This is a genomic window from Pseudomonas sp. GM49, from assembly GCF_000282355.1.
Classification (GTDB): Bacteria; Pseudomonadota; Gammaproteobacteria; order Pseudomonadales; family Pseudomonadaceae; genus Aquipseudomonas.
Window position 1 is genome coordinate 1 of record NZ_AKJL01000102.1, and the last position, 57,588, is coordinate 57,588.

46 protein-coding genes and 1 riboswitch are annotated in these 57,588 nt (G+C 60.9%); of the genes, 14 read left to right on the top strand and 32 right to left on the bottom strand.

Annotated elements, in window-relative coordinates; genetic code table 11:
* Positions 1 to 81 precede the first annotated feature (81 nt).
* Complete coding sequence (locus PMI29_RS19160; protein WP_007996535.1) at positions 82 to 573, top strand: toll/interleukin-1 receptor domain-containing protein; 492 nt, start codon at positions 82 to 84, stop codon at positions 571 to 573.
* Between the two features lie 51 nt (positions 574 to 624).
* Here the strand turns inward: PMI29_RS19160 and motB are convergent, their stop codons facing one another.
* Together motB and motA are read right to left on the bottom strand one after the other, a co-directional pair.
* Entirely contained in the window at positions 625 to 1,662 is a 1,038-nt protein-coding gene (motB, locus tag PMI29_RS19155) for a flagellar motor protein MotB (protein ID WP_007996536.1), read from the bottom strand.
* A gap of 3 nt (positions 1,663 to 1,665) precedes the next feature.
* Complete coding sequence (gene motA, locus PMI29_RS19150) at positions 1,666 to 2,517, bottom strand: flagellar motor stator protein MotA (RefSeq protein WP_007983959.1); 852 nt, start codon at positions 2,515 to 2,517, stop codon at positions 1,666 to 1,668.
* A gap of 166 nt (positions 2,518 to 2,683) precedes the next feature.
* On the opposite strand from motA, the gene PMI29_RS19145 reads away from it, so the two are divergent.
* Genes PMI29_RS19145 through asd form a run of 3 tightly spaced genes read left to right on the top strand, consistent with a single transcriptional unit; the run spans position 2,684 to position 5,958 of the window.
* Positions 2,684 to 4,222: an HDOD domain-containing protein gene (locus PMI29_RS19145; RefSeq protein ID WP_007996537.1), complete on the top strand. Its 1,539-nt coding sequence runs from the start codon at positions 2,684 to 2,686 to the stop codon at positions 4,220 to 4,222.
* A gap of 41 nt (positions 4,223 to 4,263) precedes the next feature.
* Positions 4,264 to 5,079: a thiosulfate sulfurtransferase gene (gene rhdA / locus PMI29_RS19140; protein WP_007996538.1), complete on the top strand. Its 816-nt coding sequence runs from the start codon at positions 4,264 to 4,266 to the stop codon at positions 5,077 to 5,079.
* An 18-nt stretch (positions 5,080 to 5,097) separates the two neighbouring features.
* On the top strand, positions 5,098 to 5,958 hold the full coding sequence (gene asd, locus PMI29_RS19135; protein ID WP_007996539.1) for an archaetidylserine decarboxylase: 861 nt from the start codon (positions 5,098 to 5,100) through the stop codon (positions 5,956 to 5,958).
* A gap of 131 nt (positions 5,959 to 6,089) precedes the next feature.
* Here asd and serB read toward each other — a convergent pair whose 3' ends face one another.
* Positions 6,090 to 7,304 (bottom strand): phosphoserine phosphatase SerB, encoded by a 1,215-nt coding sequence (gene serB / locus PMI29_RS19130; protein WP_007996540.1) that lies wholly within the window; start codon positions 7,302 to 7,304, stop codon positions 6,090 to 6,092.
* 135 nt (positions 7,305 to 7,439) lie between these two features.
* On the opposite strand from serB, the gene PMI29_RS19125 reads away from it, so the two are divergent.
* Entirely contained in the window at positions 7,440 to 8,957 is a 1,518-nt protein-coding gene (locus PMI29_RS19125) for an AhpA/YtjB family protein (RefSeq protein ID WP_007996541.1), read from the top strand.
* Positions 8,958 to 9,208: 251 nt separating this feature from the next.
* On the opposite strand, the gene PMI29_RS19120 is transcribed toward PMI29_RS19125, so the two are convergent.
* The 9 genes from PMI29_RS19120 to PMI29_RS19080 form a co-directional block, all read right to left on the bottom strand.
* Complete coding sequence (locus PMI29_RS19120; protein WP_007996542.1) at positions 9,209 to 9,922, bottom strand: PqiC family protein; 714 nt, start codon at positions 9,920 to 9,922, stop codon at positions 9,209 to 9,211.
* 175 nt (positions 9,923 to 10,097) lie between these two features.
* Complete coding sequence (gene parC, locus PMI29_RS19115; protein ID WP_007996545.1) at positions 10,098 to 12,365, bottom strand: DNA topoisomerase IV subunit A; 2,268 nt, start codon at positions 12,363 to 12,365, stop codon at positions 10,098 to 10,100.
* 7 nt (positions 12,366 to 12,372) lie between these two features.
* Positions 12,373 to 12,897 (bottom strand): retropepsin-like aspartic protease family protein, encoded by a 525-nt coding sequence (locus PMI29_RS19110; protein WP_007996547.1) that lies wholly within the window; start codon positions 12,895 to 12,897, stop codon positions 12,373 to 12,375.
* Positions 12,894 to 13,883, bottom strand: coding sequence for an esterase-like activity of phytase family protein (locus tag PMI29_RS19105; RefSeq protein ID WP_007996548.1), 990 nt, complete (start codon positions 13,881 to 13,883; stop codon positions 12,894 to 12,896). Before PMI29_RS19105 ends, PMI29_RS19110 begins: the two co-directional genes overlap by 4 nt.
* On the bottom strand, positions 13,883 to 15,787 hold the full coding sequence (gene parE, locus PMI29_RS19100; RefSeq protein WP_007996550.1) for a DNA topoisomerase IV subunit B: 1,905 nt from the start codon (positions 15,785 to 15,787) through the stop codon (positions 13,883 to 13,885). The genes PMI29_RS19105 and parE overlap by 1 nt, the downstream gene beginning before the upstream one ends.
* A gap of 50 nt (positions 15,788 to 15,837) precedes the next feature.
* The gene (locus PMI29_RS19095; RefSeq protein WP_007996552.1) at positions 15,838 to 16,446 is read right to left on the bottom strand and encodes a YqiA/YcfP family alpha/beta fold hydrolase; all 609 of its coding nucleotides are present in this window, start codon (positions 16,444 to 16,446) and stop codon (positions 15,838 to 15,840) included.
* Between the two features lie 202 nt (positions 16,447 to 16,648).
* Positions 16,649 to 17,464 (bottom strand): 3',5'-cyclic-AMP phosphodiesterase, encoded by an 816-nt coding sequence (gene cpdA / locus PMI29_RS19090; protein WP_007996553.1) that lies wholly within the window; start codon positions 17,462 to 17,464, stop codon positions 16,649 to 16,651.
* A 112-nt stretch (positions 17,465 to 17,576) separates the two neighbouring features.
* The gene (locus PMI29_RS19085) at positions 17,577 to 18,029 is read right to left on the bottom strand and encodes a DUF1249 domain-containing protein (RefSeq protein ID WP_007977461.1); all 453 of its coding nucleotides are present in this window, start codon (positions 18,027 to 18,029) and stop codon (positions 17,577 to 17,579) included.
* Positions 18,020 to 18,637 (bottom strand): NUDIX domain-containing protein, encoded by a 618-nt coding sequence (locus PMI29_RS19080; protein WP_007991550.1) that lies wholly within the window; start codon positions 18,635 to 18,637, stop codon positions 18,020 to 18,022. The genes PMI29_RS19085 and PMI29_RS19080 overlap by 10 nt, the downstream gene beginning before the upstream one ends.
* Before the next feature lie 225 nt (positions 18,638 to 18,862).
* On the opposite strand from PMI29_RS19080, the gene PMI29_RS19075 reads away from it, so the two are divergent.
* Complete coding sequence (locus PMI29_RS19075) at positions 18,863 to 19,609, top strand: RsiV family protein (RefSeq protein WP_007996556.1); 747 nt, start codon at positions 18,863 to 18,865, stop codon at positions 19,607 to 19,609.
* Here the strand turns inward: PMI29_RS19075 and cytX are convergent.
* The gene (gene cytX, locus PMI29_RS19070; RefSeq protein ID WP_033052228.1) at positions 19,578 to 20,870 is read right to left on the bottom strand and encodes a putative hydroxymethylpyrimidine transporter CytX; all 1,293 of its coding nucleotides are present in this window, start codon (positions 20,868 to 20,870) and stop codon (positions 19,578 to 19,580) included. The two genes, PMI29_RS19075 and cytX, sit on opposite strands and share 32 nt — an antisense overlap.
* A gap of 97 nt (positions 20,871 to 20,967) precedes the next feature.
* Positions 20,968 to 22,857: a phosphomethylpyrimidine synthase ThiC gene (gene thiC / locus PMI29_RS19065; RefSeq protein ID WP_007996558.1), complete on the bottom strand. Its 1,890-nt coding sequence runs from the start codon at positions 22,855 to 22,857 to the stop codon at positions 20,968 to 20,970.
* A gap of 164 nt (positions 22,858 to 23,021) precedes the next feature.
* Positions 23,022 to 23,127: riboswitch (TPP riboswitch) on the bottom strand.
* 205 nt (positions 23,128 to 23,332) lie between these two features.
* Between thiC and PMI29_RS19060 the strand changes: the two genes are divergently transcribed.
* Complete coding sequence (locus tag PMI29_RS19060) at positions 23,333 to 24,772, top strand: TolC family outer membrane protein (protein WP_007996559.1); 1,440 nt, start codon at positions 23,333 to 23,335, stop codon at positions 24,770 to 24,772.
* 148 nt (positions 24,773 to 24,920) lie between these two features.
* Here the strand turns inward: PMI29_RS19060 and waaA are convergent, their stop codons facing one another.
* Entirely contained in the window at positions 24,921 to 26,198 is a 1,278-nt protein-coding gene (gene waaA / locus PMI29_RS19055; RefSeq protein ID WP_007996560.1) for a lipid IV(A) 3-deoxy-D-manno-octulosonic acid transferase, read from the bottom strand.
* Positions 26,199 to 26,209: 11 nt separating this feature from the next.
* Entirely contained in the window at positions 26,210 to 27,112 is a 903-nt protein-coding gene (locus PMI29_RS19050) for a LysR family transcriptional regulator (RefSeq protein WP_177323270.1), read from the bottom strand.
* 103 nt (positions 27,113 to 27,215) lie between these two features.
* Here PMI29_RS19050 and PMI29_RS19045 point away from each other — a divergent pair, with 103 nt between their 5' ends.
* From PMI29_RS19045 to PMI29_RS19030, 4 genes are all read left to right on the top strand, one after another.
* Complete coding sequence (locus tag PMI29_RS19045; protein ID WP_007996562.1) at positions 27,216 to 27,548, top strand: DMT family transporter; 333 nt, start codon at positions 27,216 to 27,218, stop codon at positions 27,546 to 27,548.
* Between the two features lie 199 nt (positions 27,549 to 27,747).
* A complete protein-coding gene (locus PMI29_RS19040; RefSeq protein ID WP_007996563.1) occupies positions 27,748 to 28,923 on the top strand; it encodes an NAD(P)/FAD-dependent oxidoreductase in 1,176 nt (391 codons plus the stop codon).
* On the top strand, positions 28,920 to 29,732 hold the full coding sequence (locus PMI29_RS19035) for an aldo/keto reductase (protein WP_007996564.1): 813 nt from the start codon (positions 28,920 to 28,922) through the stop codon (positions 29,730 to 29,732). Before PMI29_RS19040 ends, PMI29_RS19035 begins: the two co-directional genes overlap by 4 nt.
* A gap of 32 nt (positions 29,733 to 29,764) precedes the next feature.
* Positions 29,765 to 30,733, top strand: coding sequence for a hypothetical protein (locus PMI29_RS19030; protein ID WP_007996565.1), 969 nt, complete (start codon positions 29,765 to 29,767; stop codon positions 30,731 to 30,733).
* A gap of 141 nt (positions 30,734 to 30,874) precedes the next feature.
* On the opposite strand, the gene hldE is transcribed toward PMI29_RS19030, so the two are convergent.
* A complete protein-coding gene (gene hldE / locus PMI29_RS19025; protein ID WP_007991528.1) occupies positions 30,875 to 32,299 on the bottom strand; it encodes a bifunctional D-glycero-beta-D-manno-heptose-7-phosphate kinase/D-glycero-beta-D-manno-heptose 1-phosphate adenylyltransferase HldE in 1,425 nt (474 codons plus the stop codon).
* Between the two features lie 175 nt (positions 32,300 to 32,474).
* Positions 32,475 to 34,277, bottom strand: coding sequence for a lipid A export permease/ATP-binding protein MsbA (gene msbA, locus PMI29_RS19020; protein WP_007996569.1), 1,803 nt, complete (start codon positions 34,275 to 34,277; stop codon positions 32,475 to 32,477).
* Between the two features lie 154 nt (positions 34,278 to 34,431).
* On the opposite strand from msbA, the gene PMI29_RS19015 reads away from it, so the two are divergent.
* Both PMI29_RS19015 and PMI29_RS19010 read left to right on the top strand, forming a co-directional pair.
* Positions 34,432 to 36,297 (top strand): bifunctional O-antigen ligase/aminoglycoside phosphotransferase family protein, encoded by a 1,866-nt coding sequence (locus PMI29_RS19015; RefSeq protein WP_007996571.1) that lies wholly within the window; start codon positions 34,432 to 34,434, stop codon positions 36,295 to 36,297.
* Positions 36,294 to 37,517: an acyltransferase family protein gene (locus tag PMI29_RS19010; RefSeq protein ID WP_007996572.1), complete on the top strand. Its 1,224-nt coding sequence runs from the start codon at positions 36,294 to 36,296 to the stop codon at positions 37,515 to 37,517. Before PMI29_RS19015 ends, PMI29_RS19010 begins: the two co-directional genes overlap by 4 nt.
* 69 nt (positions 37,518 to 37,586) lie before the next feature.
* On the opposite strand, the gene PMI29_RS19005 is transcribed toward PMI29_RS19010, so the two are convergent.
* The 14 genes from PMI29_RS19005 to glnE all read right to left on the bottom strand — a co-directional run bounded on the left by PMI29_RS19005 (position 37,587) and on the right by glnE (position 55,349).
* Positions 37,587 to 38,471 (bottom strand): glycosyltransferase, encoded by an 885-nt coding sequence (locus tag PMI29_RS19005; RefSeq protein WP_007996573.1) that lies wholly within the window; start codon positions 38,469 to 38,471, stop codon positions 37,587 to 37,589.
* Complete coding sequence (locus PMI29_RS19000) at positions 38,468 to 39,622, bottom strand: glycosyltransferase family 4 protein (protein WP_007996574.1); 1,155 nt, start codon at positions 39,620 to 39,622, stop codon at positions 38,468 to 38,470. Before PMI29_RS19000 ends, PMI29_RS19005 begins: the two co-directional genes overlap by 4 nt.
* Complete coding sequence (locus PMI29_RS18995; RefSeq protein WP_007996575.1) at positions 39,619 to 41,061, bottom strand: PIG-L deacetylase family protein; 1,443 nt, start codon at positions 41,059 to 41,061, stop codon at positions 39,619 to 39,621. Before PMI29_RS18995 ends, PMI29_RS19000 begins: the two co-directional genes overlap by 4 nt.
* An 8-nt stretch (positions 41,062 to 41,069) precedes the next feature.
* On the bottom strand, positions 41,070 to 41,966 hold the full coding sequence (locus PMI29_RS18990; protein ID WP_007996577.1) for an antimicrobial resistance protein Mig-14: 897 nt from the start codon (positions 41,964 to 41,966) through the stop codon (positions 41,070 to 41,072).
* Positions 41,966 to 43,096, bottom strand: a complete 1,131-nt coding sequence (locus PMI29_RS18985) for a glycosyltransferase (RefSeq protein WP_007996579.1) — start codon at positions 43,094 to 43,096, stop codon at positions 41,966 to 41,968. The genes PMI29_RS18990 and PMI29_RS18985 overlap by 1 nt, the downstream gene beginning before the upstream one ends.
* On the bottom strand, positions 43,080 to 44,837 hold the full coding sequence (locus PMI29_RS18980; RefSeq protein ID WP_007996581.1) for a carbamoyltransferase family protein: 1,758 nt from the start codon (positions 44,835 to 44,837) through the stop codon (positions 43,080 to 43,082). The genes PMI29_RS18985 and PMI29_RS18980 overlap by 17 nt, the downstream gene beginning before the upstream one ends.
* A 305-nt stretch (positions 44,838 to 45,142) precedes the next feature.
* Positions 45,143 to 46,594, bottom strand: a complete 1,452-nt coding sequence (locus tag PMI29_RS18975) for a lipopolysaccharide kinase InaA family protein (protein WP_007996583.1) — start codon at positions 46,592 to 46,594, stop codon at positions 45,143 to 45,145.
* Positions 46,594 to 47,346 (bottom strand): lipopolysaccharide kinase InaA family protein, encoded by a 753-nt coding sequence (locus PMI29_RS18970; RefSeq protein WP_007996584.1) that lies wholly within the window; start codon positions 47,344 to 47,346, stop codon positions 46,594 to 46,596. The genes PMI29_RS18975 and PMI29_RS18970 overlap by 1 nt, the downstream gene beginning before the upstream one ends.
* A complete protein-coding gene (locus PMI29_RS18965; RefSeq protein ID WP_007996586.1) occupies positions 47,343 to 48,077 on the bottom strand; it encodes a lipopolysaccharide kinase InaA family protein in 735 nt (244 codons plus the stop codon). The genes PMI29_RS18970 and PMI29_RS18965 overlap by 4 nt, the downstream gene beginning before the upstream one ends.
* Positions 48,077 to 48,883 carry a lipopolysaccharide core heptose(I) kinase RfaP gene (rfaP, locus tag PMI29_RS18960; RefSeq protein ID WP_007996587.1) on the bottom strand — a complete coding sequence of 269 codons (807 nt, stop codon included), beginning with the start codon at positions 48,881 to 48,883 and terminating at the stop codon, positions 48,077 to 48,079. Before rfaP ends, PMI29_RS18965 begins: the two co-directional genes overlap by 1 nt.
* On the bottom strand, positions 48,884 to 50,005 hold the full coding sequence (locus PMI29_RS18955; RefSeq protein ID WP_007996588.1) for a glycosyltransferase family 4 protein: 1,122 nt from the start codon (positions 50,003 to 50,005) through the stop codon (positions 48,884 to 48,886).
* On the bottom strand, positions 50,005 to 51,066 hold the full coding sequence (waaC, locus tag PMI29_RS18950; RefSeq protein ID WP_007996590.1) for a lipopolysaccharide heptosyltransferase I: 1,062 nt from the start codon (positions 51,064 to 51,066) through the stop codon (positions 50,005 to 50,007). Before waaC ends, PMI29_RS18955 begins: the two co-directional genes overlap by 1 nt.
* A gap of 1 nt (position 51,067) precedes the next feature.
* Positions 51,068 to 52,102 (bottom strand): lipopolysaccharide heptosyltransferase II, encoded by a 1,035-nt coding sequence (gene waaF, locus PMI29_RS18945; RefSeq protein ID WP_007996591.1) that lies wholly within the window; start codon positions 52,100 to 52,102, stop codon positions 51,068 to 51,070.
* Positions 52,103 to 52,409: 307 nt separating this feature from the next.
* Entirely contained in the window at positions 52,410 to 55,349 is a 2,940-nt protein-coding gene (gene glnE, locus PMI29_RS18940) for a bifunctional [glutamate--ammonia ligase]-adenylyl-L-tyrosine phosphorylase/[glutamate--ammonia-ligase] adenylyltransferase (protein WP_007996592.1), read from the bottom strand.
* A gap of 383 nt (positions 55,350 to 55,732) precedes the next feature.
* On the opposite strand from glnE, the gene aceE reads away from it, so the two are divergent.
* Positions 55,733 to 57,588 (top strand): pyruvate dehydrogenase (acetyl-transferring), homodimeric type (gene aceE / locus PMI29_RS18935; RefSeq protein ID WP_007996593.1); only part of this gene is annotated, 1,856 nt, incomplete at its 3' end.

Sequence of the window (57,588 nt, forward strand, 5' to 3'; positions counted from 1 at the left end):
CCCCCCCATCCACTCCACCGGCTGCCGCCTCACCGCCCTCGGCGCCTATTACCGCGAACTCGCAATCAAGGGACATTTCTGATGCCGGTGTTTATCAGCTACCGCCACATGGATCGCGCCCATGCGGTCAAAATCAACACGCGCCTGATCCAGGCCAGCATCAAGACCTACCTCGATGTACTGGATGCCGAATCCCAGACCACCGACGACATCACCGGGGTGATTACCCGCAACATCAGCGAATGCACGCACCTGCTGGCGGTGGTGTCGGAGAAAACCGCGCTGTCCTGGTGGGTGCCATTCGAAATCGGCGAGGCGACCATCACCAACCGGCGCATCTGCTCGTATAGGACCGGCCCGACAGAGCTGCCGCTGTACCTCGACAAGTGGCCGAAGCTGACCAGCGACCGGGACATCGAGTTCTTTATCGATGCCTATCGAAACGAAGCGATACTCAAGCGTTCGATGGCACTGGATTCGGTGACCGGTAGCGAGTCAGTGCGCAGCGTTAACAAATCCAATGCGGATCGCTTTCACGCCGACCTCAAGTCCCGAATCATCCGCGGTTTTTAATACAGAAAGCGCCGACAAAAAAGCCGACATCGCTGTCGGCTTTTTTGTCAGTCACTGCTTGGGCGGTTCAGCCGGTTTGGCTGGCTCACCCGGTTTCGGTGCCGGGTCGTCGAACAGGTTCAGACGCTCGCGCAGTTCGTGAGCCGGCAGCGGTTCCTTGTCCGCCGGCAACGCATTCGGGTCGACCGGCGCGGCTCCCGGAGCTGCCGAACCTTGCGGTGTCTCAGGTGCCGGTTCCGCGCCTTGCGATCCTTCGATCGAACGTTGGGCTTTCCTGGTCAGCACCACGATGTCGATGCGACGGTTGACCGGGTTGAACGGATGCTCGCGATCGAACAGGGCCGACGAGGCATAACCGACCACGCGCGCCACCTGCGCCTCCGGGTAGCTGCCCGCCACCAGCGCACGACGTGCGGCGTTGGCACGGTTGGCTGAAAGCTCCCAGTTACCGAAATCACCGGTGCCGGTGTACGGTTTGGCATCGGTGTGGCCGCTGATGCTGATCTTGTTTGGCACCGCTTTGATGGTGTCGGCCATGGCCAGCAGGATGTCTTCGAAATACGGTTTCAGACGGGCCGAACCCGAGTCGAACATCGGCCGGTTCTCGGCATCCACGATCTGAATGCGCAGGCCGTCCGGGGTGATTTCGAACAGGATCTGGTCCTTGAACTTCTGCAGCTGCGGGTTCTCCTCGACCTTGTTCTGCAGTTCTTGCAGCAACAGTTCGAGGCGTTCTTTTTCGACCTGCTCGGCCATGCCTTCGACCTGGTCGGTATCGATGGTGACCTTGTCCGGCTGCGGCTGGGACTTCACCTCGGGGTTGAGGGTGTTTTCCGGCGCCAGGGTCGGTGTGCCGCCAAGATCGATGATGTACGGCGTACCGCTTTCGGTGAAGCCGATCGGGTCCTTGAAGTAACCGGCGATGGCGATCTTCTGTTCCGGCGTTGCCGTGGACAACAGCCATAACACCAGGAAGAACGCCATCATCGCTGTCGCGAAGTCCGCGAAGGCGATTTTCCAGGACCCCCCGTGATGCCCGCCCGCGTATTTCTTGACGCGCTTGATGATTATTGGCTGGTTATTTTCCATAACTTAGCGACCGCGAACCGCTTGTTCCAGCTCAGCGAAGCTGGGACGGTGCGCCGGATACAGAACCTTGCGGCCGAACTCCACCGCCAGCGATGGCGGCATGCCGGAAGCCGAAGCAACCAAAGAGGCCTTGATGGCTTCGTAGACGTTCAGTTCTTCCTTGGCATCGTGACCCAGGGCGTGGGCCAACGGACCGAAGAAACCGTAGGCGGCGAGAATACCGAAGAAGGTACCTACCAACGCTGCACCGACGTGCAGACCGATCATTTTCTGGTCGCTTTCACCCAGGGAAGCCATGGTCACCACGATACCCAATACCGCCGCGACGATACCGAAACCGGGCATGGCGTCGGCGATGCCGTTGACTGCGTGGGAGGGGTGGTCCAGGTCTTCCTTGAGGCTGGTCAGCTCCATGTCGAACAAGCCTTCAAGCTCATGGGGAGCCATGTTGCCGGAAGACATGATGCGCAGGTAATCGCAGATGTACGCGGTCATGCGCTCATCTTTCAACACCGTCGGGTATTTGGCGAAAATCGGGCTTGCGGCAGCATCTTCGATGTCACCTTCGATCGCCATCATGCCTTCGCGCCGGCTCTTGTTGAGGATTTCGTAGATCAGCCCCAGCACTTCCAGATAGAAGCCGTGGTTGAAGCGCGAACCGAACATGCCCAAGGCCTTCTTGAGCACGCGCATCGTCATGTGGCCGGGGTTGGCCTGCAGGAATGCGCCAAGGGCCGCCCCCCCGATAATCATCACCTCGAAAGGCTGGATGAGTGCGCCGATTTTGCCGTGGGAGAGCACGTATCCGCCGAGCACGCTCGCGAATACGACGATGATGCCGATAATTTTAGCCATAGGTAGGAGAGCACTTACTGAGTCGGGTTCAAGGTCATATTCGGAAGTTAAAAAATCTCTTCTTCTACTTATCGGCAAAACTGCGCCAGACTATAGGCCGTTCAGGCGAAAAGCCAATTTGACCCCATCCGGGCATAGGTAATGTTGACGATGATCGCCTCCAACCATGGTTAACGAAACGAACGTTCCAACGCCAAAACCGACGACGCTCGAAGGCTGGGTCAAGCTGCTCGACAGCATGCGCCTGCCTGTTCCGCAAGCCAGCCACGACCGGGTCTGCAAGGCCATCCGCGACAATCGCAGCTCGCTGCGCGACATCGCCGACCTCATGCAAGGCAGCCCGGCCCTGGCCCTGAGCGTGATTCGCGAAGCCAACCGGCACCCCCATGGCGGCATGACCGCGCCGGCGGAAAACCTTGAGATCGCGATCAATCGCCTCGGGTTGAAGCGCACGGAAGAGCTGCTCGCGCGCCTGCCCGTCAAACCCCAATCCGGGATTCCCAAAGCCCTGCGTCAGTTACAGATGATCAGCCAGCACGCCACGCAACAGGCCAACGGCTTTTTTGCCAGTCGCCTGGCACGCCTGTGGCAGGACATCCACTGGGGCAGCCTGCTGTTTCTTTCGCCCCTGTGGCCGTTGGCGCTGACCCATCCAGAACTGCTCGAAGACTGGGAGCTGCGGGTCATCCATAAAGGTGAGTCGGCACGCAAAGTCGAACAGCAACTGTTTGGCGTACGCCTGCTGGACATCGGCCAGGCACTGGTGGAGATCTGGCGCTTGCCGATCTGGGTGCAGCAGGGTTATCGGCTGTTGCTCACCGAACAGCGGGAACTGGTGAAAGTCCTGCGCATCGCCCGTGACAGCGAGCATCCACTGCGCCAGCAGAACCGCCTCGATGACGATCCGACCCTGCGCCGCTGGCTCAATCAACCGGCCAATACAGTGTTGCTGGCCAATGGGCTGGCACTTTCGGCGCAACAGGCCTGGGACAGCCCGCACAGTGAGCGCTGGCAGTACCTGACCAGCCTTTACCTGCAAATGCCGATGGACGAGGTGCAACAGCAACTGCACCAGCAAGCCGCCAACAGCGCACGCCAACACGCCATGCCCGACCTCTGGCACCCCGCCGAATCGCTGATCTGGCCGTGGGGTATGAACCGTATCCACGCCGGTTTGCTGCCGGCGGCGGCACCGAGTGCCGAAGAGCTGGCGACGTGGCGCAAGCAATGTGCCGAATTGCTGGTCGAGCCGAGTCGTTTCACCAACGCCATGCACTTGACCATCGCCGCCCGGAACGCCCTCGCGGCCTGCGGTATGCGTCGGGTGATGATTCTGATGGCCGACCGCACCCACGCCAACCTGCGCGTACACCAGACGGCCGGCCTGCCGAAGGAAGCGGCCGGGCTGAACTTCGTGGTCAGCCAGAGCAACGTGTTGCAACGCCTGCTCGCACAACAGGCCCAGGTGCGCCTGACGCCAGCCAACAACGCGCAATTCTCGGCCCTTTTGCCCAACAGCCTGCGTTCGCAGTTCAGCGGCGAACATCTGCTGCTGCGCTCACTGGTCAACAATGGCCGGGTGATCATGATCGTCGTGGCGGATCAGGGCGGTGGGCCGTTTTCGGAAATTTCCGTACAGGCCTTCGGCAAAACCGCGCAATGCATCGAAAAAGCCCTGCACAGCTTTAGCCACCGAGGCCAATAAGCTGCGTTACAATCCTCCCTTTTGTGCTCTGGAGACCTCACATGTCTGACTTCTCTGGCTTGCCGCTGGTGATCGAGCCGAGCGACTTGCTCCCTCGTCTCGACGCCCGCGAACTGATTCTGGTGGACTTGACCAGTGCCGCCCGCTACTCCGAAGGGCACATTCCCGGCGCGCGCTTTGTCGATCCGAAACGCACGCAACTCGGCCAGCCCCCCGCTCCGGGACTGATGCCTCCGAAGGCAGCACTCGAAGTGCTGTTTGGTGAGCTGGGACACAATCCCGATGCGGTCTATGTGGTGTATGACGACGAAGGCGGCGGTTGGGCCGGGCGCTTCATCTGGCTGCTGGATGTCATCGGCCACAGCAAGTACCACTATGTCGACGGCGGCCTGCCGGCCTGGCTGGCAGAAGGTTTGCCCATGTCGATCCAGATCCCGCCAAACGTGGGTGGCCCGGTTTCGTTGACCTTGCACGACGAACCCACCGCCACCCGCGAATACCTGCAAAGCCGTCTCGGCGCCGCCGACCTGGCAATCTGGGACGCACGCGGGCCGCTGGAGTATTCAGGTGAGAAAGTCCTGGCAGCCAAGGGCGGGCACATTCCCGGCGCAGTCAATTTCGAATGGACCGCCGGCATGGATCCGTCACGCCAGTTGCGCATCCGCACCGATATGCAGCAGATCCTCGAACAACTCGGGATCAGCAAAGACAAAGAAGTGATTACCCACTGCCAGACCCACCACCGTTCTGGCTTCACCTATCTGGTGGCCAAGGCTCTCGGTTATCCGCGGGTCAAAGGCTACGCCGGCTCCTGGGGCGAATGGGGTAACCACCCCGACACGCCCGTAGAGATTTAAGATTTTTAAGGACAGTTAATGAACAAGCGTCTGTTTCTCCTCGGCCAGTACCTGCTGCCCCACAACTTGCTCTCGCGACTGGCCGGCTGCATCGCCGAATGCCGCGTGCGCTGGTTCAAGAATGCCTTTACCGCCTGGTTCGCCAAGCGTTATCAGGTGGACATGTCCCAGGCGCTGGTCGAAGACCTGACCGCCTACGAGCACTTCAACGCGTTCTTCACCCGTGCACTGAAAGACGGTGCCCGCCCGCTGGACGAGACCCCGGGCGCAATCCTCAGCCCGGCCGACGGCGCGATCAGCCAGCTCGGCCCGATCGAACACGGTCGCGTGTTCCAGGCCAAGGGCCACAGCTTCAGCGTGCTGGAGCTGCTGGGCGGTGATGCGGCGAATGCTGCGCCGTTCATGGGCGGTGACTTCGCGACCATCTACCTGTCGCCGAAGGACTACCACCGCGTGCACATGCCGCTGGCCGGCACCCTGCGCGAGATGGTCTACATCCCTGGCCGCCTGTTCTCGGTCAACCAGACAACCGCTGAAAACGTTCCGGAACTGTTCGCCCGTAATGAGCGCGTAGCGTGCATTTTCGACACCGAGCGCGGCCCGATGGCCGTGGTGTTGGTGGGTGCGATGATCGTTGCATCGATTGAAACCGTCTGGGCGGGCCTGGTCACGCCGCCGAAACGCGAGCTGAAAACCTTCCGTTACGACGAAGCCTCCCGCGCACCGATCCACCTGGAAAAAGGTGCGGAACTGGGTCGTTTCAAGCTGGGTTCGACCGCTGTAGTACTGTTCGGGCCGGATCAAGTGAAGTGGGCTGAGGAAATGACTGCTGGTACAGCGGTGCAGATGGGTCAGGGTATGGGCTCACCAAAAGCCTGATAGACACCGCCATTCACTGTAGGAGCGAGCCTGCTCGCGATGGTCGCCAACGATGACGCGGGCTTTCTGAAAACCCGCGTCGTTCTCAGGTTCATCGCGAGCAGGCTCGCTCCTACAGTTGTTTTGCGGAGTTACAGCTGTCCGTCGCGATCGCGCAACCCCAGCAGATACAGCACGCCATCCAGGCCCAAGGTGGAAATCGCCTGCTTGGCCGACTGCTTGACCAGCGGCTTGGCGCGGAATGCCACGCCCAACCCGGCAATCGCCAGCATCGGCAAATCGTTGGCACCGTCGCCAACCGCAATGGTCTGCTCCAGGCGCAAGCCTTCCTTGTGTGCCAGTTCCTTCAGCAAATCGGCCTTGCGCTGTGCATCGACAATCGGCTCGACCGCCACGCCGGTGACTTTGCCGTCGACCACTTCCAGCTCGTTGGCAAACACGTAGTCGATACCCAGCTTGGCCTGCAATTGCTTGGCGAAGTAGGTGAAGCCGCCCGACAGAATCGCGGTCTTGTAGCCCAGGCGCTTGAGTTCGGCGAACAGGGTTTCTGCGCCTTCGGTCAGGCGCAATGAGGCGCCGATAGAGTCCAGCACGCCAACGTCCAGCCCCTTGAGCAAGGCCAAGCGCTCTTTGAAGCTGGCGCGGAAGTCCAGTTCGCCAGCCATCGCCCGCTCGGTGATCTCCGATACTTTGTCGCCGACGCCAGCAGCCTTGGCCAGCTCATCGATCACTTCGGCTTCGATCAGGGTCGAGTCCATGTCGAACACCGCCAGGCGACGGTTGCGACGGAACAGCGAATCTTCCTGGAACGCGATATCGACGTTCAGTTCCTGGGCGACGCTGAGGAATTCGGCACGCAGTGCTTGCGGATCAGCCGCCTCGCCGCGCACGGAGAACTCGATGCAGCCCTTGCCCTTGTCGGCCGGCGTGTCGAGCGGCATACGCCCGGACAGACGATCGATGTGGTCGATGTTCAGTCCATATTTAGCGGTGATCGAACTCACGGCCTGCAACTGCCCGGCTGTCACCTTGCGGGTCAACAGGGTGACAATGTGGCGTTTTTTGCCCTGGTTGCCGACCCACTGCTGGTAGTCCTGTTCGGACACCGGCGTGAAACGCACCTGTTGACCGAGCTCATAGCCCTTGAACAGGATGTCCTTGAGCACGGACTTGCCTTGCTCGGTGTCGGGAATTTCAACCAGGATGCCGAACGACAAGGTGTCGTGGATCACCGCCTGACCGATGTCGAGAATGTTCACACCACCCTGGGCCAGAACGCCGGTAATGGCCGCAGTCAGACCCGGACGGTCGACTCCCGTGATGTTTATCAGGACGATTTCGCGCAAGGCGCACCCCCGCAGGTGGAAAAAAACCGCATTCTACCCACTTTCAGTGACCATCGGGCACCGTGAGCGCTTTGACGGTCTAGGGCCTGTCGCTATACTGCGCGTCAACTTCACGGACAAAAGAGCCGAGCTCAAGTGAACCGGCCCACGCCAGTAAAAACCGATAACTTCTTCCTGCTGATCTTCCGTGCACTGCGCCACCGCCGTGTACCGATTGCATTGCGCATCGCCAGCCATAACGTGATCCTGGTCGCCCTGGCCCTGGTCATCTATGCCGGCGTGATGGGCTTGCAGTTCAAGCAGGCCATGCACGAGCAGGCGGATGCGCTGGGCGAAAGCCTGACCACGCAGACGGCCACGTCGGCCACCGAGCTGTTGGTGTCCAATGACATCCTCAGCCTCAACGTGCTGCTCAATAACCTGACCAAGAACAAGCTGGTGGCCCACGCCGCCATCTACAGCCCGGACAACCGCATCCTCGCCGAGTCTGGTCAGCGTCCCAAGCATGGCCTGCTGGGCGAAGCCGAGGGCATGTACCAGAGCAAGATCACCTTCCAGGACGTGACGGCCGGGCAATTGCGCATCAGCCTGGACATGGACCAGTTCCAGCAGCCGATGACCATCAGCCTGCAAAGCATGGGCATTCTGAGCGCCATCCTGCTGGCCCTGTCTCTGGCCCTGAGTCTGCGCATGGGGCGTTATCTCTCCACGCCACTGCTGCAATTGCGGGTGTGGCTGCGCAATATCGATGAATACACTCCGGCCACCGACCGCCAGGACGAAATCGGCGACCTTGCGCGTCAGCTGCACGCCAACTTCGCCCCGGAGCCCGCCCCTGTGCCGGAACCGGAACCGGAATTCGACGACGTCGATGATGAGGCCGACCCGGCCTTCGAAGTCCGTAACCTGCGCGACCCGAGTTTCGACGAGAGCCGCCCGGTAGCGGCGCTCAAGCCAGCTCCAAGGCAGATCGTCAGCACCGCCGAAGACGATGATGACGAAGACCCGTTCGCCGACCTGCGCGACGAGTCGCTGGGCAGCACCCCACAACCGGTGATTCGCAAGGCCACGCCGAGCGTGCCGCAACACAGCGCGGTACTGGCGGTGCAACTGGGCTCCCAGGAGCAACTGCGCCGCCTGCCGCGGGCGCGTCTGGAGGAACTGCTCGAACGTTATCGCGACTGCCTCGATCAGGCCGCTTCGCTGTATCAAGGCGAAGTGGAGACCTTGAACGACGGCAGCACGCTGATGCTGTTCCACACCGAAGACAGCGGCGACGACTACCTGACCAATGCCATTTGCTGTGGCGAGTTGCTGCGGGCCCTGGGCCACCAGTTGCAGATCGAAGTCGCGGACAGCGGCATCACCCTGCAATTGCAGCTGGGCCTGACCCTCGGCGACGAACTGTTCGGTCTGAGCCAGATCGACCTGCTGCTGACCGACTCCGCCCAGGACGCCCTGGCCCTGTCGCAACACAGCCGCAACCTGCTGCTGGTGGAGCGCAAGATCAGTGATGACGCCTTGATCCGCCAGCGGGCACGGATCCGCCCGATTGCCAGTCCTGAAGGTGCGTGCTGCGTGGAACGCTTGATGGAGCCGTATCCATCGATGCTGGAGCGGCAACTGGCGCGGATGCATGAGCGTCGCGCTTAAGCCTTAGGCCCCGATGTGAAGAAGCCCGCAGATGAGTGATCGTCTGCGGGCTTTTTTGTTGCCTGTTCTGGCCTCATCGCGAGCAAGCTCGCTCCCACAGGTTCAGGGGCGTTCACTTGATTTGTGTACGACACGGACACTGTGGGAGCGAGCTTGCTCGCGATGAAGCCGGCACAGGCGCTAGATATCTCCAACCTGTAAAAACAACAAAGCCCGCATCAATGCAGGCTTTGTATGGATTCAGTCCAGGCTTAGAAGCGGAACACTTCCATATCCGTACGAACAGGCGCGGCCATCGGGATCTTCGGCTGCTTTTCCTGCTCTACCGCAGGCGCTGCCGGCTTGGCCGCCGGTTTGCGCGGGACTTCGGCGATCGGCGGCTGATTGGCCAGCGGCTTGAGCGCCACCGACAGTTGCTCGGCCAGGCGTTGCAGTAACACGCCCTGCGCCTGGACCTGAGCCGCCGTACTACCTGCATGCTGTTCCTGCAAATGGATGATGCGGTTCTCACGGACCTGCCCGCGACGATCGATCAGGCGCCATTGCGCGTCGAGGATCGCCGGTTGTTTTTCACCCGAATCCAGGCGTGTGATGGTCAGCAGCACCTGAACATCCGGGGTGAAACCCACTGTAGCCGGGGCCAGCACTACGCGCTGGCTGTCCAGATGACCTGCGACCTGACGCAGCAGCAGTTGGTCGATATCCGACGAAAGGCTGCCGGCCCAACGACCGTCCGTCGAGGCTTGCAGGCTGCCATCCGGCTGACGCTGCAACAGGGTTTCGCGTTGCAGGTAGTCGGCCACGGTGACCGGCCCCAACAATACCGCCATGCCCGCGTTCTGTGCAGGCTGAGCCGGACTTCCAGCGTCCAGCTGATACAACGACACCGGTTGGTGAACGCTGCAGCCCGCCAGGCCAAGAATGCCGGCGAGCATAAGAATAAAAGGAAGGCGCAGAGCAGTCATCGTCCCATCCAGGTGATCGCTAAAAGGCTGATCACAGTGAAAATACTCAACAAATATGAAGAACGCGCGGCAGTGCCGGCGCTTGAAAGGCCATATCATCCGTGAATATTCGTTCCGACTCCAGCGCAAAGCGCCGAACTACGGGTTAAATCGTAGTTCGGCGCTTCTATGTCGCCTAATTGAGGTTTTCGACGAGCAGAGCATCTACCCGCTGGAAGCCACGCGGCAACTTGTTGCCACGACGGCCACGTTCACCCTTGTAGTGCTCGAGGTCGTCCGCTTTCAGGGACAAGGTACGTTTCCCGGCCTGCAACACCAGTGTTGCACCGTCCGGCAATACGGCGATGTCCGTCACATACTCTTCGCGACTGGCCACTCGCTCACCGGGAATCCCGATGATCTTGTTGCCTTTGCCTTTTCCTAATTGTGGCAGGTCGCTGATCTTGAAGATCAGCAGGCGACCTTCGGTCGTCACCGACGCCAGCCAGTTCTGTTCACGATCGGCCACAGGGCGCGGCAGCATGACCTTGGCGTTGTTCGGCAGGCTCAACAGGGCCTTGCCCGCCTTGTTCTTGGCCTGCAGGTCTTCACCCTTGACCACGAAACCGTAACCGGCATCGGAGGCGATCACGTACAGCGCATCGTCTTCGGGCATTAGCACGCATTCGAAACTTGCCCCTGGCGGCGGCGTCAGGCGGCCGGTCAGCGGTTCGCCCTGGCCACGGGCCGACGGCAAGGTGTGGGCAGCCACCGAATAACTGCGGCCGGTGGAGTCGATAAACACAGCAAACTGGTTGGAACGCCCGGCGGCCAGCGCCTTGAAACCGTCCCCGGCCTTGTAGGAAAGCCCGGTGGCATCGATCTCGTGGCCTTTGGCGGAACGAATCCAGCCTTTTTCCGACAGCACGACCGTCACTTTCTCGTTCGGCAGCAGATCGTGCTCGGTCAGGGCCTTGGCTTCGGCACGCTCGACAATAGGCGACCGGCGGTCATCACCGTAGGTTTCAGCGTCCTTGATCAGTTCGCTGCGCACCAGTTTTTTCAACTTGGCTTCGCTGCTCAGCAGGGCTTGCAGCTTGGCTTGTTCCTTGAGCAGTTCATCCTGCTCGGCACGCAGCTTCATCTCTTCCAGTCGCGCCAACTGACGCAGACGGGTGTCGAGGATGTAGTCAGCCTGGATCTCGCTCAGGGCGAAGCGTTCGATCAGTTTGGCCCGTGGCTGTTCCTCGGTACGGATGATGTGGATCACTTCATCCAGGTTGAGGTAGGCAATCAGCAAACCGTCCAACAGGTGCAGGCGACGCTCGACCTTGTCGAGGCGGAATTGCAGGCGACGACGCACGGTCTGCACCCGGAACTCCAGCCATTCGACCAGCAACGCGCGCAGGTTTTTCAGCTGCGGCTTGCCATCCAGGCCAATGATGTTGACGTTGACCCGGTAGCTCGACTCCAGCTCGGTGCTGGCGAACAGGTGCTGCATCAGCGCATCGTGGTCAAAATTCTTCCGGGCACCCGGAATGATCACGATCCGGCATGGGTTCTCGTGGTCGGACTCATCGCGCAGGTCAGCGATTTGCGGGGCCTTGGACGGTTTGGCCTGCATCATCGCGGCGATCTGTTCCAGCACCTTGGCACCGGAGACCTGATGCGGCAGCGCGGTGACGATGATGTCGCCGTCTTCGATGTGGTACACGGCGCGCATGCGCACCGAGCCGCGACCGGTTTCGTAGATTTTCAGCAGGTCGGCGCGCGGGGTGATGATTTCCGCTTCGGTCGGGTAGTCCGGGCCCTGGATGTGTTCGCAGAGCTGTTCGACCGTGGCCTTGGGCTCATCGAGCAAACGCACGCACGCCGTGGCGACTTCACGCAGGTTGTGCGGCGGAACGTCAGTGGCCATGCCCACGGCGATACCGGTGGTGCCGTTGAGCAGGATGTTCGGCAAACGTGCCGGCAATACCAGCGGCTCGTCCAGCGTGCCGTCGAAGTTCGGGCCCCAGTCTGCCGTGCCCTGGCCCAGCTCGCTGAGCAGCACCTCGGAATAACGCGACAGCCGCGCTTCGGTGTAACGCATGGCGGCGAAGGACTTGGGATCGTCCGGCGCACCCCAGTTGCCCTGGCCGTCGACCAGCGTGTAGCGATAGCTGAACGGCTGGGCCATCAGGACCATGGCTTCGTAGCAGGCCGAGTCGCCGTGGGGGTGGAACTTACCGAGCACGTCACCGACGGTACGCGCCGATTTCTTGTGCTTGGAATCGGCGTCCAGCCCCAACTCGCTCATGGCGTAGATAATGCGCCGCTGTACCGGTTTCAGGCCGTCGCCGATATGCGGCAAGGCACGGTCCATGATCACGTACATGGAGTAGTTGAGGTAGGCATTTTCGGTGAAGTCAGCCAGTGACCGGCGTTCTACACCGTCCAGGCTGAGATCAAGGGAGTCGCTCATGCGGGCCTCATCGGTTCGTTGTCTGGCGCAGCAGCATGGTGCCACCGCGCTGGGTAAATTCAAGTTTGTTCAGTGCGCTCATGCCGAGCAACACCTGATCGCCATGCAGCCCCGGGGCCACCAATGCGCGCACGTCGTGCAACACGATGTCGCCCAGTTGCAGGCGCTCGATACGGGTGCGATAGCCCTGGCTCAAGCCATTGGCCGTGCTCAGGGTCACACCGAATCCTTCTTTGAGCTTCAAGCGCCTGGCCAGGTCCGCCGGGATCGACACATCGGTCGCCCCGGTGTCGAGCATGAAGTCCACCGTCTGGCCGTTGATCTGGCCACTGGCGACAAAATGCCCCTGGGCATTGCTGATCAGTTTCACCTCGATGAAACCTTCGCCCTGCTGCGAGCTGACCACCACATTCGGATTTTGCTGACGCGCTTCCCACTGGCCAAAAAACCGCGTGGCCAGAAACAGCGCCGCACACCAGGCCAGCACCATGAACACCCGGCCGATGCGCTGCCCCGGGGTTTGCTGCCTCACGGCTTGGCACTCCAGCCACCTTCCGGTGCAGCGAAGCGCCAGACCACCGGACGCACTTCGCCATCGGCACGGGCGCCAAAGTTGTTGTCGACACCGACCCAGGCGCCATCGGCATCCACTATCAATGCTTCTTCCAACCCGTAGTTCTGTGGATAACGACGGTTTTCCTGCAACAACTCGGCAGCGTACGACCAGCAACGCTCGACCTTGGCAGTCTGCGGATCCCGGCGGCAGATCTGGTAGGCGTTGCGTTCAAGGGTGAACAGCTTGCCGTTGAACAGCGACAGGTCAGAGAAATCCCGCGGGGCAGCTTTGGCGTGGGGAAACTGCTGGGGCTGCATTTCCATGCCCGCCTCGCTCAGCAGCACGCAGCCACCGTCGCAGTCCCACAACGTCTGTTTGCGCTTGATCATCAGCAGCCCGCGGCCTTGACGCTCGGCGGCGAGCCACATCTGATCGCCCGCCGGATTGATCGCCAGCCCTTCGAACAGCGCGTTGAATTGCAACAGCAGGCCACTGGCCCGCGCCTCGCGAACCAGCATCGGCGAGATTTTCAACCAGGTGGCAGGCCCCGTCGGCGGCACCTGCAAGACAGCGGCATGGCCTTCACTGACCACATAACGATTACCGGCGCTGTCGCAGGTGATGCCCTCGAAGTCCAGATTACCGCCACGCACGAAAGAAGCGCCCCAAACGCGGGACTTCAACCCCCAGGGCAATCCGCTGTCAGGCACCGTCGGTACGTCGATGTGCACCGTTTCGGCCTGCCAGGCAGATTCGCTGGTATCGAGGCGGTAGATCTGATCATCGTCGCGGTCGGAAACCGCCCACAGATCATTGCCGCACTGCGCCAGCCCGGACAGGTTGCCGCCGCGCATGCCGTCGACGACATGCTCGGACAACAGGCGCAGCTGTATCGCCGGCTCGGCGGATACTGCGATCGACGTCAACATCAACCCGCAGGCCAGGGCAAAGCCCAGACGCATCAGCCCAATACCTCGGCCAGGTTGCCCTTGGACTCCAGCCAGGTCTTGCGGTCGCCGGCGCGTTTCTTCGCCAGCAGCATGTCCATCATTTCAGAGGTAGCCTCGAAATCTTCCAGGGTCAGCTGCACCAGGCGCCGGGTGTTCGGGTCCATGGTGGTCTCGCGCAGCTGCGGCGGGTTCATTTCACCCAGCCCCTTGAATCGGGTGACCTGCGGCTTGCCGCGTTTCTTCTCGGCCACCAGACGATCGAGGATGCCATCGCGTTCGGCTTCATCGAGGGCGTAGTAAATCTCTTTGCCCAGGTCGATGCGGTACAGCGGGGGCATGGCGACATAGACATGACCGGCATCCACCAACGGGCGGAAATGCTGGACAAACAACGCGCAGAGCAAGGTCGCGATGTGCAGACCGTCGGAGTCGGCGTCGGCGAGGATGCAGATCTTGCCGTAGCGCAGCTGGCTCATGTCCGCCGCGCCCGGGTCGACGCCGATGGCCACGGCGATGTTGTGCACCTCCTGGCTGGCCAGCACTTCGCTGCCGTCGACTTCCCAGGTGTTCAGGATCTTGCCGCGCAACGGCAGGATCGCCTGGAACTCTTTATCCCGTGCCTGCTTGGCCGAGCCGCCGGCGGAATCACCTTCCACCAGGAACAGCTCGGAACGCATCGGGTCCTGTCCGGCACAGTCGGCCAGCTTGCCCGGCAGCGCCGGGCCTTGGGTAATGCGTTTGCGCTCGACCTTCTTGCTGGCCTTGAGGCGACGGCCGGCGTTGTTGATCGCCAGTTCCGCCAGCAGCATGCCGGTTTCCGGGTTGGCATTGAGCCACAGGCTGAAGGCGTCCTTGACCACACCGGAGACGAACGCCGCCGCCTCACGGGACGACAGGCGCTCCTTGGTCTGGCCGGAAAACTGTGGCTCCTGCATTTTCATCGACAACACAAAGGCAATGCGTTCCCAGACGTCTTCCGGCGCCAGCTTCACACCGCGCGGCAACAGGCTGCGGAATTCGCAGAACTCGCGCATGGCGTCGAGCAGGCCCTGACGCAAACCGTTGACGTGGGTGCCGCCCTGGGCGGTCGGGATCAGGTTGACGTAGCTTTCCTGCACCGCGTCGCCACCTTCCGGCAGCCACAGCAGCGCCCAATCCACCGCTTCTTTATTACCGGCCAGGCTGCCGCAGAACGGCTCGTCCGGCAGGCGCTCGAATTCGCTGACCGCATCCACCAGGTAGGAACGCAGGCCGTCTTCGTAATGCCATTCGACTTTCTCGCCGGTGGCCTTGTCTTCAAAACTGACCAGCAGCCCCGGGCACAACACGGCCTTGGCCTTGAGCACGTGCTTGAGGCGGCTGATGGAGAATTTCGGGGAGTCGAAGTATTTCGGATCCGGCGCAAAGAACACGCTGGTGCCGGTATTGCGCTTGCCGACAGTGCCGACGACTTCCAGCTCGGTGGCCTTGTAGCCATCCTTGAAGGTCATCTGGTATTCGTTGCCGTCACGCTTGACCCGCACCCGTACTTCGGTGGACAAGGCGTTGACCACGGAAATGCCTACCCCGTGCAAGCCGCCGGAGAACTGGTAGTTCTTGTTGGAAAACTTGCCACCGGCGTGAAGCTTGGTGAGGATCAGTTCGACGCCCGAAACACCTTCCTCGGGGTGAATGTCCACCGGCATGCCACGGCCGTCATCGCTGACTTCCAGGGAATGGTCGGCATGCAGGATCACCTGCACCGATGTGGCATGCCCGGCCAAGGCTTCGTCGACACTGTTGTCGATGACTTCCTGGGCAAGGTGGTTCGGCCGACTGGTGTCGGTGTACATGCCGGGGCGTTTGCGCACCGGGTCGAGGCCCGAGAGGACTTCGATGGCGTCTGCGTTATAAGAGCTAGCGCTGGGAGTGGCCATGGGGTCTCGTCGTCAGTGTTCGGTGAAAAAAGAATTCATGGGGCTATCGCTCACAATGCGGTGAAATCGATTGCCTGATACAAATCGGCGCCAATGCCGGCAAAACTCAACATGGCCGGCAGTTGCGCGGCAAAACCCTGGAAACTGTGGTCGCCGCCGGCCTGGATACGCAAGGCGCATGCCCGGTAATACTGCTGGGCGAGGCGATAGTCCAGTGTTTCGTCAGCTGTCTGCAACCATACCTGATAACGCTGCGGCTCCTGGGGCGCCGGCACTTCCAGTTCGACCAGGGCCGTCACGTGGTCGTGGGTCATTTCCCAGGTCTCTTCGGTATACAGGTTTTTCTGCGTCCCCAGAAAGCCGTCAAACATCCGGTGCGGGCTGACGGCAGGGTTGATCAACAGGGCTTTCAAGCCATGGCGCTCGGCCAGGTGAGTGGCATAGTAGCCGCCGAGCGAGCTGCCGACCAGCAGTGGTCGCCCCAGCTCGGCAATCGCCTGTTCCAGCTGGTCGATAGCCTGGCGCGGGTGGTGGTGCAACGCCGGAACGCGCAAGTGTTCGCTCAGGCCCAGTCGTTCCATCACCTCGACCAACTGACAGGCCTTCTTCGACAACGGCGAGCTGTTGAAGCCGTGGATATAAAGGATCGAACCGGACATTTGAGCTCCCTGACGTCGGCTAAAGAGGCGGAGTTTACAGGGACTCTGGGGAATCGGGGATATCCGCAGAATTCGAGGTGTCTTTGAAGACGTCATCGCGAGCAAGCTCGCTCCCACAGGGGATTTGTGAATGACGCAGATCCAATGTGGGAGCGGGCTTGCTCGCGATGGCCGCGCCTCGGTCTACCTGAAAAATGAACAGTCAGTAGCCGTTGGAGCCGTAATCCACAGTGAAATCGAACCCGGTAACCCGCTCCACCCCGGTTTCCAGCCGCCCGTCGGGCAACAGCCGCAACCAGCGATAGCCCGGCGCCTGCTCTCCGACCTTGAAATCCTCGCTGCCGGGCTCGAACTGAATGCAGGTGGACGGCGAGGCGATCAGACGCACGCTGTTACGCAATTGATCGATTTCCTGGTGCACATGTCCCCACAGCACGGCACGCACCTGTGGAAAACGATCCAGCACTTCAAAAAACGCCTCGGGATTGCGCAGACCGATAGGCTCCATCCACGCGCAACCAATCGAAACCGGATGATGGTGGAAGCACACCAGATGGTGGCGCTCCGGCGCTTCGCTCAACGAGCGGGCGAGCAACTGCAACTGTTCGTCCTGCAAATACCCCGGCACCGAACCCGGCACCGCCGAGTCGAGCAGCGTGACCCGCCAGTTGCCGATATCCACCACCGGTTCGAGCAAAGCACTCTGCACCGCCGCCGCGGCCATGATCTGCGGCTCGTCGTGGTTGCCGGGAATCCAGCGCGCCGGCGCGTCCAACTGGCTCGTCATCTCGCGAAATTGCTGATAGGACGCAAGCGTCCCGTCCTGGGACAGATCACCCGTGGCCAGGATCAGATTGATCTGTGGCTGTTGCGCGCGCACAAGCTCGATGACCTTTTGCAGACTGTCGCGGGTGTTCATGCCCAGCAACGCACCGTCCGCTTCGGCAAACAGGTGGCTGTCGGAGAGTTGCACCAGCAACGCCGGATCGGCGGTGGTCAATATGGATACGCTCGGCAAGGCGTTCTCCCAGGGCGTGATCACGGGGATGGGTAAGTGCCGCAATTATGCTGGGGGACGGTCGAAAGGGGAAATCTGTGAACCTGACGCAGTTCACAACTGCGGCGCTCAGTTAACGGACGACTTCGTACTCATGCCCCAGCGCCAGGCAATGGCTCAGCCATTCGCCCAGAAACATGTTCAACTGGGCCTTTTCGTCCGGCTGGTGCATCGAGGCGTTCGGGTAAGGATAGATGCCGCGAAAGCGTCGCGCATGTTCGGCGCTGACCACTTCGGCCATGCGCGCGTCGTGATAGACCTGCACTTCCAGTTGCGGTACCGGCAACCACGGCAGGCTGTGTTCCTGACGCACTTGCAGGGTCGTGGTGTAAGGACAGGTCAGCAACACTTCCAGAGCCAGCACACCCAGCATCTGGTCGCCATGGGTCACGGCGATGCGCCGCGCGGCGGGCTCGCTGCGCATGTCCGGCAGCAGTCGCATCAGGCGCGCGTAGTTCGCCTCGCAGGACGCTTGCAGCCCCACCAGGTCCACCCGATAGCGATCGCGCAGCTTGTTTACGACCATAACCCCCTCACTTCAACGCGGTTCAAAGCCAGCCATTGCAAGGCAATGATGCTCGCCGCGTTGGCAATACGTCCGTCGCGCACGGCTTGCAGGGCATCGTCGAAAGCCCAGACCGTGACGCGAATATCTTCTGCCTCTTCCTCCAGCCCATGCAGGCCGCCAACCCCGGTTGTGTCGCAACGCCCCAGGTAAAGATGCACGAATTCGTTGCTGCCGCCCGGCGATGGAAAGTATTTGAGCATCGGCCAGAGCGCCCCGATTTCCAGCCCAGCTTCCTCCTGCGCCTCGCGGTGAGCAACTGCTTCCGGCACTTCATCCTTATCGATCAGACCAGCGACCAGTTCGATCAGCCACGGGTTGTCGGTCTTGCCCATGGCGCCGACGCGAAACTGCTCGATCAGCACCACTTCATCGCGCTGCGGATCGTAGGGCAGCATGCAGACCGCGTCATGGCGAACGAACACTTCACGATTGATCTCGCGGCTCATGCCCCCGGCGAACAATTCGTGGCGCAAGTGCACGCGTTCGAGTTTGTAAAAGCCCTCGTAGCACTTTTCGCGCCGCACGATATCAACGGCGGTCGGAATGGCGTTGGCAAAATCCGTCATGACAATCCTCTTTTACTGCAAATCCTGTTCGAGGCTCCTTTTTTTCCTGGGCCTCGACTTCGCGCCATCCTAACGCGCCCGTGATGTTTGATGCAGCCCCTTTCCCGTCAGCGGGATAGACGGTGAAGGCGAAACCCACTCTAATTAGCTTAGTGGCGAACTGACTGCTTTGTTGAGAGTCGAAGCCGGTAACTTTTTGCCCCCCCTGTTTCAGAAAGGACGCTCATGTCGCTTTTCAAAATCGCCTCCGTGGCCGCTATCGCCCTGACCCTGGGTGCTTGCGCGAGCCTGTTCCAGCCCAACTACCGGACACCGCTGGAAACCACCCGCGACGCTTCCGAGCAACTCAAGCCCGGTTGCAGCAACCCGGATTGCCCGCTGGTCAACATCGATACCGTGCACTTTCCGACCGAGCCTGCACTTGACGGCATCATCGAAAAACGCCTGCTGCAAATGACCCGTACCTCACCCGAAGCCCCGGTGGCCCCGACCCTGGCGGCCTATCGCGAAGAGTTTTTGCGCACCGCCGGCCCGCGCAACAGCAGCTATCTGCAGGCTAAGGTACGTGAGCAGCATGACGGCTTGGTGATCGTCGAATTGTCCAGTTACCTGGACACCGGCGGTGCCCATGGCACCCCAGGTCGAGGTTTCATCAACTATTCGCGCCAGCAGCATAAAGTGCTGACGCTGTCGGACATGCTGGTGCCAGGGCAGGAAGAAGCGTTCTGGAAAGCGGCGCAGGTGGCGCACAACAGCTGGCTGATCAGCACCAAGCTCGATCAGGAACCGGAGTTCGTGAAGAGCTGGCCGTTCCAGAAAACCCGGAACGTGGCGCTGACCTACGGTGGGGTGATCCTCAAGTACGAAACCAGCAGCATCGCGCCTTACGCGCTGGGCCATGTCGAACTGAAGATCCCCTACCCTCGCCTGAACGGCATCATCAAGCCCGAGCTGTTTCCCGGCCGTAACTGAAGGCCCGGCCCAGCACAAGCTGCAGCAGCCCTGCCAGGACCAGTGCCGGCAGGGTGGCGCCGACATCCGGGTACAGGTTGGCCAGCAAATGATAGGTGCTGACCCCGCCCAGCCAGGCGAGCAGCGCCGGCCAGCGCAGTGCAGCCGAGGCCACCTGGCCGCTACGCTTGCGCAGGATGAAGTGGTCCACCAGCACCACGCCGAACAACGGCGCAAACACCGAACCGATCAGCAGCAGGAAATTCTGGTACTGGGCCAATGGCGCCAGCAGGGCAATCAGCGTGCAGATAACGCCGATGGCCAGGGCCAGGTGTTCGACTTTGGCACGCAACAGAATCCCGCTGGACACCGCTGCCGAGTGAATATCGGCAAAGGCGTTTTCCGATTCATCCAGAAGAATCAGCAACAGCGGAATCCCCAGGCCGGCACCGGCCAGCGCCAGCAGCAACGCATTGACTTCACCGCTCGGCGCGAACGCCAGGGTGTAGGCCACGCCCAGGCTCATCAGCCAGAAATTACCGATGAAGAAACCGATGGCGGTGCCACCGAAGACGTTTTTCGCCCGCTTGCCGAAGCGCGAGTAGTCGGCGATCAGCGGCAACCACGACAACGGCATGGCAATGGCGATGTCGAAACCCACGGCGAACGGCATCGAACCGTCACCGGCCTGGGCCCACAACGCGGCCAGGTCAGCCTTGGCGAACAGGTTCCAGGTCAGCCAGGTGCAAGCGGCCAGCAATAGCCAGATGCCCCATTTGCGCAGGATCTGCCGGACGAACGTCAACGGACCGCTAACAGCCAGCAGGGTCGCCAGTGCGCCGAAGAACAGGGTCCACAACACCGGATTGGACAGCAGGCTGCCGTCACTGAACGCCTTCGCACCCAACAGGCTGGCGGCGTCGCGCATGACGATGATTTCGAACGAACCCCAACCGATCAATTGCAGCAGGTTCAACACCGCCGGCAGGCTCGCGCCTTTGGTGCCGAGGCTGAGCTTGAGCGCGGCCATCGACGACAGACCGGTATCACTGCCAATCACCCCGACCGCCGCCAGCAGCAGAACGCCGACCAGGGTGCCGAGGAAAATCGCCAGCAACGAACCCGACAGGCCCAGGCCTGGCGCGAGCAATGCACCGGTCTGCAAGACCATCAGGCCGATGCCGAGGGAAAACCACAGGGAAAACAGGTCACGACCGCCGAACACACGCTTGTCGGTCGGCACCGCGATATCGGGGGAGTAAGTGCTGGGTTGAATGCTCAAAGGTGTTATCTCAGAGGGACATTTGTTGTTGTTAAGATCGCCTTCGCGAGCAAGTTCGCGATGGCGGCAGTGCAAGCACCGCCGACCTCAGGTCAGATCAAACTTTCTGGTACAGCTGACTGCCTTCCTGCTTGAAGCGCTCGGCCTGTTCGGCCATGCCCTGGGCGACGTCCACGTCAACCGCTTCGATCCGTTGGTTGGCCGCGTATTCGCGGACTTCCTGGGTGATCTTCATCGAGCAGAATTTCGGCCCGCACATCGAGCAGAAGTGCGCGACCTTGGCCGAATCCTTCGGCAGGGTTTCATCGTGATACGAACGGGCGGTGTCCGGATCGAGGCCCAGGTTGAACTGGTCTTCCCAACGGAACTCGAAACGCGCCTTGCTCAAGGCATTGTCGCGAATCTGCGCGCCCGGGTGACCCTTCGCCAGATCGGCGGCATGCGCGGCGATCTTGTAGGTGATGATCCCGGTCTTCACATCATCCTTGTTCGGCAGGCCCAGGTGCTCCTTCGGCGTGACGTAGCAGAGCATGGCGCAACCGAACCAGCCGATCATCGCCGCACCGATACCGGAGGTGATGTGGTCGTAACCCGGCGCGATGTCGGTGGTCAGCGGGCCGAGAGTGTAGAACGGCGCCTCGTCGCAGCACTCCAGCTGCTTGTCCATGTTCTCTTTGATCAACTGCATCGGCACGTGGCCCGGGCCTTCGATCATGCATTGCACGTCGTGTTTCCAGGCAATTTTGGTCAGCTCGCCGAGGGTTTCCAGCTCGCCGAACTGCGCTTCGTCGTTGGCATCGGCAATCGAGCCCGGACGCAGGCCATCGCCCAGCGAGAAGCTGACGTCGTAGGCCTTCATGATTTCGCAGATGTCTTCGAAATGGGTGTAGAGGAAGTTCTCTTTGTGGTGCGCCAGGCACCACTTGGCCATGATCGAACCGCCACGGGAGACGATGCCGGTCACGCGCTTGGCGGTCATCGGCACGTAGCGCAACAGCACACCGGCATGGATGGTGAAGTAATCGACGCCCTGCTCGGCCTGTTCGATCAGCGTGTCGCGGAACAGCTCCCAGGTCAGGTCTTCGGCCACGCCGCCAACTTTTTCCAGGGCCTGGTAGATCGGCACCGTACCGATCGGCACCGGCGAGTTGCGGATGATCCACTCGCGGGTTTCGTGGATGTGCTTGCCGGTGGAAAGGTCCATGACCGTGTCCGAACCCCAGCGAATGCCCCAGGTCAGTTTCGCCACTTCTTCTTCGATGGACGAACCCAGGGCACTGTTGCCGATGTTGCCGTTGATCTTCACCAGGAAGTTACGGCCGATGATCATCGGTTCCAGTTCGGTGTGGTTGATGTTGGCCGGAATGATCGCGCGGCCACGGGCGATTTCCTCACGGACAAATTCTGGAGTGATGACTTTCGGCACGCTGGCACCGAAGCTGTGGCCGGCGTGTTGCTGGTCCAGCAGGCCGGCGGCACGAGCCACTTCCAGCTTCATGTTTTCGCGGATGGCAACGTATTCCATTTCGGCGGTGATGATGCCTTTGCGCGCGTAGTGCATCTGGCTGACGTTGGCACCCGGCTTGGCGCGACGCGGATTGTTGACGTGAGCGAAGCGCAGCTTGGTCAGCTCCGGATCGGCAAGACGTTCCTGGCCGAAATTCGAGCTCAGGCCGCTCAGGCGCTCGGTATCGCCACGGGATTCGATCCACGGCGAACGCACGTCGCCCAGGCCTTTGCGCACATCGATGATGACATTGGGGTCGGTGTACGGGCCCGAGGTGTCGTACACCACTACCGGTGCATTGACCTCGCCGCCGAAGTCGGTCGGCGTCACGTCCAGACTGATTTCGCGCATCGGCACGAGGATGTCCGGGCGGGTGCCCTGGACATAGATTTTTTGCGAGCGGGTAAACGGCTGAACCGATTGCTGATCGACCTTGGCCGAGTCACTCAGGTTGGTGGCGATTTTTGCTTTTGTAGTCATCACGGGCTCTCCAGACAGCATCCAGGCAGTGGATTTTTGTCGGAGCGAACCTGTAAACGAATGGACGCACGGGCGCTGGGAAAACCAGCTGTGCTGTGCTCGGTGCTCGAGGGGTGTTCGATTGTCGAACAACATCCCGGACGAAGCACAAGAGGACTCGCCGGGTGACGAGAAATCTTGTTCCCTACGCAGGCGCTAACCTGATCAGGTTCAACGGGATCCGAAATTATTCGATCTCAGCCTCATAGCAAGGCACCCCGACAAGAACCCGGCCAGTCTAGACACAACTGGCAAAGAACGCCAACCCCACGGTAAACACCATGATGAATGGCGTTATTGCACGCAGTATCAGGATTGTTGCCACCCGAATGCACAACTACACTCGCTACGCTGAGCCGCGCATTGACGCTGTCAAAGCAGCGCCTTAGCCTTGGCGTTCAAATTATCTGTGTAATATCAAATCTAGGGAACATCTATGCTGCGCAAACTCTCACTGGCCCTTGCCGTGTCTTGTGCGTCCAATGGAATGGCCTGGGCAGCAGATGTGCCCTTATCGACCAAGACGGACCTGGTCAGCGTTTATCAGGAAGCCGTCAACAACAACTCCGATCTGGCGGCTGCCATTGCCCAATACGGCGCGCAGAAGGAAGTCGTACCCCAGGCCCGCGCCGGGCTGCTGCCGAACCTCTCGGGCGGCGCCAATATTTCCGAGGTGCGTACGGATCTCGATCAACCGTCCGCCACGTCCAACCGCGATGCTCATTCCTACCAGGCCACTTTGGCGCAGCCGCTGTTCCGGGCTGACCGCTGGTTCCAGTTCCAGGCCGCCAAGGAAGTCAACGAACAGGCCGCCCTGCAACTCTCGGCGACCGAGCAGAACCTGATCCTGCAAACCGCTAACAGCTATTTCAACGTGCTGCGCACCCAGGACAACCTGGCCTCGACCAAGGCCGAAGAAGCGGCGTTCAAACGCCAGCTCGATCAATCCAACGAGCGTTTCGATGTCGGCCTCTCGGACAAGACCGACGTATTGAACTCACAAGCCAGCTACGACACCGCACGCGCCAACCGCATCGTTGCGCAGCGCCAGGTGGACGACGCCTTTGAAGCATTGATCACCCTGACCAACCGTCAGTACAACTCGATCTGGGGCATCAGCCATAACTTGCCGATCCTGCCGCCAGCACCGAACGACGCCAAGGCCTGGGTCGAAACGGCGGGCCGGCAGAACCTCAATCTGTTGGCCAGCAACTATGCCGTCAGCGCCGCCGAGCAAACCCTCAAGCAGCGCAAGTCCGGGCACTTGCCAACGGTTGATGCGATAGCCAAGTACGAGAAAGGCGACAACGACGCACTGGGCTTCAGCAACCCGAACAACCAACCCCTGCCGTACGGTGGCAACGTCGAGCAAACGACCGTTGGCCTGCAACTGAACATACCGATCTACAGCGGCGGCCTGATCAGCTCCCAGGTGCGTCAATCGTATTCACAACTGGACCAGACCGAGCAGCAGCGCGAGTCCCTGCGCCGACAGATCGTGGAAAACACCCGCGACCTGCACCGCGCGGTAAACACCGATGTCGAGCAGGTACAGGCGCGCAAGCAATCGATCATCTCCAACCAGAGTGCGGTGGAAGCGACTGAAATCGGCTATCAGGTGGGCACGCGAAACATCGTCGACGTACTGGATGCGCAGCGCCAGCTGTACAGCTCGGTACGCGACTACAACAACACCCGCTACGACTACATCCTCGACAACCTGCGTTTGAAGCAACAGGCCGGCACGTTGAATCCGGGGGATCTGCAAGACCTGAAACGCTGGCTCAATCCCAACTACAACCCGGACAAGGATTTCCTGCCGCCGGATCTGGCCAAGGCTGCAGCTGAGCAGTTGAAAGCGAGACCGGAGCAGTAAAAGCAAAAGCTTCGCGAGCAAGTCGGAATGCCGCACCACCGCTCCCACATTGACCTACTGTCGTACACAAAACCTGTGCTCACAGAAGATCCAATGTGGGAGCGGCGGTGCGACGATTCGACTTGCTCGCGAATGAAGGCAGCACGGTCTATCGGTCGATCAACCGCCCCAACCCGTCCAGCAACCGCTGCAACGCACCCTGATTGGCGCGCATCACATTCAACCCGGCCTCTGCCATGCGCTGCGCATCAAGCGGCAGTTCAAACAACCGCTGCACCGCCACCGCCAGGCCTTCGGCATCCTCCACTTCCTGCAACGCCCCGGCACTGCGCAACTGCGCGGCGATTTCGAGGAAGTTGAAAAGATGCGGCCCACTCAGCACCGGTTTGGCCAGGGCCGCCGGCTCCAGCAGGTTATGCCCGCCGTTCGGCACCAGGCTGCCGCCGACGAAAGCACTGTCAGCCAGGGCGTAGAGAAACAACAACTCGCCCATGGTGTCGCCAAGCAGCACTGAAGTATTCGCACTGACCGCATCGCCGCTGGAACGCCGGACCGTGGCGAACCCTTGTTGCAGGCACAACCCGTACACCGAATTGAAGCGTTCCGGATGCCGCGGCACCAGAATCAGCAAGGCATCGGGGTGACTGGCCAGTAACTGACGATGAGCCGCCAGCACCACCTCGTCTTCGCCGTCATGGGTACTGGCCGCGATCCACACCGGTCGTTCCAGCGCCTGCCATTGCCCGCGCAATTGGCTGGCGCGCTCAAGCAGTTGCGGGTCGATGGTCAGGTCGAACTTGATCGAACCGGTCACTTCGACGGTTTCCGCCCGCGCGCCCAAGTCGCGCAAGCGTCGGGCTTCGGCTTCGGTCTGCACCGCGAACAGGCTCATCTCGGTCAGCATCGGCTGGGTCAGCTTGGGGAACCGGCCGTAGCCCCTGGCCGAACGCTCGGACAGCCGCGCATTGGCCAACGCCACGGGGATCCCGCGTTTGGCACACTGATGGATATGGTTGGGCCACAGCTCGGTTTCCATGATCACCGCCAGTTTCGGCCGGACCCGATCGAGGAAGCGCCGGGCAGCGCAAGGCAGGTCGTAAGGCAAATAACAGTGTTGGATGCGCGGCTCATTGGCGAACAGTGCCAGGATGCGCTCCGAACCGGTCGGCGTCATGCAGGTCACGGTGATCGGCAGATCCGGGTAGCGCGCCAGCAAGGCGCGGATCATCGGCGCGGCAGCAATGCTTTCGCCCACCGAGACGGCGTGCACCCAGATGCCGCCCGGTTTCATCACCGGCATCCCGTAGGAGAAGCGCTCGCCGATGCGCCTGGCATACGCCGGCGCCTTGCGCGCGCGCAGCCAAAGCCGAATCGCTACCAGTGGCAGCCCCAGATAAAACAGCGCGGTATAGAGAGTTCTATTCATGGCGGCGGAGTTTATCGGCTTTTTTCGCCAATCGCCTGCAAGTGCACGGCAAAACGTTCGGCGAGCCAGCGCGCGGCCGGACCGAGCGGCTCATCCCGGCGCCATACCAGCTCCACCACCAGGGCTGGCGGGGTCCATTCGCTGACCAGTTCGACCATCTGGTTCTGATAGGTCGGGTACTGCACCACATGGCGTGGCAGCCAGGCCCAGCCGAGGCCACGCACCAGCCATTCGGCCATCACATAGAAACTGTCGGCGCGCCAGACTTGCGGGCTGGCGGGATCACTGCCGGGATATATGCTCGACTCCGTGGACATCAGCAACTGCCGATGTTGCGCCAGTTGTTGGCCGTCCACTGCGCCTTTGCGCGCCAACGGATGATCCTTGCCGCACACCGTGACCATTTCCACGCTGCCCAGCACCCGCCGCTCAAGTGCCTCGGGAATCTGATCGTGAAAGAACAGCAGCCCCAGATCCGCGCGCCGCTCCACCAGTTTGCGCGCGACATCGCCTTGGGCGGCGCTGGTCAGTTGCACTTCAAGGCTGGGGAATTTTTCCGCCAGGGCCTCGAAGCTTTCGATGATCGGCTGATAAGGCATCGCTTCATCCTGCGCCACACGCAGTCGTGCCTCCTGACCGCGCATCATCGCCAGCGCCCGGCCATTGAGCCGTTCGCACTGGCGCAACACCTCCCGCGCTTCGTCCAGCAAAGCCGTGCCGGCTTCAGTGAGCTTCGGTTGACGGCCGCTGCTGCGGTCGAACAGGCTGACGCCCAGGTCTTCCTCCAGCAACGCTATCGAACTGCTGACCGCCGACTGCGCCTTGCGCTGATCCCGCGCCACGGCAGAAAACGATCGCTGCTCCGCTACGCTGGCAAACAACCGCAACTGCTCCAGATTCCATTGCATGCTCATGGCTCAACCCATCTTCAAAGCAGATAGGTAATGACTTTACCGCATCTGGCGAATCACTAGAATGCCGACCTCAGAGAGCAACACTTCACACGAGGATTGACCCATGACCGCTTACTACTACCTGGCCATAGCCATCTGCGCCGAAGTGATTGCCACTGTTTCGATGAAAGCCGTCAAAGGCCTCAGCACCCCGCTGCCACTGGTGCTGGTCATCCTCGGCTACGGGATTGCCTTCTGGATGCTGACCCTGGTGGTGCGCAGCGTTCCGGTGGGTGTGGCGTATGCCGTGTGGGCCGGCATGGGGATCGTGATGGTCAGCGTCGCGGCGCTGTTTATCTATGGGCAGAAGCTGGACGTACCAGCGATGCTGGGGATGGCGTTGATTGTGTTGGGCGTCGTAGTCATCCAGCTCTTCTCCAATACTGCCGGCCACTAAAATTCGAAACCCGATCCATTGTGGGAGCGAGCTTGCTCGCGATGGCGGCATGGCATTCAGCATCAATGTTGACTGACCCACCGCAATCGCGAGCCTGCTCGCTCCCACAGGATTTGCGTCCGCCACATTGATCACCAACAAATCCACTCTTCTTCGAGTCTGTATACTGCGCCCTCGTCTTGAACACAGAGGTCGCTGCATGCCATCCGTTATTTCCACCGACGTTCTGATTGTCGGCGCTGGTGTCGCCGGCCTCTGGCTGAATGCGCGCCTGCGCCGCCAGGGTTTTTCGACCGTGCTGGTGGAAAGCGCCAGCCTCGGCGGCGGGCAGAGCGTGAAATCCCAGGGCATCATCCACGGCGGCGCCAAATACGCGCTGCATGGCGCCCTGACTGGCGCCTCGGAAGCCATCGCCGACATGCCGCGCCGCTGGCGTGAAGCCCTGGCCGGTGACGGCGAGCTGGATCTGTCCGGCGTTCGCCTGCTGTCCGAAGCCCATTACCTGTGGTCCCCCGGCACCCTCGCCGGCAACCTCACCAGTTTCTTTGCCAGCAAAGCCGTGCGCGGCCGCGTCGATCAAGTCAAGGGCGAGCAATTGCCGCCAGCCCTGCAGGACAAGCGCTTCAAGGGCAAGGTCTATCGCCTGGCGGAACTGGTGGTCGATGTGCCAAGCCTGATCCAGCGCCTGGCCGATCTGGCTGGAGACGGTTTGCTTGCCGGGCAGAAAATCAAACCGTTGCTCGATGGTGGCGCGCTGGTCGGCCTGAAGGTGGATGAGCGAGAAATCCGCGCCCAACGCATCGTCCTGAGCGCAGGCGCCGGAACCGCGGCATTGCTGGAAGCACTGGGCCTGAGCCAGCCCGCCATGCAGCGCCGCCCGTTGCACATGATCATCGCCAAGGGGCCGAGCCTCAAACCGCTATACGCCCACTGCCTGGGTGGCGGTACCAAGCCGCGTATCACCGTGACCACGCACCCGGCGGCGGATGGCCAATGGGTCTGGTACCTGGGCGGCGATATCGCGGAATCCGAAGGCGTGGCCCGTGAGCCCCACGAGCAAATCGCCACCGCACAGAAAGAACTCGGCCAATTGCTGCCGTGGATCGACCTGAGCACAGTGCAATGGGCGACCTTGCGCGTGGATCGCGCCGAACCGCTGCAATCGGGGCTAACGCGTCCCGACAACGCCTTTGTTGCCGAGGAAGGCCGCCTGCTGGTGGGCTGGCCAACCAAACTCGCCCTGGCGCCAGACTTCGCCGACCGGGTCATCGCCAGCCTGGCTCGCGACGGCATCCAGCCAAGTCACCCGGCAGCGCTGCCTGATCTGCCGAAGCCGCCGATGGGCGTACCTGCCTGGGAGCAACTGCTGCCATGAGCCAACCGACCCTGCACGACTTGCATCGCCCGCTGGGCAGCACCGGCTTGCTGGTTTCGCCCCTGGGCCTGGGCACGGTGAAACTGGGCCGCGACCAAGGGGTGAAGTACCCCAACGGCTTCCGGATTCCCGATGACGATGAAGCCCGCATGCTGCTCAAACTCGCCCGCGACCTGGGCATCAACCTGATCGACACCGCCCCGGCCTATGGTCGCAGCGAAGAACGCCTGGGCCCGTTGCTGCGCGGTCAGCGTCAGGATTGGGTGATTGTCAGCAAGGTCGGCGAAGAGTTTGTCGACGGCCAGTCCCGTCACGATTTCAGCGCTGCACACACGCGAATGTCGGTGGAACGCAGCCTGCAACGCCTGGAAACGGACTTCATCGATCTGGTGCTGGTGCACTCCGATGGTAACGATCTGGCGATCCTCAATGACTGCGAAGTCTACGCCACCCTCGCCGAGCTCAAGGCCGAAGGCAAGATTCGCGGTTTCGGCTTTTCCGGCAAAACCGTCGACGGCGGCCTGAAGGCGCTGGAGCAAGGCGACTGCGCGATGGTCACCTACAATCTGAACGAACAAAACGAGAAGGCCGTCATTGACTATGCTGCTGCACACGGCAAAGCCATTCTGGTCAAAAAAGCCCTCGCCAGTGGTCATGCATGCCTGAGTCCGAGCATCGATCCGGTGCGCGCCAGCTTCGAGCTTTTGTTTGAACATCCGGGTGTTGCCAGTGCTATTGTCGGGACCATCAACCCGCTGCACCTCGCCCACAATGTCGCGACCGTTGCCCAGGTCCTACGTAGCCACTGATGCCGCCCACGCGGCCTTAAGCAGGAGCCGACATGTCGCGTACGCTCATCAGAAAGAACCCGAGCAACTTCAAGACCCTGCCGTTATTCGTCGAAGCGACCCCCGAAGGCCTGGCTTATCAGAGCGTCGGCAGGCCGCTGAATTTCTCCCAGACCCTGCAACGTCGTCGCCCGGTGACGGTCGGCGACAGCGAACGATTTGCCCTGGAGCTGGCCAATCTCGGGGTTTCGGTGCGCCTGACCCTGCATTGGCAAAATCGCGACTATTGGGTGCTGGTGCGCCAACGCCGGCAAGACCGCGGCGATGTGGTGCTCAAGTTGATTTCCGGGTACGTGCCGGCCCATGAGCTGAACCTGCCACTGCACACGGCGATCCAGGAGATTGCCGAAGAATGCCTGCTGGAAACCCCGGAAGGCTGGCTCGGCGGGCGGTTCAATGACACCTGGCTGCCGGCACCCTACTCGGCCGCCCTGCATTACCGTGAAGCGCTGCCGTTTCGTTTGTCGCCACTGTCCGGCTCGGCGCGGCCGGTACGTTGCGCCAACCTGATGCTGATTGAGCGTCCGCGGGCTTACGTGCATTTGCCGACGGCGTCGCTGCAACTGATCTATGACTTGCGCCTGGACGTTCCCAAGGACGCCAAATCCCTGAGCCTGTTCCATGTCGATGAAAGACTGGAAGGCGATCAACTTGTCGCCCGCCTCGACCGCAAGCGCCCCGATCTGTACTTGATGCCCTTGCAGGACGGCCACCCGATGGCTGAGCTCTACACCTTGAAAAAGGATCAGCTGTACCCGGCCAGCACGCGTGGGCTGTACCTGGCCGAGAGCTTTGCCCGGCAGGAAGGCTGGCTGGTGAGGGAGGAGCGAATTCGCTGGAAAGACTGGGTGAGGCAGCAGGGTTTGACGCCACCCGGGAAGGATTCGGGGCTGGCGCGGTTGCGCGGGAAGGCTAAATTGCTGCTGAAGAAGATCGTGCCGCGCAAGAAGGTCAGCTCCTAAAGCAAAAAATCGCAGCCTTTGTAGGAGCGAGCTTGCTCGCGATGGACGTGAACGATACCGCGTGTTGACTGATTGAATGCGGTGCCGCTGAGTTCATCGCGAGCAAGCTCGCTCCTACAGAGGATGCGATCTTTTATGGCTTCATTCGGACTTGCGGATCTTCTCGACAATCGCGGTGGTCGAGCTGTTTTCCACCAGCCCCAGCACTTTCACGGTACCGCCGTAGGCTGTCACGATGTCCGCGCCGACGACCTGGTCGATCCCGTAGTCGCCGCCCTTGACCAGCACGTCCGGTTTGATCGCGCTCAGCAGGTTTTCCGGGGTACCCTCCGGGAAACTGATGACCCAGTCCACTGCTCCCAGACCGGCCAGCACCGCCATGCGCCGGTCGACGCTGTTGATCGGACGGCCCGGCCCTTTCAGGCGGCTGACCGATGCATCGTCGTTGATCGCCACGATCAGGCGATCGCCCTGGGCCCGCGCCTGTTCCAGATAGGTCACGTGGCCTGCATGCAGGATGTCGAAGCAACCGTTGGTGAAGACAATCCGTTCGTTATGCGCACGCGCATCATCAACCGCCAGCAACAGCTGCTCAAGCCCCAGCACACCGCGCTCGGAACCCTCCGCGCGTTGAATCGCACGACGTAGTTCCGGCGCACTGATGGCCGCCGTACCGAGCTTGCCGACCACGATACCAGCCGCCAGGTTGGCCAGGGCCACCGCGTGGGGCAGTTCTTCGCCAGCGGCAATTGCGGCCGCCAGGGTGGAAATCACCGTGTCGCCGGCGCCGGTTACGTCGAACACTTCACGGGCGCGGGCCGGCAAGTGCAGCGCCGGGTGATCCGGACGCAGCAGGGTCATGCCATGCTCGCCACGGGTCACCAGCAACGCACCGAGGTCCAGGTCATGCATCAACTGCGCGCCCTTGCTCACCAGTTCGTGCTCATCGGCGCAACCACCGACGATGGTTTCGAATTCATTGAGGTTTGGCGTGATCAGGCTCGCACCACGGTAGATCGAGAAATCCTTGCCCTTGGGATCGGCCAGCACCGGAATACCACGGGCACGGGCGGCCTGGATCAGCGCCTGATGGTTTTTCAGCGCGCCTTTGCCGTAGTCGGACAGCACCAGCACCTTGATGCCTTCAAGCAACTCGTCGACTTGCGCCGCCAACGCCAGCGCGTCGGTGGCGAAGGGCTCTTCGAAGTCGATACGCAGCAGTTGCTGGTGACGGCTCATGACCCGTAGCTTGACGATGGTCGGCTGGTGCGCAATGCGCTGGAAGATGGCCCGCACGCCAGCGCCCTTGAGGCTGTTGACCAGGCTGTTGGCGGCTTCATCGTCGCCGGTTACGCCGACCAGCGAGGCCGGAGCCCCCAGGGCGGCAATGTTCAAGGCAACGTTGGCAGCACCGCCCGGGCGGTCCTCGATGTGATCGACCTTGACCACCGGCACCGGCGCCTCAGGAGAAATCCGTGAGGTACCACCATGCCAGTAACGGTCGAGCATGACATCGCCGACCACCAAGACAGGGGCTTGATCGAATCGCGGCATGGACAACTTCATGGTGCAACCCACATACAGAATGAACAGGGGCGCGATATTAACACAGGGTTGGTGTCGGCTTGTGCGGTGGCTGCAACCGGATGATTCGCCGGGTTTTACTGCTCATTTTTTGAGCAAAAAAAAACCGCCAGACGACACCCGTGCGAAGGGGCGAGCCAGGCTCGCCCCTTCGGGGTCAGGCGATGTCTTCGGCCGGGGCGTCGAGGCCCATCGCGTTGAGGCGCGAGTAGTAGCCGTTTTGCGCCAGCAGTTGATCATGGGTGCCGCGCTCGACGATTTTCCCCTGATCCATGACCAGGATCAGGTCAGCCTTCTCGATGGTCGACAAGCGGTGAGCGATTACCAGTGTGGTGCGACCTTTCATGACCTGATCCAGCGCTGCCTGAATATGCCGCTCGGACTCGGTATCGAGTGCCGATGTCGCCTCATCGAGAATCAGCAGCGGAGCATTCTTCAACAGTGCCCGGGCAATCGCCAGGCGCTGGCGCTGGCCACCGGACAACAGCACGCCGTTCTCCCCGACCTGGGTGTCCAGGCCTTCAGGCAATTGCGCAATGAAGTCCATCGCGTAGGCATCTTTGGCCGCTTTTTCAATATCTTCGCGGGGTGCGCCGGCCAGGTCGCCATAAGCGATGTTGTTGGCCACGGTGTCGCTGAACAGGGTCACGTGCTGGGTCACCTGGGCGATATGCCGACGCAGGTTCAACAGCTTGTACTGTTCCACTTCGACGCCATCGATGAGGATCTCGCCCTTGTCGTGGTGATAGAAACGCGGAATCAGGTTGGCCAGGGTCGACTTGCCGCTACCCGAACGCCCCACCAGCGCCACCATTTGCCCGGGTTCGACCGAGAAACTGATGTCATTGAGCACCTGACGCTCGGTGTCAGGGTAGGTGAAGCTGAGGTTGCGCACGTCCAGGCGACCGCTGACCACATCACGTTCGACGGTGCCGGTATCGACTTCAGGCTCGACGTCCAGTTGCTCGAAGATACTTTCGGCACCGGCCACACCCTTCTGGATGGTCGAGCTGACTTCGGACAACTGGCGAATCGGCTTGGGCAGCAGGCCGGCCAGGGTGATATAGGCCACCATGTCACCGGCGGACGCATCGCCGCGCAGGAACAGCACCAGGAACATCAGCACGGCCATGGCGGTGTAGATCACCAATTGCAGCAGTGGCGTGTAGATCGCACCGGTGCGGGTCATGCGCAGTTGCTTGTCGGTATTGCCCTGACTGGCGTCGAAGAAGCGTTTTTCTTCATAGGCTTCACCGCCGAAGCTGCGCACTACGCGATAGCCCTGGATGGTCTCCGAGGCCACGTGTGTCACGTCCCCCATGGCCAGCTGGATTTTCTTGCTCTGCTTGCGGAATTTCTTGCTGGCCGTGCGCACCATGATGGCAATCAGCGGCAGGATGGCGACCATGACCAGCGTCAGGCGCCAGTTCATGAACAGCAGCGAGGCGAACAGGAAGATCACCGTCATTCCTTCACGAATAACGACCTTGATCGCATCTGTTGCCGCCCCCGTGACCATGGTCACGTTGAAGGTGATACGTGAAATCAGATGCCCCGAGTTATGCTTGTCGAAATACCGGTTTGGCAATACCAGCAGGTTGTTGAACAACTGGACCCGCAAGTCATGGACCAGGCCCAGGGAAACCTTGGCCAGGAAATAGTTGCCCAGGTACGACCCCAATCCCTGCCACGCGGCGATCAGGATGATCAACAACGGCACCGCCTGCAGCAGTTGCAGGTCGCGCAGGTAGGGCACGGTTGGAAACAGTGCCGCTTCAGGGTTGGACAGACCGTCGACGAAGTACTTGAGGATGTAGCCCAGCATTGGCTGCGTCGAAGCGAAAATCAGAAAACCGACGATGCTGATCAGGAACAGGCTGATGTACGGCCGGACATAGCCGAGCAGGCGGAAGTAGATTTTCAAGCTTGATGGGCTTGCGGAGAGACTGGAGTCGGTCATATCACGCGAATGTCGATGAAAAGGACGCTGACTTTAGCACAGCTTCCTCAGGGTTCTGGCAATCGCATACAGTCTGTGTATTGTGGCGCGTCAAATAGCCACCTGCTGTCCCTGCCTTGGTACGGTCGCTCAATTCAGGAATAAGTTACTCAGCATGCAATTAAACGCTTTGAACAGCACGTCCAATAGAATCTTCGATTTCATTTGTCTGTGGATCCTTCCGCTCGGTTATCTATTGCTGCTTTGTGCGCTGTTTTTCCTGCCAGGGCGCAGTGTCCTTCACAAGCTTTACTATGGCCTGTTCAGCATTCCGGCACTGATTGCTCTGTGCCTGCGTCCACGGCTCAGCAAAGAATTGCTGCACGAACCGGTCGTCATTGCAGTCCTGCTGTTTTTGGCATGGGCACTGCTCAGCCTGTGCTGGGGGCCAGGCGACGACATCGAGTTTGGTCAGTTCAAACCCTCATTGCATACCCTGTTTCTGTTCGTCGGCTGCTACCTGCTGGTGCGCTATCGCAGCGAATTCATTCAGCCCCTGCTGTTCTGCGCCGCGACGGTCGCGCTGATCGCTTCCGTCTACAACCTGTACAGGTTCGGCCAGACTTACCAACCGGAAATGCGCCTGATCGGTGTAGGCGCGTTCGACAATCCACTGCTCAGCTCCCACGTTTTCGGCTTTTTCTGTACCTACTGGCTGAGCCTGAGCATGACCTGCAAGCGACGCCAGGTACTTTGGTTGAGCATACCGGCGATGGCGATCATGTTCGCCACAGTGCTGGCCACCGGCTCCAGGACCCCGCTGGTTGCGTTGACACTGGCTGCACTGTGGCTGTGCTTCATCTGCTGGAACCGACGCTCGGTCTTCATGCTTGGCTCCATGTTCATCGCGGGAACGGCGACGTTCGTGCTGTTTGCACACAAAATCTTCGAAAGAGGCAGCTCCTTCCGTATCGAGCTCTGGCAGTTGACCCTGGACAAGATTGCTGAACATCCATGGATCGGACACGGCTACAACGCCGAGCTGACCCTGGACCCAGGTGTCGGCTACCCCTTTGAGGAACCCCATAGCTTTGTCCTGGGCGTACTCTACTACGTCGGCATTATCGGTCTGCTGCCATGGCTGTTCTTCCTCGCGAGGGGCTTCATCAGTAGCCGGCGCCATCGCGTGCAACCGCTGTTTATCATTGCCTCAGCCTGGCTGGCCTTCGGTATTGGCGCGAGCCTGACTGAAGGTGGCGGGATTATCTCTCGCCCCAAGGAGCACTGGTTCCTGCTGTGGATCCCCTTGGCACTGATTGCCGCACTGAGCATCAATCAGCGGGCCAGACGCCTGCTGGACATGCCGATCAAGACCATGACACCAAGTGCCCTGCAACTACTGATTGCCGAGGCCCGGATCATCGAAGAAGACGGTTTGGGCCCTAAAGTCCTGCGCCTGAACGATGGCAGCTTCCTCAAGCTGTTCCGCCGCCGCCGCTGGTACACCTCGGGCAGCTTCACACCTTATTCCGAGCGCTTTGCCGCCAACAGTGTTCAGTTGCGCAACATGGGCATCCCCACACCGCACATCCTCGACCTCTACCGGTTCGAAGACGGCAGCACCGCTGTGCACTACTCTCCGTTGCCGGGCAACACGCTGCGCCAGATCCTGCAAGGCATCACCGCCCCGGCGGTGCGCCAGGCACTCGTGGAACGTTTCGGCAAGTTCATGGCTCAATTGCATCAGCAAGGGGTCTACTTCCGCTCCCTGCACCTGGGTAATGTGCTGGTGCTGGAGGACGGCGAGTTCGGCCTGATCGACCTGGCCGACCTGCGAATATACCCTTCATCATTGAGCCCTTCCCTGCGTCGGCGGAATCTGCGCCATATGCAGCGCTACGCAGAAGATCGGCACTGGCTGTTCGAGGATCACTTCGAAGCGCTGCTGCAGGGATACGCCGCGACGGCTTCGAAAGCCGACGTGGATAATTTGCACAGGCAAGTGCTGGCCGGGAGCCCTCCGGCCCCGGCTCACCGATGAAAGAAACCAACCCGCTTATCGCGATGACGGCCTACCTGCTCGCCATCGCGACCGCTGCGCTGCTGTTGCGCACCGTACCGAGCATCAGCCGACAGCTGGGGCACTCTGGTGAAAGCCGCTATGCCGGCATCGACGGCTTGCGCGGGTACCTGGCCTTCGGCGTGTTCGTGCACCACGCAATCATTACCTGGATCTTCCTGCAAACCGGCGTGATCGATTTTCCGCCGAGCAATTTCTATTCGCAGCTCGGCCAAGGCAGCGTTGCCCTGTTTTTCATGATCACCGGCTTTCTGTTCTGGGACCGCTTGCTCACCCACGGACGGAAACACGACTGGCTGGCGTTTGCGGTATCGCGGCTGTTTCGCCTCTACCCACTCTATCTGCCGCTGATGTTGGCCGTGTTTGTCACCGTGTTCTATCTGCAAGACTGGGAACTCAAGGATCCCGCGTCCCAGCTCATTGGCCAGACCCTGGCCTGGCTGACCTTCGACCGACCGGACGTCAACCAGTACCATCAGACCGGCATGTTGATCTCCAATGTTACCTGGACGCTGAGTTACGAGGTGTTTTTCTACCTGGCCCTGCCACTGGTCGCCACGGCGTTCATTTATCGCGGCGGCTGGATGTCGACGGTGCTGTGCCTGGTGGGCATCTATGCCCTTTACGAGGTGGTCGGCTGGGAACACTCGCTGAAAAAGCACTACATGGCCAGTTTCCTCGGCGGCATCGCTGCGGCGTACTGGATTCGCCGGCCACAATGGGTCGCCTGGAGCCTGTCTCCACTGGCGGGCATCATCGCCCTGCTCGCATTGGCGATCGCCTTCACGGCATTCAACCGCGCATTCAACCTGGGAGCACTGCTGCTGCTTTCACTGTTTTTTGTGATTGTGGCGTCTGGCAATACCTTGTTCGGCGCCCTGAAGCCACACAGCATCCGCTGGTTGGGGGAAATCAGCTACAGCACGTATTTGCTGCACGGTTTCGTGCTTTGGGTACTGGTACAGCGACTGCCACTGCTGTTGCATCTCGACAGTCGGGAAGCCTGGGTCTTCCTGCCGTTGCTGGCAGTGTGCAGCTGCCTGCTGATCATCATCAGCAGCCTGACTTACCTGTATATCGAAAAACCCGGGATCGACGCCGGCAAGAAAACCCTGCACTGGCTACGCCAAAACAGGAATGCCCGCAAAGCGCTCTCGGAGAATATGGTTCAACAACCCTGAGCAATCGCCGGGGCAAGTCCCGCGGATCTGTCATGCCGTCCCGATATTCTTTTGAGTCCCGCCTGCGGCTCAGTCTTTCTCCAACCGTGAGAAATACATCCGGCCCAGCCCACGCCAGGTCTTCTTGTTCCAGGCCTTGAACGGAATCTGCGCCAGCAACTCCCGCGCCAGCTTGCGATCACGGTTGGCGGTCTTGAGGAACATGGAATTGAGAAACTTGTAGCGCACCTCGTCATACAGCGGGTGATCGCTGAATAGCGCGTAGGTACGCAGGATGCTGTCGATCATGAAGCGGTGGTTCTTGTAGGAGTTGGTGGCGTGCTTGCGATAGCGCGCCATCAACACGTTCAGACCATCGATGAAGTAACCGGCATGGGTCACCTTCAACTCGATCAGCAAGTCTTCCAGGCGAATGGTCGGGTCGAAACCGCCCACCTTGTCCAGCGCTTCGCGACGGATCATCAGGGTGGGTGCCGGAGGATAGGGCTTGCGCTCCAGGAACATGTCGTCAAAGTCCAGGCGGCGGAACGGGACATCCCGGCGCTGGCGCTTCTCGGGGTAGAGATTGCCATCGGCATCGATCAGCTCGATATTGCCGGCGCAAATGCCGACCTCGGGCTTGCCGTCCATATGGGCAACCTGCGTGGCGATCCGCTCCGGCAACATGATGTCATCCGAACCGAACGGCACGATCAGACTGCCCTTTGCCCGGGCAATCGCACCATTGAGAGTATTGGTCAGCCCCTGGTTCTCCTGAACCCGGAAGTCGAAACCATGGATGGCCTGCAACGCCTTGATCCGCTCGACGCTATCGTCTTTCGAGCCATCGTCGACCACCAGCAACTCAATGTTCCGATAGGTCTGGTTGAGGACGCTGAGAATGCTTTCCTCGATGTAAGGGGCGTGGTTATACGACGCGATGATGACCGTGACGATGGGTTGCGCGTCGTTCATGGCTGTTCCTTGCGGGCCTGTTCCAGGCCGGAGTCGATCAGGTTCAGGTATTCCTGGCGGAAGACCTCGATGTCATGGTGTTGTTGCAGATAACGGAAGGCCTGCTCGCCCTTGGCCTTGAGCTCGTCATCCGACAGCCCGAGGTAGGTGTCCAGCGCAGCCTGCAGCGTCGGCACATCCTTCGGCGTAATCGCCAGGCCACCGGCCCCCTCGATGAGCGGCAACATGGCCGGCACGTTCGAGGCAATCACCGGCAAATGCCCGCTCATGCCTTCTAGCAGCGCCAGCCCGAGGCCTTCGGCCAGGGATGGCATGGTCCAGATGTCGAAAGCGCGAATGTACTGCAGGGCGATTTCCTTGAACCCCAGCAAATGGGCACGACCGCTGAGGCCGAGGCGGTCGATTTCCGCAGCCAGGCGCGACTCTTCGCGACCGGCACCGATGATCGCCAGCTGGGTGTTCGGGTATTTGTCCTTGAGTGCGGCAAAGGCCTGCAGCAAATAGATATGGCCCTTGACCGGCACCAGTCGCCCCAACGCACCGATCAACCGCACCGACGGATCGATGCCCAGCATTTCACGGGCCTTTTCACGACTGTGTTGCAGGCCTTCGGCTTGCTCGATGTCGATGGCATTGGTGATGGCGTAGGTATTCTGGTCAGTGAAGCCGCAGTCGCAGTCCAGCAGATACTGTTTTACCGCAGGCGACACACCAACGAAGCGCCAGTGACGATCGATCAGGCGCTGGGTCTGGCGGCGCCGGTAAAAACGGTCGTACTCGCCAAAGCCGTGGGAAATGCCGATGCACAGCGGCACTTTCAACCAGCGGTTGAGTGCCAGCATCATGTTGACCGGTTTGAAGCGGTTGCAGATCACCACATCGAATTTTTCCCGACGGCAGAACTGATACAGCCGCCACATGGCCCGCAGGCGCATGCCCTTGAGGGACTTGTCGGAAAATTCGAAGTACACCGAACGGTCGGCTCGGCTCACCGCTTCGCCCGGCCCGGGTTTGCCACGCAAAAACGCGGCAGTCACTTCATAGCGGTCACTGGGCAGGGCCTTGACGATTTGCTCCGCGAGGTCGGCAAAATCATGGGCTTTGACATTGTAGTCAGGCTGCAGCTGCAGGACCTTTAACCGCTGACTCATAACTCTCCCCGCTGAGAAACATTGCCTGGTGTGTGCTTGAGGGACCACAAAAGCTCGTGGCGCCGGACTGCCTTGCGAAAGAACTCATTCTCGCCATAGGTGGGCGGCAACCGGCCGGCCAACAACCGTTGTATCAACCGACGCAAGCGACGCTTGAACGGCATCTGCGGTTGCAGGTCGTGCATCATGCCCAGCGCCATGGCTTTGTCTCGCTGTTGTTCCAGCGGTATCGGCAGGCAATAAGGCTGCATCGGTTGGGCCGCGTCGAAGGCCGGCGGCAAGGCGATGCCATCACCGGTATCGCCCATCGGCCAGCGGTCGTTGTCGTGCAAGTGGTTGGCATAGCCCAGCAGCGTGGTCGGTTGCCAGTCCAGGCCTTGCAAGGCTTCGAGGACTGCTGCCTGGGCGCAGATATGATCGGGATGCGGATCCAGGGTCGGGTGCGGCAGGACGATGACCTCGGGCCGGGCCCGCAGCAGCAACTCGCGCAGATCCGCCAGCAGATTGTTCCAGGTCGGCGCGCCATCGGCATCGCCCGGTAGCACGAAAGGATTCAACTGGCGGAACAGCCGGGTGTCGCTCAGGTCGGCTTCCCGCGATCCCGCCGCCACGGCTGGCGCGGCCTGCATGCTCGCCAGTTGCAGACAGAAATAACCCAGCTGTACGCAGTGAGCCTCGGGCACACCGGCCCAACGCGGCACGGCAATGCTGTCCCAGGTACGCAGGCGGCCTTTCAAGCGGGCCGCATCGACCTTGTTCAGACCCATCTGCCGATAGTGTTCGGCTTCGATTTCACCGGCGGTCAGTGTGACGATCCAGGTTTCGTCGGCCTGGCTGTACAAACCGTAGGCCGCCAGCTCGGCGTCATCGGCGTGGGGCGCGATGACCATCACCCGCTGACGCCGGTAATCCGGATGCTCGAACGCCCACAGCACAGGCTCGCCGAGCACGCGACAGAAACGCCCTCGCAAGCGCAGGTCACCACGGGACAGCGCCTGGGCCTGACCACTGAGATTGAGGTAACGCAGGCCGTTTACGCCCCGCTCGAAGGTTTGCCGGTCAGGATTTTCGCCCCCCGCCAACTCGACCACCGGATCGATAAACCGCCCCAGCCAGGTGCTTTTTACCCGCAGGGCCAACACCAGCGTCGCGTCATCGACCAGCATCACGCCCTCGTCCAGCCGCAAATGTTCACCGCTCAGGTGCACCTTGGGCTGTGGCGTGTAGGGGGGAAAGTTGTACAGGTAATCGTCTTTCGGTGAGTAGAACAGATGATCTGCAAACCAGGCTTCGTGGGCAATCCAGCCGAGAACCGCCAGCACCAGCGGCAACCACCAGGCCACCAGCACACCGATGACAATCAACAGCACCAGCGCAATCAACAGGCCGATACGTTTATTGCGCCGATGGCGCTTGAGCAGTTGCTGTTTGCGGCTCATGGCTTGGCTCATACGGTGAAGACCGGCACAGGGTTGCACCAGCGATCCTTGTATTCACGGTCGGCGCGCCCGAAGGAAAAGCGCAACGGTTTGTCCTGTGCCCGGGCATGTTCCCAGGCGCTTTGCGTATTGAGAAAACTCAGCACGCTGCCGGGGCTGAACTCACGGGTTTCGGGATCGACCCCACCGTTGATGTACTCGACGCTGATCCAGTGCGGTGTTTCGACGCGGTACACCAGTTGAATCGCAATCGGTGCATCGTTGAGGAAAATCACCGAACCGATCAGCCATTCGCGCAGCAGCTCGATGACCTCGGCCATGCGTTCGGCGCCCGTCGCCGGGAAGCCCCAGCGGCGCTGGAACAGGTCGCAGTAAATCGCCGCCAGATCGAAGCTGGAAAACTCGGACACCGGCCGCACCACGCCACCGGCCTCTTCAAGCAGGCGCAATTCGCGGCGCTGGTTGTAGCGAAACTTTTTCGACAGTTCTTCGGGTGTGCGGGCCATGGCCAATTGTTCGGTCTGCAACCTGATGCCGGTGAACCGCCCCTCGTTCAACGCCGACAGATACCGTGCACGATGGCGCAAAGGCGCCTGGGCATCGGCAGCGGCCGGCAGGATGATCTCGGCGTTACCCAGATCGAACAACCCTTTCTTGCCGCGACGCTTGAGTACGTCCTTGGACAAGGCCAGGTCGCGGCCCCAGGTCGGGATCGCCGCCTTGATCTCGCCAGCCTGCACCCAGGCCAGGTAACGCACAGGAATGTCGGCCAGTTTCGCCAGCCGCTCGACCACCATGGGATGAGTCGCGACGCTGCCGCCATAACGCTGCCAGGTTTCGGCGTAAGTCGAGGCGTCGACTACCGCCCAGCCACGCTCGCGCCAGCCTTGAAATCGGTTGAGCATCAGCCCCTCTGTGCCAGTTCGGTAACGTGCGGCAAGTGCCAGAAAGCATCGCGCACGGCGCGGTCGGAAAAGCGTTCGCGCAGGCGCTCGAGCATCAACTCGGCACACTGTCGGCGTTGCTGCTCATCCATGGCGGCCAGATGTTGCAGCCCCTTCGCCAGATGTTCGGCATCGCCCAACGGAAACAGGATACCCACGCCTTCGACCACTTCCTTCGCTCCGCCGCAGGCGGTGGCCAGCAACGGTACACCGGCGGCCATGGCCTCCAGCAGCACCATGCCGAACGGTTCGTGATCGGAACTCAAGGCGAACACATCGAAGGCGCGGAAGTAGTTGCGCGCATCCGGCACCTGCCCAAGAAACAGCACCCGGTCACCGATGCCCAGTTCCCGGGCCAAAGCCTTGAGGTTTTCTTCCAGACGCCCTTTACCGAGAATCACCAGCTGGCTGTTGGCCGGCAACTGCGGCAACGCTTCGGCGAAACCGTGCAGCAGCGTGGCCTGGTCCTTGTCCGGATGCAGCCGTCCGACGTTGCCGACGATCCAGGCATCCGCCGCCAGACCGAGGGTTTCCCGGGCCTCGCGAGCCGACACCTGCGTGGCTTGCAAGGCATCGACGTCGATGCGGTTGTACAACGTCTGAATTCGCGAAGCCGGCCACTTCGGCAGGCAACTGCGCATGTCGTCGCGCACCGCGTCGGACACACCCAGCAGGCTCAAACGCTTGCGGAATGTATGGGCGAACAGTTTGCGGCTGCCGCGCTTGTAGTCTTCAAACCCGTGATGCACGCCAATGACCGGCAACGACGTACCGAGCAAAGCGATATAGATCGGTTTGAAGCGGTGAGCGATGCAGAAACTGAAGTTGCGCGACGCGGCGATCTTGCGCAGATCGCCGATGGCTCCCAGCTTCAGGCCACGAATGGCCTTGGAGCTGTACTCCATGAACAGCACTTCATCGGAGGCACAGCTCGCGGCGACTTCGGCATCGGCGACCCCGGTGAGGAACACCGTGGTCACTCGATAACCGGTCCCCGCGAACAGGCTGGCGTACTGCCGTGCGCAGTCCAGGAACGGCCCGTCATAGCCGTGGCAGAACTGCAGCACATGACGTTCAGCCGAACGTGTCATAGGCGTTCGCGCCCTCTTTGACCACCAGGATGTCTTCCATGATCAGATACTGTAGATCCGAACCGAAGAACATGTTCAGCGCATCGGTCGGCGAGCAGATCATCGGTTCGCCGCGACGGTTGAGCGAGGTATTGAGCGAAACGCCGTTGCCGGTGAGCACTTCCAGCGCTTTCATCATGTCGTAGTAGCGCGGGTTGTATTCGCGCTTGAGCACCTGGGCACGGGAGGTGCCGTCTTCGTGGACGACTTCCGGCACGCGGGTTTTCCATTCTTCCGCCACTTCGAAGGTGAAGGTCATGAACGGAGCCGGGTGATCGATCTTGATCATCTGCGGCGCCACGGTGTCGAGCATCGACGGGCAGAAAGGCCTCCAGCGCTCGCGGAACTTGATCTGGTGGTTGATGCGATCCGCCACGCCCGGCACGCTCGGGCAGCCGATGATCGAGCGACCGCCCAATGCACGCGGACCGAACTCCATGCGGCCCTGGAACCAGGCCACCGGGTTGCCGTCGACCATGATCTTGGCGATCTGCTCCGGCATGTTGTCGAGCTTGCGCCAGGTTGGCTTATTCTCGTGACGGGCGCACGCAGCGATAACATCTTCGTTGCTGTACGACGGGCCGAGGTAGACGTGTTCCATCTTCTCGACCGGTACGCCACGGGCGTGGGACACATAGGCTGCCGCGCCCACCGCGGTACCGGCGTCGCCGGATGCAGGCTGTACGAACAGTTCTTTGACGTCGTCGCGGGCGATGATTTTCTGGTTCAGCTTGACGTTCAACGCACAGCCACCGGCGTAGGCCAGTTTGCCGGTTTCCTTGAGCACGTCGCCCAGGTAGTAGTCGATCATCTGCAGCGCAATTTTTTCGAACAGCGCTTGAATGCTCGCGGCGTAGTGGATGTAAGGCTCGTCGGCGATGTCGCCTTCGCGCTTGGGACCCAGCCACTCGATCAGCTTCGGCGAGAAGTAGTAACCCTTGCCCTTCTCTTTATAGCGACGCAGGCCGATGACGTTGGCGTAGTCGGTGTTGATCACCAGCTCGCCGTTTTCGAACGAAGCCAGGCGCGAGAAATCGTATTTGCTGGCGTCACCATACGGCGCCATGCCCATGACCTTGAACTCACCGTCGAGCATATCGAAACCGAGGAACTCGGTGATCGCGCCGTACAGGCCGCCGAGGGAGTCCGGATCGAAGAATTCCTTGATCTTGTGGATCTTGCCGTTTTCGCCATAACCGAAGAAGGTCGTGGCGTACTCGCCCTTGCCGTCGATGCCCAGGATCGCGGTTTTCTCTTTGAAACCGGAGCAGTGATAAGCGCTGGAGGCGTGGGCCAGGTGGTGTTCGACCGGCTCGATCTTGATCTTCTTCGGATCAAAACCCAGTTGCTCCAGGCACCAGACGATCTTGTTGCGATAGCGCTTGTAGCGACGGTTGCCCATCAGGATCGCGTCGAGTGCACGGTCCGGGGCGTACCAGTAACGCTTGGCGTACTGCCAGCGGGCCTTGCCGAACAGGCTGATCGGAGCGAATGGGATCGCTACTACGTCAACGTCGGACGGCTTGATGCCAGCCTGTTCCAGGCAGAATTTCGCCGATTCGTAGGGCATGCGGTTCTTTGCATGTTTATCGCGTACGAAGCGCTCCTCTTCAGCCGCCGCGACCAGCTTGCCGTCGATATACAGGGCTGCGGAAGGATCATGGCTAAGGGCGCCGGACAGGCCAAGAATCGTCAATGCCACAGGGGTCTAGCCTCTTTAGTCTGCATACAGGCGCAAGCGCCTCAAAAATTAATGTGCCCTCGCAAGGGGCGAGAGACAGCTAAAGGGCGGGATTATAGCGTAAAAGCAGCGGCAAGCCTCTAGCCGCAAGAGGCAAGCTCTTGGGCGCCCATAAAATCCGGGACACTGGCCAATCATGGGTTGACGGGTAGTCCGCCATCGCGAGCAAGCTCGCTCCCACAGTGGTTCTTGGCCGCACACAAAATATGTGCGACATAGACCCAATGTAGGAGCGAGCTTGCTCGCGAAAGGACCAAAGGTCCGATTCAGGTCGCGCTGGAGAGGTCCTTGGGAAGACGCTGATCGATGACCTGATACAGCGCACTGCTTTCAGGCCAATTGCGCATGAACCGCGCGCGGTCCCTTGCGTACGCCGGGGCGAAGCTGCCGAGGGAGCCGTGCTGGCACATCGCGTCGAGGTCGATCAACGCCCAACGGTCCTGCTGCCAGAACAGGTTATGCCCCTTGAAGTCGCCATGGCTGATGCGTTCGCGAATCAACTCGGCAAACAGATGGTCCAGCGCCGCCAGCTCGGCTTCCGGTGCATCGCCACGCTCAACATACGGCGCAAAACGTTCGATGATGTCCGGCCCCGGCAGATACTCGGTGATCAAGTAGGCACGGCTGCGCAGCCATAGAAAACGCTTCTCCAGCAACGCCAGCGGCTTGGGCGTGGCAATCCCGAGGAACGCCAGGCGGTTACCTTCACGCCATGAATGCCAGGCCCGGCTCGGGCGCCAGAAACGCTTGAGCCAGTGGGCAAAACCCTTGATGTTGTAGCGCTTGATCACCAGCGTACGGCCATCCACCTCGACCTTGCCAACGCTCGCCGCACCGCCGGTCTTGTACAGATGCCCCTGATCGAGCAAGGCGTCGGCCCGCTCCAGCACCGGCACCATCGACGACTCTTCCTCGCGGCGGATCGCCCGCAATCCGAAGGCCCCGCGCTGGACGCTGAACAGCGTGCACTCGCGGCCGACCTTGATCAGGAAGTCCTTGAGGCGCCAGCTGCGGACCTTGTCGATCTGCTTCTGCAACGCTTCCATGGGCAACGCGTGTTCGCCATTGCTGAGCAGGTAATACACCAGCAACTCTTCAATGAAGAGTTCCAGCGACTTCGGCAACTGGGCGAAGAACACCCCGAGGTTTTCCAGGACTTTCTGCCGCGACAGCGGCTGCCCCGGCGTTTCGGAGCAAATCCCGGCGCCGTCGATCAAGTACAGTCGACCACGCTGACGCAGCAGGTTGTCCAGGTGCAGGTCTTCCTGCCACAGTCCTTTGCGGTGCATTTGACCGATTGCGCCCAACGCCTCGGCCAGCACCGCCCCTTGCCCATCGGACAGTACCGGTTGCTGCTCAACCTGCTTCCAGGTATCACCCAGGCTTTCGGCGCCCTCCAGAAACTCGAACAGCAGCCAGCCACCCTCGCCTTCTTTCAGGCCATCGGCCAACAGCTGCGGCGTGGTCAATCCTTGAGCGGCAAGCAAGCGCACGCCATCCAGTTCACGCTGGAAGTGCCGCGCAGCCTTGCTGCCGACCAGCAACTTGGCCAACACCGGCCGACCACGCCAGACACCAGCACCGACATAACGCTGCCCCGGCAACACCCGCAACAGGCTCAGCAGTTGTAAATCGGCGCGGCCGGCAGCATCGGCCAGCGATATGCTCAGCGGCAAAACCGGATTGCGGCCGGCGGACTTCAATTCAGACAATTGCATCAGCGCGGCCTCTTCTGGCTGCGCCGCGCCGTCAAGCGCTGCAGCCAGCTGTCGATCAATGAGCTTTCCTGCGGTTGATCCAGATAGGCGGCCAGTAATTCCCGCAGTTGCGACTCGCCCCACTCGGACGCACGGCGCGTCAGCGGTTCCAGGTCCTTGATTCGGTCACGCTGCCCGTACAGCAGCGGCCGGGTCTTTTCCAGGTCGATCAATTGCGCCTGATAGCCGTTGCCGGTGGCGCGCAAGAAAATGTGCTTGGGATAGAAGCAACCGTGCACCTGTCGTGCAGCGTGCAGATGCCGGGCCAGCTCACCACTGGCCTTGAGGATTTCCGAGTGCTGCTCGGGGCTCAATTCATCCCAGCGTTGCAACAGCGAGTCGAGGTCGTCCCAACCATCCAGGGCACGGGTCAGCAGGATCGCCCGGACTTCGCCACCGACCTTGCGCTCACCGTAAAAAACCGCTTCCAGCGCCGGAATCCCCAGTTTCTGGTAGTGGGAGATGTTGCGAAACTCGCGTGCAAAACTTGGCTCGCCGAACGGTGCGCGCAAGGTGCGGGTCAGGTAATTGCTTTGGCGTTTGAGGTAGAAACCATGACCTTCCAGATCCAGCCGAAACACGCTGCTCCAGCCGCCGCGACCGGTGTTGGGTTCATCCACCGCATCGAGCTGCTTGGCCCAGAGTGCCTCGAACGTGCCGAGACCATGGCGCTCAAGCAGCGCACGGTCCTCAGCAGCCAGAAAATCAGTCATTCGCGCCCCTCGAAAAATCTCACCACGTGCCGGATGCGTTTTTTGTCCGCAGCATTGAGCCGGGTCCGGTTGCGGTATTGCAGGTAAAAGCGCAGGCGCTGGGTCGCCGACAGTTGATACTTGGCGACCTTGTCCAGGCACGCCAGATCCTTGGTGATGCGGTACTTGAGCCAGAAGCCGCGCCAGAAATCGCCATTGGGGCAGTCGATCAAAAACACTCGAGCCTCATCGTCGATCAGCAAGTTGCGCCACTTCAAATCGTTATGAGTGAAGCGGTGGTCGTGCATCGTCCGGGTGTATTGGGCGAGCTGACGACTGATGGTATCGACCCAGGCGCGATCCGAAAGTTTCGGGTCGCGTCGCTCGGCCAGCGCCGACAAGTCTTCGGTATTCGGCAGTTCCCGGGTAATCATCGCGCCGCGAGCGTAGGCCGCACCGCGCCGTTCCAGCCCCCAGGCCACCACTTCGGCAGTGGGGATGCCCCACTTGGCGAAGCGCTTGAGGTTCTGCCATTCCATCTTCACCCGAGGCTTGCCGAGGTAACGACGCAAGCCTTTGCCAGCGCCCACATACCGTTTGACATAATAGTTGACGCCATTGCGCTCGACACGGATGACCTCCGAAAGCAGGTCACTGGTCAATTGCTCGCCCTGCAATGCAAACACAGCCTCGAGGCTGCCGAAGTCATCGGCCAGGTCGCTGTAGGCCGGTTCCAGTCTCCAACCCGACATCAGAGCGCATCCCCGTATCGCTGTTTACGCTCATAGAGCTTGTTGGCCTTGCCGTCGAGCCACGCCAGCAAAGCCGCCTCTTCACTCAGGATCTGACGCAGCGGCTGCTGGAAATAGCCTTTGAGGAAACGCAGCTTGTCGCGGCGGGTCAGGCCGATATCCAGCGCCGAAAAGTACAGCGCGGCAAGGTCCTTGTTGCGCCAGCGCGAGGTGATCGCCTGGCGGGTCTGGGCGCGGTGCAGGTCGATTACCGAGAGTTTGAAGTCATCGGCGGTCACCGGCTTGTCGGTGTGCAGCAGGAAATGGCAGATGTAGCAGTCGCGGTGGTTGACCCCGGCGCGGTGCATCATGCCGGTCATGCGTGCGACTTCGGCGATCAGCGCACGCTTGAGCTTTGGCTCGGGCGGCTGCTTGATCCAGTTGATGCTGAAATCTTCGAGGCTGACCGTAGGCGCCAGTTCTTCGGTGACGATGAATGAGTGCTGGTCGGCCGGGTTGCTGCCCCTCTCGCCGTACGCCACGGCGGTCATGGTAGGCACGCCGACTTCCTGCAGGCGCTGGATGGCCCTCCACTCTTGACCCGCGCCCAGTACAGGAAGCTTGGCAGTGAGCAGGTTCTTGAAGATTTCGCCCCAGCCGATGCCACGGTGGATTTTCACGAAAAACCCGTTGCCGTCGACTTCCGTGCGTAATGTCCGGCGTGCTTCCAGCTCGCGGTACACCTCGCCCTCAAGCCCCTCGACTTCGGCGAACGGGTCGCGTCCGGCCCAGAGGCTTTTGAACGGTTCAGCCAGCATCAACTTCATTTAAGCGTGCTCCGCCAGAATCACATCGGCCGCGTGCTGCGGCATGCTGTAGAGGTCGGCCGTTTCGGCGAAGGCCAGACCATTGCGGCTCCAGGCCGCCCTTGCCAGAGCGTCGTTCAACATGCCGGTCAGGTACTGCGTCAGTTGTGCCTGATCGAACGGTTCGTCCAGCACCAGGCCCGCATCGGCCTCGGCGATGTAATGGGCGTAACCGCACACCGCGCTCACCAGTACCGGCAAGCCGGCAACCAGTGCTTCGAGCAGCACGGTGCCGGTATTTTCGTTGTACGCCGGGTGGATCAACAGATCGGCACCCAACAGGAAACGCGGGATATCGCTGCGCCCCTTGAGGAACGTAACGTTGTCGCCCAGCCCCAATGTCGCACTCTGCATCTGGAATAACTTGGGGTCATCCTGGCCAATTACAAACAACCGGGTGCGCTTCTTCAACTCGGCAGGCAATGCCGCCAGTGCCTTGAGGCTGCGATCGACACCCTTGGTCTTGAACCCGGAGCCGATCTGCACCAGCAGCAGTTCGTCGTCCTTGAGGTCGAATTCCGCGCGGAACCCTGCACGAATTTCATCGGCATCGGCCGGCCGGCGACGATCCTGGGCAATGCCCGGCGGCAGCAGGTGGAAACGCTCCAGCGGTGTGTCGTAATGCTTGATGAACAACGGCTGTTGGACCTCGGAAATCATCAACACTTCGGTCTTGGCGTCCTTGGCGAACACCGCCCGCTCGTACTCGGCGAAGTGGCGATAGCGGCCCCAGCGGCGATACAGCGAATTGCGCAGGTTCTGCGCCTTGTCTTCGAAGCAGCCATCGGCGGCGTAGTAGACGTCCAGGCCCGGCATCTTGTTGAAGCCGATCAGGCGATCGACCGGGCGCTTGGCCAGGTCCGCTTCCATCCACTCGCTGAGCTTTTCGTTGCGCCGATGGTTGAAGAACGCCTTGACCGGCGCCACCAGCACTTCGAAGCCCGGTGGTACGTCGCCCTCCCAGATCAGCGTGTAGACGCGAATCTGATGGCCGCGCTTCTGGCACTCCAGGGCGATGCGCATGAAATCGCGCTGCAGACCGCCGAACGGGAAATATTTGTACAGGACAAATGCCAATTGCATCAGCGCAGCTCCTCAGCCATTAACAACGTGCTCAGTCGGCTGGCGACACGCTCGGGATTCAGTCGCGTGAAGCACAATGGCCACTCGCGTTTCAGGTCAAACTGACGGGCATCTTCGGCCGTCGGTTGGTAAGTGCATTTCTTTTGCAGGCACGGCGCACAGGGGAAGTCGCTGGCCAGGTGAATCTGCGATTTGCCATAGGCACCGGTCAGGCCCGGATTGGTTGGGCCGAACAGCGACAGCGTCGGCACATCCAGCGCGGCGGCCAGATGACCAAGACCGGTGTCCACGGCCACACAGGCTTGCGCGCCGGCCAGCACCTTGCCGACACCCGCCAGGTTCAATTTTGGCAACACTTCGGCGTGCTTGAAACCCGCGGCGATGCGCTCGGCGCGGGCTTTCTCCAGGGCATTGCCCCAAGGCAACTTCACCCCTACGCCAAGGTAACCGACCCGCTCGGTCAGCTCGCGCCAATAGGCTTCAGGCCAGTGCTTGGTATCCCAGGTGGTGCCATGCAGAAACACCACATAAGGATTCTTGCGCGGCAATTCCACCAGGCGCTCGACATTCAAACCGTAGTCGCCCAGGCCATTGGGCAAGTCATAGCCCAAAGCGATAGCGAACAACTGACGCACTCGCTCCACCGCGTGCTGCCCGCGGGCAACAGCCAGACGTCGATTGTAAAAGCGCGCCGCGATGGGCTCGCGCGCCGAGCTCTTATCGAGGCCGGCCACCGGAGCCTTGACGTAACGGGTCAGCCAGGCGCTTTTCAGCAAGCCCTGGGCGTCGATCACCAAGTCGTATTTCGTGGAGCGAACGCTTTGTTTGAAGCGCTTCCATTCACCGCTCTTGATGGTCTGCCAGATGTTTTTGCGCCAGCGACGGATCGCCACTGGAATCACTTTGCCCACCGCTGGATGCCAGGTCGGGATCTCGGCAAAGCCTTCTTCCACCACCCAGTCGAATTTGATGCCGGGAATCGCCCGCGCTGCATCGGTCAACGCCGGCAACGCGTGAATGACGTCGCCCAGCGAAGAAGTCTTGATCAACAGAACCCGCAAGCTATTTGACCTCGACCACAGTGCCTTGCAACCGCTGCAAGGCTTCGTTCACGGCCTGCGGCATGAGCTGGCGCAGGCAGTTGTAATGGCCGAAACGGCAGGTGCGGTCGAAGCATGGGCTGCATTCGATGCCCAGGCGTACGATTTCGACATGCTCGGCCAACGGTGGCGTGAAACCCGGCGACGTCGACCCGTAGACCGCGACCAGCGGGCGGTTCAGCGCGGCAGCGACGTGCATCAGGCCGGAGTCGTTGGACACCACAGAATCTGCACAGGACATCAAGTCGATGGCTTCGGCCAGCGAGGTGCCGCCACTGAGGTTCACTGACTCTTCACGCAGACCGGGAATCAACCGCGCGCGGATGTCTTCACCCACGGCATGGTCGTTTTTCGAACCGAACAGCCAGACTTGCCAGCCTTCGCGGATCTTCGTTTCGGCAACCTTGGCATAATGCTCGGACGGCCAGCGCTTGGACTCGCCAAACTCGGCGCCGGGGCACAGGACCAACACCGGACGGTCGAGGGCCAGACCGAATTTGGCCAGCGCAGCTTCGCGGGTAACCGGGTCGATCTGCAGCGTCGGACGCGGATAGGGTTTTGGCAATTCAACGCCCGGCTCGTAAGCCAGGGCCATGAAGCGTTCGATCATCAGCGGGTAACGATCTTTATCCAGCGTGCGCACGTCATTGAGCAGGCCATAGCGGAACTCGCCACGCCAGCCGGTGCGTTTCGGGATGCCGGCAAAGAACGGCACCAGCGCCGATTTCAGGGAATTGGGCAGCAGGATCGCCTGGTCGTACTGGCCGGCCAGGGATTTGCCGATGCGCCGACGCGTCGCCAGCTCCAGGACACCGTGACCGAGCGGAAAGCTCAAGGCCTGGCGAACTTCGGGCATGCGCTCAAGAATCGGCCGGCTCCATTCGGGGGCCAGCACGTCGATTTCGCATTGCGGGTGGCGTTGCTTCAGACACTGGAAAAGTGTCTGCGCCATCACCATGTCACCGACCCAACTGGGCCCAACGATCAGAATTTTCATGTGGTTTCCATAAACGAACCGGGGAGGCCTACGCCTCCCCGCCTCGAAAATCACTGTGGAAGCGCTCTGCTCGCGATGGGGTCATCACCTTCAACATTGCTGTCGACTGTCACTCCGCTATCGCGAGCAGGCTCGCTCCCACATTGGGTATTGGTGTACCTCGATCTGCCTGACACCGCAGATCTACTGTGGGAGCGGGCTTGCTCGCGATGAGGGCGTCACATCCGAACATCAATGGTGACTGTGCCTCCGCTATCGCGAGCAAGCTCGCTCCCACAGGGGTATCGGGCGTATCAAAAATCCCGTGTCAGTTTAGCCCCAGCTCACGCCAGATCCGCATGACCTGCTGCCGTTCGTCCGTGAACTGGTCGCCCGGAATCACCCCGGGGTCCTTCTGCAAGGCCTGCCGGTGGGCGGCGGAACGGTACGCTTTATACGCTTCACGCAACAGGCTGGCATCTTCGACGGGCATCAGCCCTTCATGCTCCAGCTCTTCCAGAATGCGGATGTTATCCGTCCAGCGCAGCAATGGCGGGTGTGTTTCGGACCACGCCAGGGCCGCGTATTGCACCATAAATTCAATATCGACGATACCTCCGGCGTCCTGCTTGATATCGAACGGCGCCGTGGCTTCGAAGGCATTTGCCCCGGTGCCGGCCGCGGTGCTCTTGCTGCCGAGGTTATCGCGCATCTTGGCGCGCATCTCGCTGACCTCCTGGCGCAGGGTCGGTAGATCACGTGTTTTGCCCAATATCGAAGCGCGGACTTTCTCGAATGCCTGGCCGACATCCTGACTGCCCACCAGCACTCGCGCCCGCACCAGCGCCTGATGCTCCCAGGTCCAGGCCTCGTTCTCCTGATAACGGGCAAACGCCCCCAGGGAACTCACCAGCAACCCCGACGCACCGGACGGCCGCAGACGCATGTCCACTTCGTACAACTGACCGGAGTTGGTCTGCGCCGTCAGCAAGTGAATGATCCGTTGCCCCAGCCGGGTGAAAAATTGCGCACCATCGATGGGTTTCGGCCCATCGGTTTCAGCCTGCGGATCGCCGTCGTGGATGAACACCAGGTCCAGGTCCGAACCATGCCCGAGTTCCAGGCCACCGACTTTCCCATAACCGACAATGATGAAGCCGGGATCGCACAAGGTGCCATCGGTGCGCAGCGGCGTGCCGTACTTGGCCACGGTCTGGCGCCAGGCCAGTGCCAGCACTTGTTCCAGGATCGCTTCGGCGAGCCAGGTCAGGTAATCGCTGACTTTCATCAGCGGCAGGCTGCCGGCGATTTCCGAAGCGGCCACCCGCAAGCGGTGCGCCAGCTTGAAGTGGCGCAGGGCTTCCATTTGCTGTTCGAGGTCGTCCTCGGGAATCCGCGTCAGGCGCTCGCGCAACTCGGCTGCCAGCTCCGGCGCCAGTGGCGGCTTGAACAAGCGGCCTTCGTTGAGCAATTCGTCGAGCAGCAGAGGGAAACGGGTGATTTGCTCGGCAATCCACGGGCTCGCCGCGCACAGCGTCAGCAAACGCCGCAACGCACCGGGGTTCTCGGTCAGCAGTACCAGGTATGCGGAACGACGGGCCACGGCCTCAACCAGCGGCAACACCCGTTCCAGCACCAGATCCGGATTGGCATGTTCCACGGCCTGCGCCAGCAACCGCGGAATAAATGCATCGAGACGTTCGCGTCCCAGACGCTGCATCGCCCGCAATTGCGGACTGCTGCGCAAGCCAGCCAAGGCTTTCAAGGCCTTTGGCGCATCCTTGAAACCACCCTCTTCCAGTTGGCGGCAAGCGGCCTCATCGTCCTGAGCCTCCTCCCATAGCGGCAACCACTCGCCGCCGACCACCACTTCGCTTTCGGCGCCCTGCTCTTCGTCGGGATCGGCGATCACCTGCCCGAAGTGCCAGGCCACGCGGCCGCGCCAATACATCAATTGTTCGTGGAAGGCCGTCCAGTTGGCGAAACCCAGCATATAGGCAATACGCGCCTGATCCTGCTCGCCATCGGGCAACATTTGCGTCTGGCGGTCGGCAATCGCCTGAATCGCGTGTTCGGTGTAACGCAGGAATTCGTAGCCTTCGCGCAGCTCGCTGATCACGGCTGGCGGCAGGTAACCCTGACCTTCCAATGTGCCCAGCACCTTTAATAGTGGGCGCTGTTGCAAGCTCAAATCGCGGCCGCCGTGGATCAGCTGGAACGCCTGGGCAATGAACTCGACCTCGCGAATTCCGCCGGAACCGAGCTTGATGTTGTCGGCCATGCCCTTGCGCCGCACTTCCTGCTGAATCAGCTGCTTCATGGTGCGCAGCGCTTCGATGGCCGAAAAGTCCAGATAACGCCGGTAAACGAACGGTCGCAGCATGTCCTGCAGTTGCGCGCCGGCCACCTGGTCGCCGGCCACCACCCGCGACTTGATCATCGCGTAGCGTTCCCAGTCGCGACCCTGGTCCTGGTAATACTGTTCCAGCGCATTGAAGCTCAGCACCAGCGCACCCGCCGAACCGTAGGGACGCAAGCGCATGTCGACGCGAAACACAAAGCCGTCGACGGTCATCGGGTCCAGGGCCTTGATCAGCCGCTGGCCCAGACGAATGAAGAACTCCTGGTTATCCAATGGACGCTTTGCGCCGACGGTTTCGCCGCCCTCGGGGTAGGCGAAAATCAGGTCGATGTCCGAGGACAGGTTCAGCTCCACTGCGCCGAGCTTGCCCATGCCGAGGATGACCATCTGCTGCGGCTCGCCGCTGCGCCGCCCGGTCGGCACGCCGAACTGCTGGCAATGCCTCGTGTACAACCATTGGTAAGCCAGATCGATGCTGGCATCGGCCATGTCCGAGAGGTCGCGGCAGGTTTGGACCAGATCAGCCTGGCGGGTCAGGTCGCGCCAGATGATCCGCACCTGGTGGCGCGCACGCTGACGGCGCAAGGCGCGGCCAAGCTGATCGTCGGTCTCGGCCGCGCTCACTGCGGCGGCAATCTGCCCGCACAACTCACCGGGAGCGAAGCGGCGGTCCAGTTCGCCGGACCGAACCAGCTCCAGCAACATCAAAGGGTCACGAACACACTGTTCAATCACGAAATCGCTGGCGGCGGTGACGCGGGCAAATTGTGCCCAGCGCTCAGGCGTCCAGGCAGACAACCCGTGGTCGTCACCCAAAGCGGCGACGGCAGCCCGGAATGATTGCTCGGCGCGGGTGACAAACGGCTGAAGAATGACGGGCAGTTCGGCAAGCGAAGGGAGGCTCATGGTCTATCCTTGATCGGCGTACAACGGACTGCATGTAGTGGTTTTCGAAAACCCACTACCTGAGGGACTGTCGAACAAAAGTTAGAAATAGCTGAAATTTCTTTAATTTTGGCAGCCAGCATCAAGCTTTTACCTTTAGTAGTTGGAAAAAGACCAACCTTAACGATTATTCTCACAACGCAGCCGGGGGCCACAAGCCGCTCATCTGTAGTTTTACTACTCGTATATACATTAGCCGGGCTGAAATGCCGGAAGATTTGTAGTAAAACTACACGCCGCCGGAACAACCTGTCGGCAATCCAAGAATTCATAACGTCTGCCCACAAGGCCAGTCGCTAACTCAGGCAACCGATTCTGGTAGCCTTTCCGCCCTGGAGCAAGCCATGCAAGACCTCGATCCCGTCGAAACCCAGGAATGGCTGGACGCCCTGGAATCGGTTCTCGACAAAGAAGGCGAAGACCGTGCTCACTATCTGATGACCCGTATGGGTGAACTCGCGACCCGCAGCGGTTCGCAGTTGCCTTACGCCATCACCACGCCTTACCGCAACACGATCCCCGTTACCCACGAAGCACGCATGCCTGGCGACCTGTTCATGGAACGCCGCATTCGCTCGCTGGTACGCTGGAACGCGATGGCCATGGTAATGCGTACCAACCTGAAAGATTCTGACCTCGGCGGTCACATCTCCAGCTTCGCTTCCAGTGCGACCCTGTATGACATCGGCTTCAACTACTTCTTCCAGGCCCCGAGCGACGAACACGGCGGCGACCTGATCTACTTCCAGGGCCACACCTCGCCAGGCGTTTACGCCCGTGCATTCATGGAAGGCCGCATCACCGAAGACCAGATGAACAACTTCCGCCAGGAAGTCGACGGTCAGGGCCTGTCGTCCTACCCGCACCCTTGGCTGATGCCTGACTTCTGGCAGTTCCCGACCGTATCCATGGGTCTGGGTCCGATCCAGGCGATCTACCAGGCTCGCTTCATGAAGTACCTGGAACACCGTGGCTTTATCCAGCCAGGCAAGCAGAAAGTCTGGTGCTTCCTGGGCGACGGCGAGTGCGACGAGCCGGAATCCCTGGGCGCGATCTCCCTGGCCGGCCGCGAGAAGCTGGACAACCTGATCTTCGTCATCAACTGCAACCTGCAGCGCCTCGACGGCCCGGTTCGCGGCAACGGCAAGATCATCCAGGAACTCGAAGGCGTGTTCCGCGGTGCTCAGTGGAACGTGACCAAAGTCATCTGGGGCCGTTTCTGGGACCCACTGCTGGCCAAGGACGTCGACGGCATCCTGCAACGCCGCATGGACGAAGTCATCGACGGCGAGTACCAGAACTACAAGGCCAAAGACGGCGCGTTCGTGCGTGAACACTTCTTCAACACGCCGGAACTCAAGGCGATGGTTGAAGACCTGTCCGACGACGAGATCTGGAAGCTCAACCGTGGCGGCCACGACCCGTACAAGGTCTACGCGGCGTACCACGAAGCGGTCAACCACAAAGAACAACCGACCGTCATCCTGGCCAAGACCATCAAGGGTTATGGCACCGGTGCAGGCGAAGCGAAAAACACTGCGCACAACACCAAGAAAGTCGATGTCGACAGCCTGAAGTTGTTCCGCGACCGCTTCGACATCCCGGTCAAGGACGACGAGCTGGAAAACCTGCCATTCTTCAAACCGGAAGAAGGCAGCGCCGAAGCCCGTTACCTGAGCGAGCGCCGTACCGCACTGGGCGGCTTCGTACCTCAGCGTCGCGCCAAGAGCTTCAACATCCCGACTCCGCCACTGGACACCCTCAAGGCGATCCTGGACGGCTCGGGCGACCGCGAAATCTCCACCACCATGGCCTTCGTGCGGATCCTCGCGCAACTGGTCAAGGACAAGGAAATCGGCCCGCGCATCGTGCCGATCATTCCGGACGAAGCCCGTACCTTCGGTATGGAAGGCATGTTCCGTCAGCTGGGCATCTACTCCTCCGTCGGCCAGCTCTACGAGCCAGTCGATAAAGACCAGGTGATGTTCTACAAGGAAGATCAGAAGGGTCAGATCCTCGAAGAAGGCATCAACGAAGCGGGCGCCATGAGCTCCTTCATCGCTGCCGGTACTTCGTACTCCAGCCACAACCAGCCGATGCTGCCGTTCTACATCTTCTACTCGATGTTCGGCTTCCAGCGTATCGGCGACCTGGCCTGGGCCGCTGGCGACAGCCGCACCCGTGGCTTCCTGATCGGCGG

Coding starts and splice junctions, on each gene's coding strand:
- PMI29_RS19160 (WP_007996535.1), top strand. CDS start 82: ATGCCGGTGTTTATCAGCTACCGCCACATGGATCGCGCCCATGCGGTC.
- motB (WP_007996536.1), bottom strand. CDS start 1,662: ATGGAAAATAACCAGCCAATAATCATCAAGCGCGTCAAGAAATACGCG.
- motA (WP_007983959.1), bottom strand. CDS start 2,517: ATGGCTAAAATTATCGGCATCATCGTCGTATTCGCGAGCGTGCTCGGC.
- PMI29_RS19145 (WP_007996537.1), top strand. CDS start 2,684: ATGGTTAACGAAACGAACGTTCCAACGCCAAAACCGACGACGCTCGAA.
- rhdA (WP_007996538.1), top strand. CDS start 4,264: ATGTCTGACTTCTCTGGCTTGCCGCTGGTGATCGAGCCGAGCGACTTG.
- asd (WP_007996539.1), top strand. CDS start 5,098: ATGAACAAGCGTCTGTTTCTCCTCGGCCAGTACCTGCTGCCCCACAAC.
- PMI29_RS19120 (WP_007996542.1), bottom strand. CDS start 9,922: ATGACTGCTCTGCGCCTTCCTTTTATTCTTATGCTCGCCGGCATTCTT.
- parC (WP_007996545.1), bottom strand. CDS start 12,365: ATGAGCGACTCCCTTGATCTCAGCCTGGACGGTGTAGAACGCCGGTCA.
- PMI29_RS19105 (WP_007996548.1), bottom strand. CDS start 13,883: ATGCGTCTGGGCTTTGCCCTGGCCTGCGGGTTGATGTTGACGTCGATC.
- parE (WP_007996550.1), bottom strand. CDS start 15,787: ATGGCCACTCCCAGCGCTAGCTCTTATAACGCAGACGCCATCGAAGTC.
- PMI29_RS19095 (WP_007996552.1), bottom strand. CDS start 16,446: ATGTCCGGTTCGATCCTTTATATCCACGGCTTCAACAGCTCGCCGTTG.
- PMI29_RS19085 (WP_007977461.1), bottom strand. CDS start 18,029: ATGGTCGTAAACAAGCTGCGCGATCGCTATCGGGTGGACCTGGTGGGG.
- PMI29_RS19080 (WP_007991550.1), bottom strand. CDS start 18,637: ATGACGGATTTTGCCAACGCCATTCCGACCGCCGTTGATATCGTGCGG.
- PMI29_RS19075 (WP_007996556.1), top strand. CDS start 18,863: ATGTCGCTTTTCAAAATCGCCTCCGTGGCCGCTATCGCCCTGACCCTG.
- thiC (WP_007996558.1), bottom strand. CDS start 22,857: ATGACTACAAAAGCAAAAATCGCCACCAACCTGAGTGACTCGGCCAAG.
- PMI29_RS19060 (WP_007996559.1), top strand. CDS start 23,333: ATGCTGCGCAAACTCTCACTGGCCCTTGCCGTGTCTTGTGCGTCCAAT.
- waaA (WP_007996560.1), bottom strand. CDS start 26,198: ATGAATAGAACTCTCTATACCGCGCTGTTTTATCTGGGGCTGCCACTG.
- PMI29_RS19050 (WP_177323270.1), bottom strand. CDS start 27,112: ATGAGCATGCAATGGAATCTGGAGCAGTTGCGGTTGTTTGCCAGCGTA.
- PMI29_RS19045 (WP_007996562.1), top strand. CDS start 27,216: ATGACCGCTTACTACTACCTGGCCATAGCCATCTGCGCCGAAGTGATT.
- PMI29_RS19040 (WP_007996563.1), top strand. CDS start 27,748: ATGCCATCCGTTATTTCCACCGACGTTCTGATTGTCGGCGCTGGTGTC.
- PMI29_RS19035 (WP_007996564.1), top strand. CDS start 28,920: ATGAGCCAACCGACCCTGCACGACTTGCATCGCCCGCTGGGCAGCACC.
- PMI29_RS19030 (WP_007996565.1), top strand. CDS start 29,765: ATGTCGCGTACGCTCATCAGAAAGAACCCGAGCAACTTCAAGACCCTG.
- hldE (WP_007991528.1), bottom strand. CDS start 32,299: ATGAAGTTGTCCATGCCGCGATTCGATCAAGCCCCTGTCTTGGTGGTC.
- msbA (WP_007996569.1), bottom strand. CDS start 34,277: ATGACCGACTCCAGTCTCTCCGCAAGCCCATCAAGCTTGAAAATCTAC.
- PMI29_RS19015 (WP_007996571.1), top strand. CDS start 34,432: ATGCAATTAAACGCTTTGAACAGCACGTCCAATAGAATCTTCGATTTC.
- PMI29_RS19010 (WP_007996572.1), top strand. CDS start 36,294: ATGAAAGAAACCAACCCGCTTATCGCGATGACGGCCTACCTGCTCGCC.
- PMI29_RS19005 (WP_007996573.1), bottom strand. CDS start 38,471: ATGAACGACGCGCAACCCATCGTCACGGTCATCATCGCGTCGTATAAC.
- PMI29_RS19000 (WP_007996574.1), bottom strand. CDS start 39,622: ATGAGTCAGCGGTTAAAGGTCCTGCAGCTGCAGCCTGACTACAATGTC.
- PMI29_RS18995 (WP_007996575.1), bottom strand. CDS start 41,061: ATGAGCCGCAAACAGCAACTGCTCAAGCGCCATCGGCGCAATAAACGT.
- PMI29_RS18990 (WP_007996577.1), bottom strand. CDS start 41,966: ATGCTCAACCGATTTCAAGGCTGGCGCGAGCGTGGCTGGGCGGTAGTC.
- PMI29_RS18985 (WP_007996579.1), bottom strand. CDS start 43,096: ATGACACGTTCGGCTGAACGTCATGTGCTGCAGTTCTGCCACGGCTAT.
- PMI29_RS18975 (WP_007996583.1), bottom strand. CDS start 46,594: ATGCAATTGTCTGAATTGAAGTCCGCCGGCCGCAATCCGGTTTTGCCG.
- PMI29_RS18970 (WP_007996584.1), bottom strand. CDS start 47,346: ATGACTGATTTTCTGGCTGCTGAGGACCGTGCGCTGCTTGAGCGCCAT.
- PMI29_RS18965 (WP_007996586.1), bottom strand. CDS start 48,077: ATGTCGGGTTGGAGACTGGAACCGGCCTACAGCGACCTGGCCGATGAC.
- rfaP (WP_007996587.1), bottom strand. CDS start 48,883: ATGAAGTTGATGCTGGCTGAACCGTTCAAAAGCCTCTGGGCCGGACGC.
- PMI29_RS18955 (WP_007996588.1), bottom strand. CDS start 50,005: ATGCAATTGGCATTTGTCCTGTACAAATATTTCCCGTTCGGCGGTCTG.
- waaF (WP_007996591.1), bottom strand. CDS start 52,102: ATGAAAATTCTGATCGTTGGGCCCAGTTGGGTCGGTGACATGGTGATG.
- glnE (WP_007996592.1), bottom strand. CDS start 55,349: ATGAGCCTCCCTTCGCTTGCCGAACTGCCCGTCATTCTTCAGCCGTTT.